A 56,847-nucleotide genomic window follows, 5' to 3' on the forward strand; every position below is an offset into this window, starting at 1 on the left:
CGCCGACGCCCCCGTGGCGGCTCGGGCCGCGCCGGGGCCCCCCCCCCCCCCCCGCCCCCCCCCCCCCGCCACTACCGTTGGGCATCAAGCCACGTAGACGGTCTTGATGTTCATGAACTCATGGATGCCATGGTCGGCCAGCTCCCGACCGAAGCCGGACTGCTTGCTGCCGCCGAACGGCAACCGCGCGTCGCTCTTGACGATGGCGTTGACGAACGCTGCACCACACTCCATGCGCTGCGCGAAACGTTCGCCGCGCACCGGATCGCGCGTCCACACGCTGCCGCCCAGGCCGAAGCGGGTGTCGTTGGCCACGCGCAGTGCCTCGGCCTCATCCTTGACCCGGATCACCGCAGCGACAGGTCCGAACAGCTCCTCGTCGTAGGCCGGCATGCCCGGGCCGACCTGATCGAGCACGGTGGCCGGATAGCCGGCATGTGTACCCGCAATCGGCTCACCACCCAGCAGTACCCGCGCGCCCTTGGCCACGCTGGCCCTCACCTGCTTGTGCAGTTCGTCGCGCAGGTCCGCGCGCGCCATCGGCGCCAGCGTGGTACCGCGCTCGTCCGGATCACCGTACTGGCGCTCGGCCGCGGCTTCCACGAAGCGGCGCGTGAACTCATCGGCCACCGCGTCGACCACGATGAAGCGCTTGGCCGCGATGCAGGTCTGCCCGCTGTTGTCGAAGCGCGACTTCACCGCCGCCGCCACGGTCTTGTCGAGGTCGGCATCGTCGAGCACCACGAAGGCATCGCTGCCACCCAGCTCCATCACCGACTTCTTCAGCTGGCTGCCCGCGTTGGACGCGATCGAGCGCCCTGCCCGCTCGCTGCCGGTCAGCGTCACCGCCTTCACCCGTGCGTCGCGCAGCACCTCGGCCGCCTGGTCGTTGTCGATGTGCAGTACATCGAACACGCCGTCAGGCAGGCCACCGTCACGGCATATCGCCAGGATCAGGTCGGCGCACTGCGGCACGTTGCTGGCGTGTTTGAGCAGGGCCACGTTGCCTGCCATGAACGCCGGGGCGAGGAAGCGGAACACCTGCCAGATCGGGAAATTCCACGGCATCACCGCGAACACGCAGCCGATCGGCTCGTAGCGCACATAGCTGCGCTGGGCTTCGGTGTCGATCAGCTGCGGCTTGAGATAATCAGCTGCGTGGTCGGAGTAGAACTCGCAGGCCGCCGCGCACTTGTCGACCTCGGCCAGCGCTTCGGCCTTGAGCTTGCCCATCTCATGGGTCATCGCCTGCTGCAGATCGTCACGGCGCGCGCGTAGTTGCGCGGCGATCCGGCGCAGGATGGCACCGCGATCCTGCAACGAGTGATCAGCCCAGCCGGGGAAGGCATCGGCTGCGGCCTGCAGGCGTTGCTCGATGTCGGCAGCACCCATCAGTTCATGGCAGTAGGTCACCTGGCCGGTGGCCGGGTCGACAATCTCGACGGTCATGCGGGGTCTCCATCTGGTAGACCCCCATTGTGCGCCGCCGGCCGTGAGCCAGATGTTGCCGACGCTGTCGACAAACCGTGTGCTCAGCCGTTGTCCTGGCGTGCCAGCTGCAGGTCGCGCTGGCGCCGTTTCTCGGCACGCGCGTTGATGTACCAGCCGATCACGGCGGCGATCGATACCGCCGACACCAGCAGCGTGGCCAGTGCATTGATCTTCGGGCTGATGCCCATGCGCACCGAGGCGAACACCTTCATCGGCAGCGTGGTCGAGCCCGGCGTGGCGACGAAGCTGGCCACCACCACGTCATCCAGCGACAGGGTGAACGCCAGCAGCCAACCGGCCACCAGCGCCGGCGCGATGATCGGCAGGGTGATGCGCCCGAACACGGTCAGCCGGCTCGCGCCCAGGTCCATCGCCGCTTCCTCCAGCGACAGGTCCATTTCCTGCAGGCGCGAGGACACCACCACGGTGACGAAGCACAGGGTGAAGGTGACGTGGGCGATCCAGATGGTGGTCAGGCCACGCGCCGGGAAGCCGGGAATCGCACCCATCGAGGCCAGCAGCGCCATCAGCGAGAAGCCGAGGATCACATCCGGCATCACCAGCGGCGCGGTCACCAGTGCGCCGAACAGCGGCTTGCCACGGAAGCGCTTGAAGCGCGTCATCACCATCGCCGCCAGCGTGCCCAGCACGGTGGCGGTACAGGCGGTCCAGAACGCCACCACCAGGCTGGTCCACATCGCATCCATCAGCGCGCGGTCGGCGAACAGGTCGCTGTAGGCGCGGGTGGAGAACCCGGCCCAGACCATCGCCAACCGCGAGCTGTTGAACGAATAGAACATCAACAACAGGATCGGCAGGTACAGGAAGGCGAAGCCGAGCAGCAGCACGCCCAGCCCGAGGCCCTTTGCGCTACGCGGGCTCATGCCTGCTTCCCTTCCAGCAGGCGCTGCTGGGAACGGTTGAACAGCAGGATCGGCACCAGCAGCAACAGGATCATCGCCACCGCCATCGCCGAGGCGCCCGGCCAGTTGCGGTTGTTGAAGAACTCGTTCCACAGCTGGCGGCCCACCATCAGCGTCTCCGAGCCACCCAGCATTTCCGGGATCACGAATTCACCAATCGCCGGAATCATCACCAGCATGCAGCCGGCGATGATGCCCGCCTTGGACAACGGCAGGGTGATGCGCAGGAACGCCTGCCACGGCTTGGCACCAAGGTCGTAGGCGGCTTCCAGCAGGCGGTGGTCATGCTTGACCAGATTGGCGTACAGCGGCAGCACCATGAACGGCAGATAGCAGTAGACGATGCCGATATAGGCGGCGGTCGGGGTGTCGATCAGCTGCAGTTTCGGCAGGCCCATCGACGTCATCAGCGTCTGCAGGCCGGTGAACTGCAGGAACTGGTCGAGCAGGCCGTTGCGGTCCAGGATCGCCTTCCATGCATACACGCGGATCAGGAACGAGGTCCACGACGGCAGCACCACCAGCATCATCGCCACGTTACGCGCGGCCGGCGACAGGCGGGCGATGGCGTAGGCCATCGGGTAGCCGATCAGCAGGGTCAGGAAGGTCGAGATCGCCGCGATCTTGATCGAGCTCAGGAACGCCTGCGCATAGATCGAATCGCGGAACAGCGCCAGGTAGTTTTCCAGGTTCAGCTTCAGCGAGAAGCCGCCATCGGCGTACTGCAGCAGCCAGGTGTACGGCGGCGAGCCGACCCGGCTGAGCGAGAAGCTGATCATCAGCACGATCAGGAACGGCACTGCGAAGAACAGCAGCAGCCACAGATACGGAATGCCGATCACCGTGGCACGCAGCCCCGGCAACCAGCGCTTCAGGCCGGCGACGCTCATGAGGTCAGCACCACGCCGTCGTTGTCGCGCCAGTGCACCCACACCTCGTCGCCCCAGGTGAGGCCATCACTGGCCCAGCGCTGCGAGTTGGCGAAGTTGGCCAGTACCTTGGCACCGCTGGGCAGGCGCACGTGGTACACCGAGTGGCTGCCGAAGTAGGCAATGTCCTCGATCACGCCCTGCGCCTTGTTGGTGTGCCCTTCCGGCTCGTCCTTGCCGATCATCACCTTTTCCGGGCGCAGCGCGAACGCGACCGGCTGCCCTTCATAGCCGGTGATGCCATGGGCGATGTAGATCGGCGCAGGGAACAGCGGCGAGCGCACGGTCACGTACTCGGGAAGGTCCTCGTCGATCACCCCGTCGAACAGGTTGACCGAACCGATGAACTCGGCGACGAAGCGGTTGGCCGGCTGCTCGTAGACCTCATCCGGCTTGCCGACCTGCTGGATCCAGCCGGCATCCATCACCGCGATGCGGGTGGCCATGGTCATCGCTTCTTCCTGATCGTGGGTGACCATCACGCAGGTCACACCCGACGATTCGATGATGCTGACCAGTTCCAGCTGCATCTGCGAGCGCAGTTTCTTGTCCAGCGCGCCCATCGGCTCGTCCAGCAACAGCAGCTTCGGCCCTTTGGCCAGCGACCGCGCCAGCGCCACGCGCTGCTGCTGGCCGCCGGACAGCTGATGCGGCTTGCGCTTGCCCAGGTGCCCCATCTGCACCAGGTCCAGCATCTCGCCGACGCGCTTGCTGATCGCATCCTTGCCCAGGCCATCCTGCTTCAGGCCGAAGGCAATGTTCTGCTCGACCGTCATGTGCGGGAACAGGGCATAGGACTGGAACATCATGTTGACCGGCCGCTGATACGGCGGCAGCGCGTCCAGGCGCTGGCCGTCGAGGGTGATGCTGCCCTTGGTGGGCGTCTCGAAGCCGCCCAGGCAGCGCAGCAGGGTCGATTTGCCACTGCCGGAGCCACCGAGCAGGGCAAAGATTTCGCCCTTGCGCACGTCCAGGTTGACGTCGTCGACGGCGACGAAACCGTCGAATTCCTTGCGCAGGTCACGAATGGAGAGATAGCCGGGCACACCGGTCGTGTCGACGACGGTGGCTACCGGCTGGGCTTCAACGGGCATGGGGGCTCCGGGAGCGGGCGGTGGACAGCGGCCGCCATTCTAACGGCCGGGGGGCCCAGGGGATATGACGGCGGCAGGCGGAAGCGGCCGCTGGCCAGCCCCGGGGGCCCTGGGAGTGTCGGTTTTCCCCCGCCATGGTGGCCTGTCCGCGCAAAGGCCCGGGCTCCCCTGGACGCCCCTGCGGTCGTCCCGGCCAGACACCACAGGCGACGCCTCGATCTGCAACGTTTTTCAGAACCGGATCTGTTGAAGGCCCGGGGCATTCCCCGCGCAATGGCCCGGATCAAGCCCTTGCATGGACCCACCCTGGTGACTTCCCCGGACCGCCCCTCCCCTTTCCCGCCCCGCCTGCCGGGCTCCCTGCCTGCAACGCTGCCGCTGGTCATCATCGGCGCCGGCCAGGCCGGGCTGTCCCTCAGCGCGCTCCTGCAGGAAGCCGGCGTCGAGCATCGCGTGCTGGAGGCCGAAACCGTGGGCGCCAGCTGGCAGCGGCGCTGGGATTCGTTCCAGACCAACACCGCCAACGCGACGATGGCCCTGCACGACCATGCCTATGCGGGCGACGACCCGGAAGGTTTCATGGGGGCCCCCGAGGTGATCCGGCGGCTGCGCGACTATGCCGACGAACGTTCGTTGCCGATCAGCGAAGGTTGTGCGGTTCAGCGGGTCACGCCCGAATCGGGCGGCTATGCCATCGAAACCAGCGACGGATTGATCCGGGCTGGGGCGATTGTGGTCGCTACCGGCGAATACCGGCGCGCGCGGATGCCCCGGGTCCCCTTCGCGCCCGGACCGGGTCTGACGGTGCTGCACTCCGGCGACTACCGCAGCCCCCGCCAGCTGCCCGACGGCGGCGTGCTGGTCATCGGCGGTGGCCAGTCCGGCGCGCAGATCGCCCAGGACCTGCGCGACAGCGGTCGCAGCGTGCACTGGTCACTGGCCCAGCGGCATTCGCATACCCGCCGGCTGCGCGGCAAGGACTCGATGACCTGGTGGGACATGGCCGGGCGCATCCACCAGCACGTGAGTGAAGCGGCCGCCGTCCTGGCCGGAGAAGCGGATGCGCTGCGCAAGGCCCGCACCGCCGAGTTCCCGCTGATTTCCGGCAAGGGACGTGCCGGCCTGGGCAGCTCGATCAGCCTGCTGGCGATGCACCGCGCAGGCATCAGGCTGCTGGGTCGGTTGCAGGGCTTCGAAGGAAACATCGCCCGCTTCGCCGATGTGCGCCCGCAGCTGCGCACCGCGATCGAGGCGACACGGACCGAATATGCCTATCTCGATTCGCTGGCCAGCGCGTACTACGCCACGCGGCCCGAACCGCGCACCGACGATGCCCGCTACATTCCCGAAGAGGTCTATCTGCACTGGGAGCCGGACGCCGCCCCGCGTGAACTGGATCTGCAGGCCGCAGGCATCCGCTCGGTGGTGCTGGCCACCGGCTTCGTCGCCGAATGGCCCTGGCTCGACGTGCAGGGCGTGCTGGACGCACATGGCTATCCGCTCGGCGAGTTCGGCGTTTCACCGCATCCGGGGCTGTTCTTCATCGGCATGCACAACCTGCAGCGGATGAGTTCGTCGTTCCTGTGCAACGGCGGTCGCGATGCACGTGACCTGTTGCCGGCGATCCTGCGGCACCTTGACCAGGGCGGCGGTACCGCGCCCGGCCAAGGATGAAGCAATCCGCCGGGCATGGCCCGGCGGCGCCAGACCGGCTTAACGGCCGGTCTTCACCTCGGTCCACAGCCGGGTGTAGAGCTTGTCGGTTTCCGGCGTGTTGATCGAATAGGTGAACATCTTGTCGGCCACGTCGGCCGGCGGGTAGATGGTCGGGTCGGTACGGATCGCCTCATCCACCAGCGGGGTCGCGGTCGGCACCGGATTGGCGTAGTGGATGAAGTTGGTGTTGGCCGCGGCAACCTTCGGCTGCAGCAGGTAGTTGATGAACGCGTACGCGGCTTCCGGATGCTTGGCATCCTTCGGGATCGCCAGCATGTCGAACCACTGCGGGGCGCCTTCCTTCGGGATCGAGTAGGCCACGTGCACGCCATTGCTGGCTTCCTCGGCGCGGTCGCGGGCCTGGATGATGTCACCCGACCAGCCCACCACCAGGCAGGTGCCGCCATTGGCCAGCGAACCCACGTACTGCGAGGAGTGGAAGTTCTGCACGTACGGGCGGATCGACTTCAGCAGGTCGGCCGCCTTCTGCAGCTCGGCCGGGTCACCGCTGTGCGGGTCCAGGCCCAGGTAATGCAGCGCGATCGGAATCATGTCCGCCGGCGTGTCCAGGATGGTCACGCCGCAGTCCTTCATCTTGCTGATGTTCTCCGGCTTGAACACCAGGTCCCAGCTGTTGGCGATGTCGGTGCTGCCGCCGAAGCGCTGCTTCAGCATCTCCACGTTGTAGCCGATGCCGGTGGTGCCGATCATGTACGGCACGCCGTACTGGTTGCCCGGGTCCTGGGTGGCGATGCGCTTCATCACCGCCGGATCGAGGTTGGCCAGGTTCGGGATCTTGCTCTTGTCCAGCGGCAGGAACACGCCGGCCTGGATCTGGCGCCCGAAGAAGTTCAAGGTCGGCACCACCACGTCGTAGCCGCTGTTGCCGGCCAGCAGCTTGGTCTCGACCATCTCATCACTGTCGAACACATCGTAGGTCACCTTGATGCCGCTCTCCTTCTCGAAGGTCGGGATGGTGTCCTCGGCGATGTAATCGCTGTAGTTGTAGACGTTCAGGACCTGGCTGTCCTGCGCGCCGCCGTTGCCACCGCTGCAGGCGGCGAGCATGGCGGAGGCCAGGCCGAGCGTGAGGATACGCAGCTTCATCGGGTGCTCCAGAATGCGGAAAGGGGGGCCGGCGGGGCCGGCGACGGGTGCCAGCCTACCCCCCGGCGGCGGATTTTTCTATTCCAGATGCTCAGACGTTCAGCAGCAGGAACTCGCGCTCCCACGAGCTGATGACGCGGAAGAAGGTCTCATATTCCTTGCGCTTGACCGAGATGTAGGCGCGGCAGAAGCGCTCGCCCAGCAGCGCCTGCAGCTCGCTGCACTGCTCCAGCCCGTCCAGCGCTTCGCCCAGCGAGCGCGGCAGGTTGTAGCCCAGTTCCTTGGCGCTGCCGGTCACCGGCGCATCCGGTGCCAGCCGCTCGCGGATGCCCAGCAGGCCGCAGGCCAGGGTCGCCGCCATCGCCAGATAGGGATTGGCGTCAGACCCGGCGAAACGGCTTTCCACGCGCATGTTCTCCGGCGTGTCCAGCGGCACACGCAGCCCGCAGGTGCGGTTGTCATAGCCCCAGTGCACGTTGCTCGGCGAGACCTCGCCGAACACCAGCCGGCGATAGGAATTCACGTTCGGCGCAAAGAAGGCCATCGCCTGCGGCACGTACTTCTGCAGGCCGCCCAGGTAGTGGCCGAACACCGGGCTGAACTCGCCCTCGGCATGGGTCTCACCGGCGAACACATTGCTGCCATCGCTCACCCGCACCAGGCTCTGGTGGATGTGCATGGCGCTGCCCGGCTCGTTTTCCATCGGCTTGGCCAGGAACGTGGCATACACCCCGTGGCGCATCGCCGCTTCGCGCATGGTGCGCTTGAACAGGAATACCTGGTCGGCCAGGTCCATCGCATCGGCATGGGTGAAGTTGACCTCCAGCTGCGCGGCGCCGGATTCGTGGATCAGCGTGTCCACGTCCAGCTTCATCGCATCGGCGTAGTCGTACATCAGGTCGAGAATCGGGTCGAATTCGTTGACCGCATCGATCGAGTACGACTGCCGCGCGGTTTCCGGACGCCCGGAGCGGCCGGCCGGTGGCAGCAGCGGGAAGTCCGGGTCGGTGTTCTTCTGCACCAGGAAGAACTCCAGCTCCGGCGCCACCACCGGGCGCAGGCCCAGCTCGGCGTAGGCCGCCAGCACGCGGCGCAGCACGTTGCGCGGTGCCAGCTCGTGCGGCTCACCGCTCTTGGTGTAGCAATCGTGGATGACCTGCGCGGTGGCATCGGCCGCCCACGGCACCATGCGTACGGTGTCCGGATCGGGGCGCAGCATCATGTCCGAGTCCGACGGCGAGGTCAGGTCGTAGTAATCGTCAGGGAACTCGCCGGTGACGGTGGTGGCGAAGATGCCCTCGGGCAGCCGCGTGCCGTAGTCGTGCGAGAACTTGTCAGCCGGAATGATCTTGCCGCGCGCGTTGCCGGTGATGTCCGGCACCAGGCACTCGACCTCGGTGATGCGCCGCTCCTTCAGCCAACGCAGCAGACTGCTTTCCTGCGGTGCGGGGGGCGTAGCCGTCTTGCGCGGGCGCGTTCGGGAACTCATCGGGAATCCAGTCGGTTCTGTTGGTGCTCCCGGCAAGCTTGGCCGAACGCACGGAAAATAGCGTGATAGAACGGCGAATCCATGACACGCCACTCCGGGTGCCACTGTACGCCGAGCACGAAATCATGGTGCAGGCTGCGTGCCGCCTCGACCAGGCCATCATCGGCCACGGCTTCGACCTGGAGCCCCTGCGCCAGGCGGGCGATACCCTGCCCGTGTACCGAATTGACCTGCGTCCGGTCACTGCCGCTCCACCGCGCCAACCAGCCATCAGCGGCCAGGGTGACCGTGTGGGCCGGCCCGTACTGCACCTCCACCGGCGCCTGCGGGTCTTCGCGGTGGTCGGCCAGGCCAGGCACCGCGTGCACCTGCGGATGCAGGCTGCCACCCAGCGCGACGTTCAGCTCCTGGAAGCCGCGGCAGATCGCCAGTACCGGCAGGTCCAGCGCCAGCGCTTCGCGCAGCAGCCCGAAGGCATTGGCATCGCGGGCCGGGTCGTGCGGATTGCCTGGCCAGCTGCGGCCGCCCTCGTAGTGCTGCGGTTCGATGTTGCTGACCGCGCCGGTCAACAGCAGGCCATCGAGCCCCTGCAGCCATTCGCCAGCCGGCAAAGGAGGCTGCAGGCTCGGCAACACAACCGGGGTCACCTCGGCCGCCTCGGCCAGCGCGCGCACGTACTTCTCGCCGGCCACCGCGAAGCGGTGATGGCCGAGCACGGTGCTGTCGGTGGGCAGGCCCACCCAGGGCAGGCGGCGCATGGGAAAACTCCTTGGCGTGCCGACACGTTACCCGTCGCCCGGCGAACGCGGCAAGTCGTCGCCGTCACACCATGGCCGTCACGCATCGGCGAAACTAAGCGCGTGAACGCTGATCGCCCTCCCCCGCTCCGCCCGTCCGTACTGCGCCCGCAAGGCCTGCGATGAGCGCCGCCTTCCCGCCCAGCTGGTACGCCGCCAGCTTGCCCGAGCCGCCCGCACTTCCCTCGCTGCAGGGGAATGTGCAGGCCGATGTCGCAGTGCTTGGCGCGGGCTACACCGGCCTGACCGCAGCACTGGAACTGGCTACGCGTGGCCAGCGCGTGGTGGTGCTGGACGCGCAGCGGATCGGTTGGGGCGCGTCCGGTCGCAACGGTGGCCAGGCGCTGGTGGGCTATGGCTGCGAGGTTGACGAGCTGGAGCGCCAGCTCGGCCGCGACGATGCGCGCCACCTGTTCGACTGGTCGCGTGACGCGGTGCAGGCGATGCGCACCCGCATCGATCGCCACGGCATCGACTGCCATTGGGTGGAAGGCCATGCCAGCGTCGCCATCCGTGAACGCCATGAGCGTGAACTACTGGCCAACTGCGAGCACCTGCAGCGCCACTACGACTACCCGATGCAATGGTGGGACCGTGATGCCCTGCGCGCGCAGCTGGACAGCCCGCGCTACCGCGCCGCGATGTTCGACCCGCTCAGCGCGCACCTGCAACCGCTGGCGTATGCACGCGGGTTGGCCGATGCGGCGCGCGCGGCCGGCGTGGTGATCCACGAGAACTCCGCGGTGACCCGCGTGCAGCGGGGACCACAGCCTTCCCTGCATACCGCTCAGGGCAGCGTGCGCTCTGCGCATCTGGTGGTGGCCGGCAACGCCTGGCTGCAGGGCCTGCTGCCCGAGCTGGAACGGCGGATCATGCCAGTGGGCACCTATATCGGCGCCAGCCAGCCGCTGGGTGCTGAACGCGCCCGGGCCCTGATCGGCAACAACATGGCCGTGGCCGACACCGCATGGGCTCTGGACTACTTCCGCCTCAGCCACGACCACCGCCTGCTGTTCGGCGGCCGCGCCAGCTACTCGGCCCTGCCCCCACCGGGCCTGCGCGGGGTGATGCAGCGGCGCATGCACCAGGTGTTCCCACAGCTGGCCGACGTGGCACTGGACCAGGTCTGGGGCGGCTATGTGGACATCACCCGCAACCGCGCCCCGCATTGGGGCCGGCTGGACGGCAATCTGTACTTCGCGCAAGGGTTCTCGGGGCATGGCGTGGCCGCCGCCGGGCTGGCCGGCGAGGTGATCGCCGCTGCCATTGCCGGCCAGAGCGAGCGCCTGGACGTGTTCCAGCGCCTGCGGCACGCGCCCTTCCCTGGTGGGCGGCTGCTGCGGATGCCGCTGCTGGTGGCAGCGATGTCGTGGTACAAGCTGCGGGATGCGTTGTGGTAGCGGGGCCCTTCCCAGCCACATAATCGGCGCAGGAGCTGGGGAGCACGTGGATGCAGTGGTGGAAAGACGGCCTGCTGGTGAGGATACGGGTCAGCCCCGAAGGGCTGGCGCTGGCGCTGCTCTATGCCCTCGCCTGCTGGGGTGCGCGCAAGCTGTCACTGGACCAGTTCTTCCTGCCTGCCGGCGTGCGGGTGGCCGCATTGCTGTTGTGCCCGCCCCGTCTTTGGCCCTACCTGCTGATTGGTGAGTACGCCTACTTCGCGCATCTGCGCATCCCCCTGATCAGCAAATACAACCTGACCTGGGTGATCCTGGCCTCGGTGTTCCTGATGCCCGCCGTGATGCTGATCGTGCGCCTGCACCGGAAGCTGCTTGCGCGCACCACGATCCTCGGCGTGATCTCCATTGCGGTATGCGCCGCGACGGTCATCAGCCTGCTCAACCTGGGAATCTCGTACCTGCTCTGGGAGCCGTTGCAGAACGCATCATTCATCACCAACGTGTTGCGCTATGCGCTGGGCGACTTCACCGGCATCCTCATCCTGGCGCCACTCGCACTGCTCTGGATCCGTCGCGCCGAGGAGCAATGGACGCCCCGGTCCGTTGCTGCTGTGGCAGGAGCACTCGCAGCCATGCTGGTCGTTGGCCTGCAGGCGACGCCGGTACCTGCCTCGATCACGGCGCCTGGCTCGCTGCAGTTGTTGTTGATCCTGCCTATTCCCGCGATCGCCCTGACCTGCCTGCTGGGATGGCGCGGTGCGGCCATCGGTGTCGCCGCCGTGAACATGATTCTTGGCGTCAGCACCCCCGCCGACCATCCGACGGCATTCGACCCGGCTACCTTCGCTACCCAGCAGGCCATGGCCATCGCCAGCATCGCCCTGCTGTTGCTGGGCGCGCGCATCACCCACTTCCAGAACCAGCACCGGTTGCGCGAGGAAGATGGCAGAGCGGCCCTGCAGCTTGCGCGGAATTCACATTTGGCCAGCGAGATGGACCTGCGTGAGCGCGCGGCCCATCTGCGCCAGCTGGGCGATGGCATGGACCTGTCGCTGAACGAAATGGTGAACTGGCTGCATGCACAGGGCCATCACGCTGTCGCAGACAGCCTGCGGCATACCTCGGAGGTGCATTCACGCCTGTTCCGGGCCCAGGCCAGCATGATCTACCCCGCCGCCCTGGAACGGCTAGGCTTGTACGTGGCCTTGCAGGCGGGTGGAGTGCGTGAGGCTTGGGGCAATACCCACCGGATCAATCAACCCTGGTTGATGGGCGATCCCTGCGCCCTCAGCCCTGGCTTGCAGCTGGCAGCCTATCGCTCGATCGTCGAGGCAGTGTCCATCCTGCTTGGCAACGAATCCGGTCAACTCACCGTGCGAGCGCGCTGTGGCCGCCTTGGCCGACAGCAAGGAATCTTGCTCGTTGCAGCCATGCTCGATCCACGCCGACGCCTTTCGCAGGCGACGATGATCATGGCCACTGACCAGTTAGCCGGCCGCGTGCTCGCATATCGCGGCACGATTCAATGCCAAGGCAATCGCGTCCGGATCTGCCTCATCGAAGCGGTAAGCGCTCCCCAGACCGGGGCCTACCCGGTTCGTGAAGCCGGTCGGGACAACCCGCTCGACCCGATTGGCCCACCCTCACGGATCTGATACCCAAATCAGAAAACTGCGACGGACTTCACAGCCGCTTGGTGACATCCAATGGCGGCGTGTTCACGGCTGGCGAAAGACCGCCTGACGCCTCCGCCGCCTACGAGATTGCGCCCATCGGCATCAACAGATACTGTCGGGCCTGAAGGATACATTCAGTGTCGCCAGGACTGCGATAACGCGGTACGAGCAAGGGAGGCTTGGGCTTGAGTTGGTTGAAAAGTGGATTTGAACTGAGCTTCCGTATACGACCTGTCGGCCTCGCTCTTGCTGCGCTGTATGCCTTCGCCTGCTGGGGAGCCCGTCACTTCTCCGTTGATCAGTTCTTCCTGCCGGCTGGCATTCGCGTGGCCGCACTGCTGTTGTGTCCGCCCAGGCTCTGGCCGTATCTCATTCTTGGTGAATACGCCTATTTCGCGCCGCTGCGTTATCCCATGATCGAAGAGTACGGGATAAGCTGGGTCATCCTCGGATCGGCGTGTCTGATACCTGCGGTGGCGCTGATCGTCCACCTCCACCGCAAGGCGATGGCATCGACCAGTGAAAGCTGGCTGCTTTCCGTTGCAGCATCCGCAGCACTGGTCGCCAGCGCTCTCAAGCTGGGACTGTCCCACGTGCTTTGGCCGGTCCCGCCAAGCATGCCCTTCTACACGAATGCAGCGCTATTTGTGCTGGGTGACTACATCGCCATCCTGACAGTGGCACCACTTGCATTGCTGTGGCTCCGCCGTCGTGGCGGCTACGACTGGTCTACCTGGCGGCTGCGCCCTACCATCACGGCGCTCAGCGCTCTATGTGCTCTCAGCATTCTCATCGCCACGGCCGGTGCGCGTGATGATGCGGCACGAGCCATATTGCAGCTGTTGATGACCTTGCCCGTAATTGCGCTGACATGCATTCATGGATGGCGAGGTGCTGCTGTGGGCGTACCGCTGATGAACATAATTCTCAGCGTAACCATGCCCAGTACCGGACTACCGGGCTCGTTCGACCAGACAACCTTCTTCACGCAACAGATCATCGCGATCACGGGTACCACCCTCTTGGCTCTGGGCTCACGCATCACTCATCACTATCATCAGCGTGCGCCCACAACGGTTCAGCTACAGGAGCCGAAGACAGTGGTTTTCTCTCGCTCGGCCCACCTGGCCAGTGAGATGGATCTGCGCGAGCGGGCACTGGGCCTGCGCAGGGTAGCCGACGATATTGAAGCAGCCCTTGATGAAACCCTGAAGCTGCTCAGGACACATGGCCAGGAAGGCCCGGCAATCGATCTTCTGCGAACATTTTCCTCACGCTCGCGCAAGTTCCGCGAGCTGACCAGCATGGTCTACCCGACTGAGCTGGAGCACGCTGGGCTCTATGTTGCTCTTCAGGCAGGCGGGCTGAGCGAAGCCTGGGAAGAGACCCACCGAGTGGTCCGCCCCGTACTTCAGGGTGATCCCTGCCAGCTGAGCATGGGTTTACAGCTTGCCGCTTATCGCGTCCTTGCCGAGTCCATGTCTCTGTTACTCAAGGAAGAACGGGGCCAGATCCAGCTCCGTGCACGTTGCGGACACGTGGGTCAACACAAGGGAATATTGATCACAGCTTCGCTGCTCGATCGCACGAGCACGTTGTCGTCGAGAACTGTCGATCTGGCAATTGAGCGTCTCTCAGCACGTACACAGGCCTACTCTGGCACAGTCAGCTGCCTGGATAACCGGATCCGGATGGTGATGCGTGATACCCACTACGAAATGCAAGGGGACAGCGCGCCGCCGCGAGTGGATGCTCCGATTGACATGCCGGTCAAGTACTGACTCAAAGCCCCGCCAGTTCGCATCAGCAACGGCAGGGAAGCGTACCCGCAGCGGCTCTGGACCACCGCGGGCACTCTACTTGCCATCTACGGTCTTTCACTTTTCGCTGGGGGACGTCTCGACGGACCAGATTGCTCCCTTCCCTTCACCGTGGACAGCCAACGAGAAGTCCGACGCTTGGAACACCAGATGCCTACGCGCCGTCGCCGGCATCGCCAGCCGCTGCGAAGGTAGCGAGACACGGACAGACGAATTTCCGGCCGGCAGTGTCCAGAAAGTGGAATCGATGTTGGCGATGATCAAAACCACTTGGCCCGAAGGATCATTGACCTGGTAGTAGGTCACACCATCGCGCTGAAAGGCATAGACAAACCAAGCCGGATCCAAGCTTAGATTGATGGCGACCGGCTGGCGTTCGCCCAAACCGGCGCTGGCCATCTGGACACCATTGCCCCCCGTTGTACAGCAGGATGCTGAAACCAGCATGGGCATGGATAGCAGAGCTACAGTCGTCGCCGCAACGGAAAATCGGGGAAATCTCACAGGCATCTCCATTTTTGATTGAGTTACTGCATCCGGGTAATTCCGCATTGACCGCGGCAAAAGAGCGCCATGCCACTTCATGGCCGGATAAAATCGTCCGCTGCAAGCGTCAAGGCCGGAGCATCCCCAGCATACCGAGGCCCCCACGGGGGTGCCATCGCACCGACCGGCCCCCGTGTGTATTCTCCATTTTTCCGTTGCACGGCGTGCTATCTGCCGAAGCCGCTGTGCTGTGCTGGGCAGGCCACGCATACGCGGGACCGAGCGTCCCAACCGACCCGGGAGGGTGAAGTGAGCTGGTGGAAGGATGGAATACAGGTAGACGTTCGCTTCCGTCCAGAAGGATTCGCGGTAGCGACCCTATATGCGGCTGCGTGTTTGGTGACGCGGCAACTGTCACTTGACCAGTTCTATCTTCCTGCGGGCGTGCGGATTGCTGCACTTCTGTTGGTACCTGTGCGCCTATGGCCGTACCTTCTGCTTGGCGAATACGCCTATTTCGCACAGATCCGCATGCCAATGGCGACAACCCACGGACTGGCATGGGTCATTCTTGGCTCAATTGGGCTGATGCCTCTGGCAATGCTGATCGTGCGCTTCCATCGCAGACATGTCCCTACCGCGGGCGGATTGTGGCTGCTCTCCCTGTCGTTCTCGGCAGGCATTGCAGTCAGCCTGCTGAACATGGGACTTGCGCGTCTGCTGTGGCCTGGCCCAGACCCGGAAATGATGCTCGAACGGGTGGGACGTACTTTGCTGGGCCAAACCACCGGTATCCTTACGCTTGCCCCACTGGCACTGCTCTGGCTGCGGCGTCACTCCGAACCAGGATGGAGCACCCGCTTCGTTGCTTTCACCGCCACATCCATCACGCTGATCATGGTGCTTGGATTGGCAATGAAGCTGACACCGGCTACGGCCAACACCACCCGTGAGCAACTCGTCCTGATGGCTTCGCTCCCGGCAATCGCACTTGCCTTCCTGCACGGTTGGCGCGGCGCGGCAATCGCAGTGCCGCTACTGAATCTGATCGTGCTCGCATCTACACCAAGCACTGGGCTACCCGCTTCGTTTGACCTCGGAGCCTTCTCTACGCAGCAGAGCCTTTGCGTAATAAGCGTCGCGCTGCTCGCACTGGGATCTGGTATCAGCCACTATCAACGCAAGTACCAAGAGCATGAAGATAGTGGCCGGAACACAGTAAAGCTGGCGCGCGCCTCGTACCTGGCCGGTGAGCAGGCTCTGCGTTCACGGGCGCTCGAGCTGAAATCAATCGGTGACGGCATGGATATGTCGGTGCAAGGTGTTGTTGACTGGCTCAAGACCCATGGTCACCACGATATCGCGGCAGATCTGGTTCAGACATCTGCAACGCATTCATGGCAATTCCGCCAACAGGCCAGCATGATCTACCCGACTGCAATTGAGCAGATCGGGCTTTACCTCAGCCTGCAAGCCAGCGGCGTACGGGACGGTTGGAACTCCACCGGCCGTATGAATCGACCACAGTTCTCCGGCGACCCCTGCCAGTTGAGCGTGGGTCTGCAACTATCAGCCTATCGCCTACTGATCGATGCAGTGCCGGTCATGCTGAGTCATGAGCCGGGACAGATACACATCCAGGCACGTTGTGGCCGGCTCGGCCAGCGTCACGGCATCATGTTGAACATCGCACTGTTGGATCGCGATCGTCCACTGACGTCGGCCACCGAAGCTGCACTGATTGATCGGCTCGGCGGACGCCTGATTGCTTACGACGGCATGCTGCTATGTCGTCACCATCGAATCACGATCATACTCAGCGAATCCCTGCCGTCCCTGGTCCAGGGGGGCAGAGCGCGAAGCAAAGAGTTCGCCTAGCTCCATTCTCCGCGGCATGATGTACGCCGGGCGCTGCATGAGCGGCTAAAGTTACGCCCGAAACCGCCGCTATCCGTGCCGAGCCCTCCTTCGTGAGCCACCGCATCATGCCCGTCCTGCCGCAGGCCGCCGTCGATGGCGACCTGGCCGATCCGCTGCCGCAGCGGATCCTGCTGGTCGAAAATTCCCGTGCCTTTACCGGCATGCTGCGCGAAGCCATCGAGCAGCGCCTGGAACTGCCGGTGGTGATCGCCTCCACCCTGGCCGAGGCCGATCGCCTGCTGAGCGAGGGTGGCGGCTGGTTCCTGGTGCTGACCGGGTTGGTGCTGGCCGACGGCGACCGCGATGCGGTGGTCGAGTTCTTCCTCAAGCGCGACCTGCCGACCGTGGTGGTCAGCGGCGTGTACGACGAGGACCTGCGCAAGCGCGTGCTGCAGCAGCAGATCATCGACTACGTACTGAAGAATACCCCCGGCAGCATCGACTACCTGGTGTGGCTGGTGCAGCGGCTGGAACGCAACCGCCGCATCGCGGCGCTGGTGGTGGACGATTCCCCGTCCGCGCGCGGCTATGCCGCCGCCCTGCTGCGCATGTATGGCCATGAGGTGCACGAAGCGGCCGATGGCAACGAGGGCCTGGCCGCGATCGAGGCGCATCCGGCGATCCGCCTGGCGGTGGTCGACCAGGAAATGCCCGGCATGCAGGGCGTGGAATTCACCCGCCGCCTGCGCACCCTGCGCTCACGCGACAAGGTGGCGGTGATCGGCATCTCCGGCAACACCGACGCATCGCTGATCCCGCGCTTCCTGAAGAACGGTGCCAACGACTTCCTGCGCAAGCCATTCTCGCGCGAGGAATTCTTCTGCCGTGTCTCGCAGAACGTGGACCAGCTGGAACTGATCGGCACCCTGCAGGACCTGGCCACCCGCGACTTCCTCACCGGCCTGCCCAACCGCCGCTGCTTCCTGGAACAGAGCCAGCGCCAGTTGCCGCAGCTGCAGCTGCATGGCCAGTGCGTGGCGGTGGCGATGATCGACATCGATCACTTCAAGCACATCAACGACACTCACGGCCACGAGGCCGGCGATGATGCGCTGCGCGCGGTGGCCGGTGCGGTGGCCGCGCATGCACGCAGCCAGGACCTGATCGCACGCTTCGGTGGCGAGGAGTTCTGCCTGCTGGTGCCGGACATGGAACAGGACGAGGCACTGCAGTACTTCGAGGAGCTGCGCCAGCGCATCGCCGCACTGGAAGTGGACATTGGCACCGCGACGCTTCGCATGACGGTCAGCATCGGCCTGTGCTGCCTGCGCCCGCAGCGTGATGCGCTGCACCGGCTGATCTCCGAGGCCGACCGCCAGCTGTACCTGGCCAAGGCCGGTGGCCGCAACCGGGTCAGCTGCACCACGGTGGCCAGCCCGCTGCGCCCGCGCGAGCCGGCCCTGCCCTGACCGGCCCGCTTTGATCCAGATCAACGCCGCACCCGCGCGGCGGCTCTACAGTCGGCCCCGACATACGCATGAAGGGGAGCCGGGGATGGCACTACTGGTCTGGCAGGACGATCTGAACATCGGCATCGATGTGATCGACCAACAACACCGCCGCATCATCGAGATGCTCAACCACCTGCACGTGGCCCAGGCCAGCATGCAGCGTGCGGCGGTGGGTGAAGTGATCGACGAGGTCGTGGACTACACCATGTCGCACTTCGCATTTGAAGAAGAGTTGATGGAAGAAGCGGGCTACCCGTTCTGTGCCGCGCACAAGCGCGTGCATGAGGTCTTCATCAAGCGGGTATCGGAATACCGCATGCGCTTCCAGGCCGGCGAAGACATCAGCGACGAACTGCGCACCATGCTCTCACGCTGGCTGTTCAATCACATCCGCGGTGATGACCAGGCCTATGCCGAACAGGTCAAGGCGCACCTGAACCAGTTCGCCCGCGAGCACCAAGGGGGCGGTTGGCTGGGACGTACGCTCAAGCGCTTCTTTGGTTGAGCCTCAGGGCGCGCCGGTGCAGTGCCACCAGCGCGCACAGGGTCGCCACCGCAGTCAGGCACAGGTAGTAACCCACCGCGACCAGGCCGAAGCGTTCGGCCAGCCAGGTGGCCAGGTACGGCGCCGGTGCCGCGCCAAGGATGCCGGCCAGGTTGAAAGACAGCGACGCGCCGGTATAGCGCACTTCCACCGGGTAGATTTCGGCCAGGAAGGTGCCGCAGGGGCCGTAGGTCAGGCCCATCAGGAACAGGCCCAGGCACAGGAAGCCAGTGACCAGCCACGGGCTGTGCGGCTGGAACAGCGGCGCGAACAGCACACCGAAACCGACGATCAGTACGCTGGCGACGATCATCGTGCGTCGCGTGCCCCAACGGTCGCCATAGCGCGCCGACAGCGGGATACCCAGCGCGAAGAACAGCATGCCGGCCATCTGCATCAGCAGGAACTGCTCGCGGCTGTAGCCCAGCACCGCGGTGCCATGGCCGAGACTGAACACCGTCATCAGGTAGAACAGCACGAAGGTGGCGAACGCACCCAGCGTGCCCAGCAGCATCGGCACCGGATGGTCACGCAGTACCGTCCACATCGGCAGCCGCACCGGCGCCTTGCGCTCCAGCGCTTTCTTGAAATCGGGCGTCTCGTGGATGTTCAGGCGCACCCACAGGCCAAGGCCGACCAGCAGAGCGCTGGCCACGAACGGGATACGCCAGCCCCACTGCAGGAAGTCGTCCTGGCTCAGGCAACGGCCGAGCACCAGGAAGATGCCGGCTGACAGCAGGAAGCCCAGCGGTGCGCCCAGCTGCGGGAACATGCCGTACCAGGCGCGCTTGCCCGGCGGCGCGTTCTCGGTGGCCAGCAGCACCGCCCCACCCCATTCGCCACCCAGCCCCAGGCCCTGGCCGAAACGGCACAGCGCCAGCAACGCGGGGGCCCACAAGCCAATCTGTGCATGGGTGGGCAACAGGCCGATCAGCACCGTGGACAGGCCCATGGTCAGCAGCGCGGCCACCAGCGTGGCCTTGCGGCCGATACGGTCACCGAAGTGGCCGAACACCGCCGAGCCCACCGGACGCGCGATGAACGCGACCGCGAACGTTGCCAGTGACTGCAGCAGCGCCGCCTGTTCGCTGCTGTCCGGGAAGAACAGGTGCGGGAACACCAGCACCGCGGCCGTGGCGTAGATGTAGAAATCGAAGAACTCGATGGTGGTGCCGATCAGGCTGGCCAGCAGGACTCGACTGGGGGAATTCACGGACGGCGCGGCAGCGGTGATCGTCGACATCGGCAACACGGGTAACGGCGGATCGCCCGATTCTGCCACGGGCCGGTGGCCGCACGGGGCGATGGTTTCAGCCGACACCGATGCCAACGGAATTTTTCGGGCCACCCGCTAGGCTGCGCCACCGGTCCCTGCATAGATGCTTTGCCGATGACTGCAGTCGCGCTGTCGTGGTCCGATTCGCCGAAGCTGCCGCGCATGGCGGCATGGCTGGTGGTGCTGCTGGTGCATGGGTTGATGGCAGTGTGGCTGCTGGGCAGCGGCAGGATGACGCTGCGCAGCGACGGAGGCGCCAGGATGACGTTGTACTGGCTGCCACCGAAGCAGCCCGTGCCGGCGCAACCGCGCCCGGCGCAGCCCACCGCAGAGGCAGCGCGCCCGGCCGCATCGACAGCGCCACGCCCGCCCCCGGCGGCACCTACGGATACCAGTACCCCCGCGTTCGAGGAATCGCCTGCAATGGCGCCGCTGATCCTGGGCCTCCCGGCGGGCAGCATCGACGGTGGCGACGGCATCAGCGCTGCGGGTGTCGCTCCGCGCCTTATTGGTCGGCGCGAGGTCCATCCGGCGTTCGGGCCGCGCCGCAATTACTTCCGGATCCGCCGGCAGATGACGCCGGAGCAGATCGTGCATGGCGTAGCGCAGCTGCTGGGGCTTTGGCCGCCGGGCTACATCGTCGACCCGTGCGAACTGGGCCGGCAGGACATGGATTACTTCCAGAATGCCGTCGAAGAGGCCGACCGGGATCTGCTGCGTGCAGCGGTGCTGCAGGTGAGTACCCGCTGCCGGTAGCTCGACAGCTGTCTGCCTTCTGTAGAGTCGAGCCATGCTCGACTGCTCTTCGCGAGAAGCAGCCGAGCATGGCTCGGCTCTACCGAAGAACGAAAAGCAGTCGAGCATGGCTCGACTCTACAAAGAGCGAACAGCGGTCAAGCAGCCACGTCGTTACAACTGGATCCAGGTGGCCTTGATCTCGCTGTACTTGTCGAAGGCGTGCAGCGATTTGTCCCGGCCGTTGCCGGACTGCTTGTAACCACCAAACGGTGCGGTCATGTCACCGCCATCCCAGCCGTTCACCCAGACGCTGCCGGCGCGCAGCTGGCGCGCAACCCGATGCGCGCGGCCCAGATCGCGTGTCCAGAGACCGGCGGCCAGTCCGTAGCGGCTGTCGTTGGCCACGCGCACGGCTTCGGCCTCGTCGTCGAAACCGAGCACCGCCAGCACCGGCCCGAACACCTCCTCGCGTGCCAAGGCCTGCTCCGGGCGCACCTGGTCGAACACCGTGGGCTGCACATAGCTGCCACCCGCCTCCACCTCGGCACGATGCCCGCCCAGCAGCAGGCGGGCACCTTCAGCTTCGGCGCGTGCGATATCCCGCATCACCTTGTCCAGATGCGCGGCGTCCACCAGCGCGCCCATCGGCGCGTCGGCGTCCAGCGGATGCTGCGGCTGCATGTGCTGGCCATAAGCAACCACCCGGTGCACGAAATCCTCACGGATCGAGCGCTGCACCAGCAAGCGCGACCCGGCGGTACAGACTTCGCCCTGGTTGAAGAAGATGCCCTGCGCCACGGCCTTGGCCGCCGCGTCCAGATCGGGAGCGTCGGCGAACACCACGTGCGGGCTCTTGCCGCCGCATTCCAGCCAGACCCGCTTGAGGTTGGATCGCCCGGAATACTCCAGCAGCTTCGCGCCGGTGGCAGTGGAACCGGTGAACGCCAACACATCCACGTCCATGTGCAGGGCCAGCGGTTCGCCGACGCGCGCGCCATGGCCCGGCAGCACGTTCAGCACGCCCTCCGGCAGGCCCGCCTCGGCGGCCAGCGCCGCCAGCCGCAGCGCACTCAGCGGCGACCGCTCGGAAGGCTTGAGCACCACCGAATTGCCCATCGCCAGTGCTGGCGCGATCTTCCAGCTGGCCATCAGCAACGGGAAATTCCACGGCACGATGGCCGCCACCACGCCCGCGGCCTCGCGGGTGACCAGTCCGAGTTCGTGCGGGCCAGTCGGCGCGATCTCGCCATACAGTTTGTCCACTGCTTCGGCGGTCCAGGTCAGGCACCGCACCACACCGGGCAGGTCGATACGGCGCGCGTCACGTACCGGCTTGCCCATGTCCAGGGTTTCCAGCAGCGCCAGCTCATCGGCGTGCTTCTCCACCAGCGCGGCCAGCGCCAGCAACACGCGCTTGCGATGCGCCGGGCTCGCCTGCGACCAGTGGCCCGCCTCGAAGCTGCGCCGCGCGGCCAGTACCGCGCGTTCGACATCCTGCGCGTCGCAGTCGGCAACCGCGCCCAGCACGCGACCATCGATCGGGCTGATGCAGTCGAAGCGGGCGCCGCTGGCGGCATCGACATAACGGCCATCGATGAAGGCCTGGCCCGGCATCGAGAGCTGAAGGGACAGCGCCTGCCAGTGGCTGCGGTCGGGGAAATCGGCCATGGGAAGCTCCAGCGGTCAACAAGCTTTGGTTATACCGGGACCGCCGCGACTCCACCGTGACGCGGCTGCGCTACATTCGTCGTATCGGACCCGATGGAGCTGGCATGAAGCGTCCCGAAAGCGACCTGCACGACCTGGCCACCCAGCGTCCCGAGTCACTGGACGCGTACTGGATGCCGTTCACCGCCAACCGCCAGTACAAGGCCGCGCCGCGCATGCTGGTACGCGCCGAAGGCATGCACTACGAGGACGTCGACGGCCGCCAGATCCTCGACGGCACCGCCGGCCTGTGGTGCTGCAACGCCGGCCACGCCCGCCCGCGCATCGTCGAGGCCATCGTCGAGCAGGCACGCACGCTCGACTACTCGCCGGCCTTCCAGATGGGCTCGCCGCCGGCCTTCGCGCTGGCCCAGCGGCTGGCCGCACTGGCGCCTGCCCCGCTCAACCATGTGTTCTTCACCAGCTCCGGCTCGGAGGCGGTGGATACCGCGATGAAAATCGTGCTGGCCTACCACCGCCAGCGTGGCGAGGGCCAGCGCACCCGCTTCATCAGCCGCGAGAAGGCCTACCACGGAGTGGGCTTCGGCGGCATGGCACTGGGTGGACTGCCCAACAACCGCAGGGCGTTCGGCCTGCAGCTGGGCGGCGTGGACTACCTGCGGCATACCCTGGACCTGCCGCGCAATGCGTTCAGCAAGGGCCTGCCACGCCAGGGCGCGGAGCTGGCCGACGACCTGGAACGGCTGATCGCGCTGCACGATGCCTCGACCATCGCGGCGGTGTTCGTCGAGCCCATTGCCGGTTCGGCCGGGGTGATCCTGCCCGCGCCCGGCTACCTCCAGCGCCTGCGCGAGCTGTGCGACCACCACGGCATCCTGCTGGTGTTCGACGAGGTCATCACCGGTTTCGGCCGGGTCGGCATGCCCTTCGCCGCGCAGCGCTTCGGGGTCACCCCGGACCTGCTGACCTTCGCCAAGGCGGTCAGCAACGGCGCGGTACCGCTGGGTGGCGTGCTGGCCAGCGACGCCGTGCATGCACCCCTGATGCAGGCACCGCCGCAGGCCATCGAGCTGTTCCATGGCTATACCCATTCCGGCCATCCGCTGGCCTGCGCCGCAGCGCTGGCCACGCTGGAGGTCTATGCCGAGGAGCGCCTGTTCGAGCGTGCCATCGAGCTGGGCGAATACTGGCAGGAACGGCTGCATGCGCTGCAGGGCCTGCCCAACGTGATCGACATCCGCAACTTCGGGCTGGTCGGCGCGGTCGAGCTGGCGCCGCGCCGCGATGCCCCCGGCAGCCGTGGCTACGAGGTGTTCCGGCGCTGCTTCCAGGACGGCCGGCTTCTGGTGCGCTGTACCGGCGACATCATCGCGCTGTCGCCACCTCTGATCGTGGACAAGGCACAGATCGACCAGATCACCGGCACCCTGGGCGAGATGATCCGGGCCACCGCCTGAGCCCGGGCCGGCGGTGGCGAGCGGGTACAATGGGCGGTTCCGCTCCTGCTCGCTGCCGTGCCCATGGATATCGTCGTCAAAGAAGAACTCAAGGCCTACATCGACCCGCTGACCGCGGACGAACATGACGCGCTGGAGCGCAGCATCCTGGCCGAAGGCTGCCGCGATGCGCTGGTGCTGTGGGGTGATGTGCTGGTCGATGGCCACAACCGTTTCGGCATCTGCCAGAAGCATGGCCTGCCCTTCAACACCGTGCAGAACACCCGCTTCCAGAGCATGGAAGACGTGCACCTGTGGATGATCGAGCAGCACCTGGGCCGCCGCAGCGTGTCCGACTTCCAGCGCGGCGTGCTGGCGCTGCGCAAGCGCGACATCCTGGCCGCCCGCAAGCAGATCGAGCAGGCGCAGCTGCAGCGAGAGAGCGACGGCACCGCCGAAGCCATCGAGGACGCGGGTGAGGACAGCCCGCCGTGGGAACCGGCACCGAAGATCAGCCGCGCCGAGCTGGCCCGCGAGGCCAAGCTGAGCACCAGCCAGGTCGGCATGATCGAACGCATCCACGCCCAGGCCGCGGCCGAGGTGGTGGAAGCGGTGAAGGCCGGCGTGATCTCGATCAGCGCTGCTGCTGCCGTGGCCGACCTGCCGGAAGACGAGCAGCGCGCCGCTGCCGCCGGTGGCAAGGATGAGCTGAAGCAGGCCGCCAAGCGCGTGCGCGAGTCCAAGCGCAAGCCGCGTGCACCGAAGCCGGAAGCAGCCGAGATGGACTTCGAGGAAGCGGACGAAGAGCAGATCGCCAGCCGCGACGCCGAGGTGCTGTCGGCACTGGAGCAGCTGGGCGAGGATGCCCCGGCGCTGCGCCGCCGCGTGGTCGCGCTGACCCGCGAGAACGACACCCTGCGCGCGCAGCTGGCTGCGTTGCGCAAGCAGCTCGAAGCGCTCTGAACCAACGGGTAGTGCCGGCCGCGGGGCGGCCACCCCCGGGACGGTGCGGGGGCGGTGCGCCAGGCGGGGCCGCGCCGGCCCGGCCCCGAGCCCCGGCCGCCCTCACCCCCGGGGTAGGGCCCGCCGCGGGCGGGCAACCCCATGAACGTTCCGGGTGCGTTGCGCATGCCGGCCAGCGGCCGGCACTACCAGATGCTCATGCCGTGCCGGTTAGACTTCCGGCATGACGTCTGCCAACGATCCGCGCCGCGCACAGCTGCGGCGCCTGAAAGCCCTCGCGCTGGGACTGCTGCTGTTGATGCTGGCCGGTTTCGCGGTCAGCCACTGGCAGGGCGAGCGCGGCATCTGGGCCTGGGTCTCGGCCTTCTGCGAAGCAGCGGCCGTCGGCGCACTGGCCGACTGGTTCGCGGTCGTCGCGCTGTTCCGGCGGCCGATGGGCCTGCCGATCCCGCATACGGCAATCATCCCACGCAGCAAGGAACGCATCGGCGACAGCCTGGCGCTGTTCGTGCGCGACCAGTTCCTGGAGCCGGGTGTGCTGCTGGCCAAGCTGCAGGTGTTCGATCCGGCCAGCCGCCTCGGCAGTTGGCTGGCCGATCCGGCGCGCTCACGGATGCTGGCCGACATGGCCCGCGGCTGGGCCTTGCAGGCACTGGACTTCTTCGACGAAACCGCGGTGCGCCGGCAGCTGCACGCCTTCGTGGTGCAGCAACTGCGGCAGTGGAATGCCGCCGCCACCGCCGGTGAGCTGCTGGCCCTGCTGACCGCCGATGGGCGCCACCAGCGCGTGCTGGACGAGGGCCTGCAGCGCTTGGGACGCTGGCTGGAGCAGCCGGAAGTGAAGGAGCGCGCCTCGCAGCTGATCGTGCGTTACATCCAGCGCGAGTGGCCGACGCTGTCGAGCACGGTGAACTGGGTCAAGCCGATCGACGAGATCGGCGACAGCCTGGCCGAGCGACTGGCGCGGGCGGTGCTGGAAGAACTGCAGCAGGTGCTGGCCGAGCCGCAGCATCCGCTGCGCCAGGACTACGAGAGCTGGCTGCAGAACTACGTGCAGCGCCTGCGCGAGGACCCGGCCCTGGCCGAGCGCATCGAACAGCTCAAACAGGAAATGATCGATCACCCCGCCCTGCAGGAGTACGTGCAGGGGCTGTGGGCGCGCATCCATGCCAGCCTGCGTGCCGACCTGCAGCGTGAGGATTCGGCGCTGGTCGGGCACCTGCAGCGCAGCCTCGCGTCACTGGGCAGCAGCCTGCAGGCCGACCCGGCCCTGCGCGAGGCGCTCAACCAGCATCTGCTGGAAGGCGCACAGCGGCTGACCGGGCGCTTGCGCGAGGGCGTGACCACGCATATCGCGCAGACCGTGAAGAGCTGGGACGAGCGGCATCTGGTCGAACAGCTGGAACTGAGCGTGGGCCGCGACCTGCAGTTCATCCGCTTCAACGGCACCCTGGTGGGCGGCCTGATCGGCCTGCTGCTGCATGCAGCGACGGTGGTGTTCAGGTTCTAGGCGCCCATGCGGTAGTCGATCCCCGCCCCGCGCAAGAGGCGTAATTCATCACGCTTGATTAACGAAATGCGAATGCCTATCATTTGCCGATCGGTTGTACGCTTAGCCAAGTGGGGCACGGAAGCACGCACCCACCCGCCCCTTCGCCCGTGTACATCCCCCGACTACCGGGTCGCCCGCATTACACGGGTGGCGCACCGTCGATGGGACCTGCTGGGCGACGTGCGCGGAGCGCACGGCTGCTGCGTCTGCGCATTCCATCGCTTGTTTCGTCCTGCATGGAATCGCACCGATGGCAATGCCGCTGAACCACCCTCGTCCCACTCTGCTGGCCCTGGCCGTGACCGCACTGATGATCGCCCCGCTGGCCCACGCCGACGGCACTGCCGATCCTTCCGCGCGCACGCTGGATACCGTGAAGGTGACCGCCGATGGCGAGATTCCAAACAGCTATACGGTGAAGGGCGCGCGCAGTGCGACCAAGCTCGACCTGTCACTGCGCGAGACGCCGCAGTCGGTGACGGTCATCACCCGCCAGCGCCTGGATGACATGGGCCTCTTCTCGTTGTCGGACGTGATGGGCCAGGTCACCGGCGTCAGCGTATCGGTCACCGACAGCGAGCGAATCAACTATGTCTCGCGTGGCTACACCATCGAAAACTTCCAGGTCGATGGCATGCTCAATACGTTCGGTGGCTCGGTCAAGACCAACACCGACAACGTCATCTACGAGCGTATCGAAGTGATCCGCGGTGCCACCGGCCTGACCACCGGCGCCGGCGATCCATCCGGCACCATCAGCATGATCCGCAAGCGACCGACCGACACCTTCCAGATGGGTGCCAACCTGACCCTCGGCCGCTGGAGCAACCGGCGCCTGGAAGCCGACCTCGGCGGCCCCGTCGCCTGGGACGGCCGCATTCGTGCACGCATCGTGGCCGCCAAGCAGCAGAGTGATTCGTTCCGCGATGTCTACGCACTGGACAAGGATGTGTTCTATGGCATCGTCCAGGCCGACCTGAGCGACAGCACACTGTTCGAGGTGGGCTATGAATACCAGTCGCCACACACCACCGGCGTGACCTGGGGTGTAGTGCCCTATTGGGGGGAAGACGGAACGCCGGCCAACCTGCCGCGCTCGACCAACCTGTCCGCGTCGTGGAGCAGCTGGCCGATCGTGGAGAAGACCACCTTCGCGCGGCTGGAACAGCAACTGGGCAACGGCTGGTCGGTGAAGGGCAACGTCAGCCATGCGGTACGCGATACCGACGGCAGCGTCTGGTACGGTGCGGCCGGCAATCCGCGCGCGGACGGCACCGGCATAACGGCGTACATCTCGCACTTCAACCAGCACAGCACGATGGACGTGTTCGACGTCAACGTGGGCGGGCCGTTCAAGCTGTTCGGTCGCGAGCATGAGCTTGTGTTCGGCCTGGGCCAATCGGTTCGCAAGGGCGAATCGGAAGCAATGGATTTCAACTACGACACGGCCTATGCGAAGGTGCCTGACTGGCGGCACTGGACCGGCAACGTCCCGGTACTGCCGGTCACCCGTCTCGGCCACTTGTCATCACAGGATGAGCTGCGCCAGCGCGCCGCCTATCTCGCCGCGCGTCTGCGACTTGCCGATTCGCTGCTGGCCGTAGTCGGCGCACGCTACGGCAGCTGGGAAACCCGCAAGTGGGACTATTCCTACGACGCCACCGGCAACCGCACTGGCACCAGGCGCAGCGGCTACAAGCCCGACGATACGCTCACCCCGTATGCGGGCCTGATCTACGACTTCAACTCGATTTTCAGCGCCTACGTCAGCTACACCGATATCTTCAAGCCGCAGAGCAACCGCGACCGCGACGGCAACTACCTGGAGCCGATAGTCGGCAACATGTACGAAGCTGGCGTCAAAGCCGAGTTCTTCGGCGGCCTGCTCAATGCCTCCGCCGCCGTATTCGAGGGCAAGCAGGACAACGTCGCCGAGGAGGATGATTCGGTACCGGCCAACTCGCTGCCCGGCGGTGAGCAGGCCTACCGCTCCACCGGCAAGGGCAACAAGGTCAAGGGCTGGGAAATCGAAACCCAGGGCAGTATCGGCGAGCAGTGGAACGTCTCGGCAGGCTTTGCCCACACCGTCATCCGCAACAAGGATGGTGTGCTGCAGCGGACCACGACCCCGCAGGATACCTTCCGCCTCAACACCAGCTGGCGCCCCGGTGGCATCGATGGCCGCTTCTGGCTGGGTGGCGGTGTGACCTGGCAGAGCCGCATCTGGAACACCAGCACCAAGGCGGATCGCAGCAAGGCCAACATCACCCAGGACGCCTTCTACCTGCTGAACCTGGCCGGCGGCTACCGCTTCAACGAGAACTTCAGCGCGCAGCTGAACATCAATAACCTGCTGGACAAGAAGTATTTCAACAACGTCGGTTTCTACAACGGCGTGTACTGGGGCGAACCACGCAATGTCACCGTGACACTGCGCTGGAAGCTCTGACCCTCGATGGATGGCACCGGTTCTGCGACCGGTGCCCGGCCACGGATGGCCAACCCCGGCGCGCTGCGGTGCGCCGGTTCCTTTTCACTGAAACCTGCAGGAACGCCGTGGACCGCTCGCCCGCAACCGCCAGCCCCCGCACCTTCTTCTCCAACCCGCGCTGGGGCGTGCTGTCACGCTCGCTGGCGGCGATCTTCGGCGGCTACGCGCTGGCTTCCGTGACCAGCGTATTCTGCGCGGTGGCGCTGCCCGGCGCACGTGGCCAGACCGTGCTGACCGGCATGCTGCTGGCCATTCTGGTGGCCGCCTGCGCGGCGCTGTGGGCGTTCGCCACCCGCAGTGCGCTGCGTGCGTGGGTCGGCATCCTCGCCCCCACCCTGCTGATGGCAGTCATCGCGCGCATGCTGGGGGCTTGGGCATGAAGAACGGATTCCGCCAGTCGATGGCCTGGCTGCACACCTGGACCGGCCTGCTGGTCGGCTGGTTGCTGCTGCTGATCTTCATGGCCGGCACGGCCAGTTACTACCGCGAGGAAATCAGCCGCTGGATGCGTCCTGAGCTGCCCTCCAGCAACGTCAGCATCGACGTCGCCGCGCAGCGTGCCGTGGACTACCTGCAGGCCAACGCCGCGCAGGCCGAGAACTGGTTCGTCACCCTGCCACAACCGCGCAACCCGGCCATGCAGATGTTCTGGCGGCTGCCGCCGGAGCTGGCCGATCCCAGCCGTGGCCGTCGAGGGGGCTTTGGCGACGCAACACTGGACCCGAACACCGGACAGGCGCTGAAAGCGCGCGAGACCCGCGGCGGTGATTTCTTCTACCGCCTGCATTTCGACCTGCACTACATCCCGGTGCTGTGGGCGCGCTATCTGGTCGGCTTCTGCGCGATGTTCATGCTGGTGGCAATCATCACCGGCGTCATCACCCACAAGAAAATCTTCAAGGACTTCTTCACCTTCCGCAAGGACAAGGGCCTGCGGTCCTGGCTCGATTTCCACAACGTCAGCGCGGTGATGGCCCTGCCCTACCACGCGATGATCACCTACACCGGCATCGTCACCCTGATGATCATGTACCTGCCGTGGGGCGTGAAGGTGGCCTACCCGCAGGACGAGGATGCGTTCTACAGCGAGGCCTTCGGTGGCATGCCGGAGGTGACTGCACCTGCCGAAGGCCGCGCCACCCCGCTGCCGATCGCGCAGCTGCTGGACAGCGCGCGAGCGCATTGGCACGGCGTGGAAGTGGCCGGCTTCACCGTGTCCAACCCGGGCGCGGCCAATGCAGTGATCGACATCCGCCAGCGTGACGGCAAGCGCCTGTCCACCGACACCCCGGCCGTGCGCTACGACATGGTCAACGGCACGCTGCTGGAAGAAACACCGCCTTCCGGTGGCGCCACCGCCACCCGCGGCGTGCTGTACGGCCTGCACCTGGCGCGCTTCGCCGACTGGGGCCTGCGCGCACTGTTCTTCCTGTCCGGCCTGGTCGGCTGCCTGATGGTGGCCAGCGGCGTGGTGCTGTGGGCGGTGAAGGAACGGCCCAAGCACGCCAAGAGTGGCCGCACAGGCTTCGGCCTGCGCCTGGTCGATGCGTTGAACATCGGTACCGTGGCCGGCCTGCCGATCGCCTTTGCAGCGTACTTCTGGGGCAACCGCCTGCTGCCGCTGGACATCGCCGAACGCTCCAGCGCCGAGGCCAACGTGTTCTTCTACGCCTGGGGCGCGGCACTGCTGGCCGCCTTCATCTGGCCGAAGCGGATGATGTGGGCCTGGCAGCTGTACCTGGGCGCAGCCGCGTTCGCGCTGGTGCCGGTGGTCAATGCGCTGACCACGCATGCGCACCTGGGCATCACCCTGCGCAACGGCGACTGGGTGCTGGCGGGCTTCGATCTGTCGATGATCGCGTTCGGCGCGATGCTGGCGCTGTGCGGCTGGCGCATGCAGCGCTGGACGCCACCGCTGTCTGCAGCCGAGAAGAAGAAGCGTGCCGCCGCGGCGGCACCCAAGGCCCCGGTGGACGCTGCAGAAACCGCCGAAGCGGAGGCCAGCGCATGATGCTGCTGGCATTGACCCTGTCGTTCTCTGCGTTCACCGCGCTGTCGCTGGCAATGGAGAAGCACCAGCACGACCTGCACGGCAAGGCTGCAGCCACCCCGGCACGGCGCACGCAGTGGCGGGTGCTGGGTTGGGTGCTGCTGACGGTAGCGTTCGCATTGTGCGTGGTCGACCACGGCTGGGCGATGGGCCCGGTGCTGTGGCTGGGCGTGATGACCGTGGGCGGCGTGGTGCTGTCGTTCGGGTTGTACCCGTACCGGCCGAAATGGATCGCGCCGCTGGCGATCGCGCTGCCCGTGGCCGGGCTGCTGGTGGCGTTGCTGTAACCGCCATCCACGCATGGCGTGGATCTACTGAACAGCCATCCACGCATCGCGTGGATCTACTGAACAGCCATCCACGCATGGCGTGGATGTACCGGCCAGATATGGGGAGTGCCGGCCGCTGGCCGGCATCCCATGAACCCTCTGCGGATCTGACAACGTTTCCGGCCAGCGGCCGGCACTACCGGAATTACCCCAACCGCTTCAGTTCCCACGCGCGGTGGATGCGCGCGTTGCGCTCGAAATCCGGGCCGATGGTGCGCGCGGTGATTTCGCGGCACTGGGCGAATTCGGCGATGGCGTTCTCTTCCAGCTTGAAGCGGCGGAAGTTGTTGGAGAAGTACAGCACGCCACCCGGCGCCAGCCGCGCCACCGCCGCGCGCAGCAGCTTCAACTGCTCGCGCTGCACGTCGAAGTCATCGGCGCGTGCGGAGTTGGAGAAGGTCGGCGGATCGCAGAAAATCACGTCGTACTGGCCACGGTCGCCTTCCAGCCAGGCCATCGCATCGGCCTGCACCAGCAGGTGCTGGTTGCCGCCCTGCCCGTTCAACGCCAGGTTGTCGTAGCACCACTGCAGGTAGGTCGCCGAAAGATCGACGCTGGTGGTGCTGGCCGCACCGGCCACGGCGGCCTGCACGCTGGCCACGCCGGTGTAGCAGAACAGGTTGAGGAAACGCTTGCCACGCGCCTGCTCGGCCATCATCCGGCGCAGCGGGCGGTGGTCGAGGAACAGGCCGGTGTCCAGGTAGTCGAACAGATTCACCTGCAGCAGCGCGTTGTTCTCGCGTACCACGATGAATTCGTCACGCTGCTCGAAACGGCCGTACTTGCTGCCGCCCTTGCCGCGCTCGCGCGACTTCATCGACACCTGTTCCGGCGGCACGCCGAATACTTCGCGCGCGGCCGCCAGCAGCTCGTTGCGGCGGCGGCGCACGTCGTTCTCCGGAATCGCCGCCGGTGCGGCGTATTCCTGCACATGCAGGAAGGTGCGGCGCTTGCCACCGTCTTCCTCGTAGACATCGATGGCCGCCGCGTACTCCGGCAGATCGGCATCGTAGGCACGGAAGCAGGTGATGTCCTCGCGGGCACGCCAGCTCTTGAACTTCTTCAGGTTCTTGCGCAGGCGGTTGGCCACCATCTGCGCACCTTCGCTGAGTTCGCGCGGCTGCGCCGGGTCACGGCCCGGCACGGCGATCGGGTCGCAGACGATCAGCGCGCATTCCAGCGCACCGTTGAACATCTGGTACTTCTTGCCCGCACGCAGGCCGGTGGCAAAAGCCAGTTCGTCGTTGCCGCACAGCAGGCTGGCGCGCCACTGCGGCACCGCCTTCTGCAGGGCATTGCCCAGTGCGCGGTACAGCGCCGGGTCGGCGGCCAGGCGTTCGTCATACGGCGGGTTGCAGACCACCGCACCGATCTCCTGCTCCGGTGCGGCCAGGTCGGCCACATCGGCGCGGGTGAAGCGGATCGCGTGGGCGACACCGGCCACCTCGGCATTCTCGCGTGCCGCCTGGATCGCGGTCGGGTCGATGTCGCTGCCGTGGATGACCGGCTTCAGCGCGGCCAGGCCAGCCGCTTCGCGGTCACGCGCCTCGCTCTGGAGGCTCTTCCAGGCGGCCTTGTCGAAGCCCAGCCAGCGGCTCGGCGGCAGGCTGCCGTGGCGCATCAGGCCGGGCGCGACGTCGGCGGCCATCAGCGCGCCTTCGATCAGCAGCGTGCCGCTGCCGCACATCGGGTCCAGCAGGCCGCCACCGGCGGCGTGCAGCCGCGGCCACTGCGCGCGCAGCAGCAGCGCGGCGGCCAGATTTTCCTTCAGCGGTGCCTCGTGAGCGGCGCCGCGCCAGCCACGGCGATGCAACGGGCCGCCGCCGAGGTCGATCGACAGCGAGGCACGGCCTTTGCGCAGTGACAGGTTGACGCGCACATCCGGCAGGTCGGTGTTGACCGACGGGCGCTCCAGGCCTTCATCACGCATGCGGTCGACGATGGCGTCCTTGATCCGCTGCGCGGCAAAGCGGGCATGGGTGATCTTGTCGCCCGACACGTGCGCGTCCACCGCCAGGGTCATCTCCGGCTTGATGTGCTCGTGCCACGGCAGCGCACGCACGCCGTCATACAGGGCCTGCTCGTCCGGGCAGTCGAACTCGTCGATCGGCCACAGCACGCGGCTGGCCAGGCGCGACCACATCACGATCCGCAGCGCCTGCTCCAGTTCGCCCTCGGCGTTGACGCCGGCAATGGTGGCAGTGGCCTTGCCAAGGCCCAGGGCCGACAGCTCATCGGCAAGCAGGTATTCCAGGCCCTTGGCGCAGGAGACGAAGAATTTCACAGGATCGGTTCGCAGGTGGTCGGGCGCGGCACAGGGGCCGGGCCAGTCGGAAAGGAGGGCCGTAGGCACGGCCGGCAGGCCCGCGCCGGGGGCGGCGGGGCTGCCATTGTAGTCAATGCGGGCGGGCGCGCCGTGCGCCCGGGCTTCACAGTTGCCGCAGCAGGCGCTCGAAGGCCTGCGCGGAGGCCTCCACATGGTGCTCCAGGCGGTGGCCGTCGTCGACCAGCAGCAGCTGCGCCGAACGCGCCTGGGCCCAGGCGATCACTCCAGCGGCCGGCACCACATCGTCATGCCAAGCCTGGACCACGGTGGTCGGCACGGCGGCGGCGTCCAGCGCCGGCATCGGGCCCATGGTGGTCGGCGGCACCATCAGGAACAGGCCGGCCACCGGCACCTGCAGCGAGGCGATGGCAGAGATGTAGGCACCCAGGCTGGAGCCGGCCAGCACCACCGGACCCTGCTGGGCAGCGATGGCGGTGCGTTCAACCAGGCGGCGCAGGCGGGTCGGCACGTCACCTACGCGGCTGACCTCGCTCATCGCGTCCAGGTCTGTATAGTCCGGGCGCTCATGAGTCCAGCCCAGGCGCTGCGCCACGTCGGCCAGCGCGGTGACCTTGGTCGCCTCCGGGCCGCTCTCGAAACCGTGGGACAGGATGCAGTGGCCGCGGCTCATGCGCGCGCTCCATGGGAGCGGACCGACGAGGAAAGGGAAGGAAGGTTCATGCCGCAATGCTAGCATCGCCGGATGCCCAACCCGCTCCTGCCCGGCCTGCAGCTGCAGCCCCTGCCCTACGAAGACCGTCTGCCACTGCGCGACCCGACCACGCTGGAGATGGTGGTGATCCACTGCACCGAGCTGCCCGATCTGGCGATGGCCCGTGAGTACGGCGAGCGCGTGCTGTATGACAGCGGCGCCGGCAACAGCGGCCACTTCTACATCGACCGCGATGGCAGCGTGGTGCAGTACGTGGCGCCGGAACGCGTGGCGCATCACGTGCGCGGCATGAACGCGCATACGCTGGGCATCGAGCTGGTCAACACCGGGCGCTACCCGCACTGGTTCGACAGCCGCCAGCAGGCGATGGACGAGCCCTACACCGAGGCACAGCTGCAGGCGCTGGAGCAGCTGCTGCAGGCGCTGGTGGTGCGCTATCCGTCGCTGCGGCGGATTGCCGGGCACGACCAGCTGGACCTGGAGCAGGTGCGGGCCAGCGATGACCCGGCGCTGATGGTGGCGCGCAAGCGTGATCCGGGGCCGTTGTTCCCGTGGGCGCGGGTGCTGGCGAAGGTGCCGTTGCAGGGGCTGGATTGATCGACAGGGCTGCGCCCTGTACCCGCAGAGGCAACATCAACATCAAAAGCGGGCAATCCGTGGGATGGCGGGATGGGTCCGGTTGCGAGGGACGCCGTAAACCCGTCCATGGGGGCTTGGCCGCGGCATCCATGCCGCGGACACCCTCGCAACCGGACCCACCCCGCCTTCGACAGATCTCTGCTGCTGTTGGTGGGTGTCGACCTTGGTCGACACGGGGTCGGATCCCGTGGCTACGCAACGGGCTCTGACCCGGATTTTCAGTTGATGGGGTCATAGCCGTTTTCCGTTGGAAAACGGATCCGACCCCGCGCGCCTCAGGCGCCGGTCGCCACCGGGCGGCTGCTGTCGCTGACCCAACCGCTCCACGAATCGGCGTAGATGCGTGCGCCGGACAGACCGGCCGCTTCCATCGCCAGCAACAGGTGGCAGGCGGTCACGCCGGAGCCGCACATCAGCACCACCTGCTGCGGATCACGGTTGCCGATCACGCCCTGCAGTTCGGCGCGCAGTTCCTGTGCATCACGCAGGCGGCCGTCGGCGACGTTCAACGCAAACGGACGGTTGACCGCGCCCGGCACGTGGCCGGCGACCGGGTCCAGCGGCTCCACTTCGCCGCGGAAGCGCTCACCCGCGCGTGCATCGACCAGCCAACCGGGTGCATGCTTCAAGCGTGCAGTGATTTCATCGGCATTGGCGATCTGGGTGGTGTCGAAACGGCCCGGGTAAACCGGCAGCGCGGTCACCTCATCCTGCCCCGTCGCCAAGGGATGCCCTGCGCCCTGCCATGCGGCGATACCACCATCAAGCACGGCCACCTTGCTGTGCCCGATCAGGCGCAGCAGCCACCACAGGCGCGAGGCGGCCATGCTGCCATCGCTGCCGTCGTAGACCACCACCTGGGTGTCGGGACCGATGCCCCACTGGCCCAGTTTCGCGGCGAAGGCATCGCTGTCCGGCAGCGGGTGACGGCCGTGGCCGCTGCGGGTCAGATCCGACAGGTCCCGATTGAGGTCGGCATACACCGCGCCCGGAACATGCCCCGCCAGATACTGGCCGTTACCCGCCTGCGGATCGGCCAGCGAGGAACGTGCATCGACCACGCGTACGGCGGTACTGGCAGTAGCACGTGCGTCGACCACGCGAACGCCCTCGCCCAATGCAGCGGCCAGGGTGGCGACATCGACCAGGGTGGTCCACGGCAGATCGATCGGCTTCATTGCACTTGCTCCAGGCGGCGACGCAGGTTGTAGAGGATGGCGGCGGTGGCGCCCCAGATGCGCTGGCCGGGCCAGCCATATTCGAGGACGTGGCGGACGCGGCCGCGATGATTGATTTCGACCTGGCGCAGGTTGTCGGCGGCCATCAGGTAATCGAGCGGCACTTCAAACACTTCGGCCACTTCACTGGGCTGTGGCACCGGTACGAAATCCGGATCGACCACGGCCACCACCGGCGTGACCCGGTAGCCGGTGATCGTCACGAAGGGATCGAGATAGCCCAGCGCCTGCACCTGGCCGGGCGCCAATGCGATTTCCTCCTGGCTCTCGCGCAGTGCAGCGGCCAACGCATCGCGGTCATCGGGTTCGGTGCGGCCACCGGGGAAGCCGACCTGACCACCATGGGTGCGCAGGGTTTCGGTGCGACGGGTGAGGATGACCTGTGCGCCGTTGGCGCGCGGCACGATGCCGGCCAGTACGGCGGCTTCCACCGGGGGCCCGGGCGGAAGCAGATCGATCAGTTCACTGCGGTTCCAGCCGTCGCCGGCCGGCGGCTCGGCCAGTGGATGCAGCGCGCGCATCAGGCGCTCGTGATCAGCCAGCGAGCCGCGCAGTGATTGCTGCAGCTGTTCACGCAGAGGTTGCACGCGATGCAGGATGCGGCTGCGTTCCTCGTTGCTCATCGACGACCACCGCGCGATCTCATCGATATGCCGCCCGCAGCCGGTGCATTGCCGGTGCGGATCCAGCGTGCACACTCCGATGCAGGGACTTGCGACAACACGCGCCGTTTTTTCCATTGTTTGCACCCGGCAACAGTAGCGCGATCGGGCTGAATTTGCGCGGGGTCAATATGCAGTGCACGGCAGCGTCGCGCTCCGCGCAAACAAAAACGCGCCGGTGGGATCACCGGCGCGTTTCGTTTACCGCTTCGATTTACTTGACGCTGACCAGCTTGATCTCGAACTGCACAGCCACGTTCGGTGGGAACGGGGTGCGCGGGTCGGCACCGTAGGCCTGGTCCGGCGGCAGGGTGACTTCCCACTTCGAGCCAGCCGGCATCTGCAGCAGGGTCTCGCGCATGGCCTTCATTTCGACTTCGCTGACCTTGATCGACGGAATCTGCTGGGCCGGGCGGGCTTCGGTCGGGCGCTGGCCGTACGGGAACGGACCGGCCACTTCCAGCTGCACGGTGCTGGCCTGGGTCGGCTTGGCGCCCTTGCCGGCTTCAATCACGCGGTACTGGACGCCGCTCGGCAGGGACTGCACGCCGGCCTTGGCCTTGTTCGCCGCGATGAACTGATCGCTCTTGGTCTTGTTTTCGGCAGCAGCCTTTTCGTACTCGGCCTTGGCAGCCTGGGCACGGCCCTGCTCGCGCTTCTGGAACGCTTCAACGGCCGGCTTCAGCTGGTCGGCGGTGATCGCCGGCTGCTTCTTGGCGTAGGCGTCCTGCAGACCCTTCACCACCGAGTTGATGTCCAGCTGCTCACCACGACCGGTCAGCTCCGCCAGGTTGTTGCCGTAGTCGTAACCGAAGTAGTAGCTCAGCTTGCCCTTTTCGGACGAGACGTCCTGGGCGAAGGCATTGCCCGTCAGGGCCAGGGCCGCGACGGCGACCGCGATAGAACGCAACTTCATCAAACAGTTCTCCAGGGGTGGTAACTCAGGGACGTTCTGCGCCGCCCTGAGGCGACGGGTTAGGATAACGGGCACAACGTGTAACCGCTACTCACGATGCAGGCTAAGACCCGTCTGCGTTTGCGGAGTTCAATCTCACTTTTTTTTAACGTTTCAGGAGTTTCCCCGTGGCCGATGCCCTGATCGCTGTCGCCGACGACGGCGCCATCCGCACCGTGACCGTCCAGCGCCCGGACAAGCTCAACGCCTTGAATGCCGCGACCCTGCAGGCGCTGACCGAGGCGTTCAGCGCCGCCGCAGCCGACTCGGACGTGCGCGTGGTGGTGCTGACCGGTGCCGGTCCGAAGGCTTTCGTGGCCGGGGCCGACATCGCCGAGATGAACACACTCAGTGCGGTTCAGGGACGTGATTTCTCCCTGCTCGGCCAGGCCCTGATGCGCCAGATCGAGCGCATGCCCAAGCCGGTGATCGCACGCGTGAACGGCTTCGCCCTGGGCGGCGGGCTGGAGCTGGCCATGGCCTGCCACCTGCGCATCGCTGCCGATACGGCCAAGGTCGGGCAGCCGGAGATCAATCTCGGCCTGATTCCCGGCTTCGGCGGCAGTCAACGCCTGCTGCGCCTGTGCGGCCGCGCCGCCACCCTGGAGCTGTGCCTGCTGGGTGCACCGATCAACGCCGCGCGTGCGCTGGAACTGGGCATCGTCAACGAGGTGGTGCCCGCCGATGCGCTGGACAACCGTGTACAGGACATCGCGCGCCAGCTGGCACGCTCGGCCCCGCTGGCCCTGCGTGGCCTGCTCGACGCGGTACACGTGGGTGGCGAATGCAGCCTGGAGGCTGGGCTGGAGTACGAAAGCGCGCAGTTCGGCCTGCTGTTCGCCACCGAAGACATGCGCGAAGGCACCAGCGCCTTCCTGCAGCGCCGCCCGCCGGCCTTCCAGAACCGCTGACGCCATGGCATCCCGACCCAACCCCGCGCAGCTGTTCGCCCGGGTCCAGGCAGACGATCTCGATGGCGCCCTGCAGGCCGGTCTCATGGACTACGTTGCCCGTGCCGGCGACGAACAGCTGCTGCCCGGCCACCCGGACCTTCCACGACGCCTGCAGCAGGCCCAGCAGCAGCTGCACGCGGCCTGGGCCGCACGCGAACGCTACCGTGCCCGTGCCGTGCGCCTGGCGCGCCGCGAGGCCGAACGCGATGCGCGACGCACGCCAGCCCCGGCGCCGGACGTGAAGCCCGCCCTGCCCCCGGCCGCCGCCGCGATTCTCGCCCGGGCCAAGGCCCGCGCCACCGGCAAGGAGCAGTAATGGCCGCTGCGAAGAAGACCCCGCGCGCGCCGGCGCGACGCGGTGGCAGCATGCCGCGCGCCGATGTGGTGGAAATGTTCACCCGCCTGCGCGAACTCAATCCGCACCCGAAGACCGAACTGGAGTACAGCTCACCGTTCGAACTGCTGGTGGCGGTCGCGCTGTCGGCGCAGGCCACCGACGTGGGCGTCAACAAGGCCACGCGCCGCCTGTTCCCGGTGGCCAATACCCCGGCAAAGATCCTCGCGCTTGGCGAGGACGGGCTGAAGCAGTACATCGCCACCATCGGTCTGTTCAACGCCAAGGCGAAGAACGTGATCGCCACCTGCGCGATCCTGCTGGAGAAGCACGGCGGTGAAGTGCCGCGCGATCGCGATGAACTGGAAGCGCTGCCGGGCGTGGGCCGCAAGACCGCCAACGTGGTGCTCAACACTGCGTTCGGTGAGCCGGTGATGGCGGTGGACACGCATATCTTCCGCGTCTCCAACCGCACCGGCCTGGCCCCGGGCAAGAACGTGCGGGAAGTGGAAGACAAACTGGTGAAGGTGATTCCGGCCGAGTTCCTGCTCGACGCGCATCACTGGCTGATCCTGCACGGACGTTATGTGTGCAAGGCGCGCAATCCGGATTGCCCGGGCTGCGTGATCGCCGACCTGTGCCGGTTCAAGGAAAAGACCACGGCCGAGGCGTGAACGCGTTCGTGGTGTGACAAAACAAGGACGGCGGGCACAGGGCCCGCCGTCTTTGCTTGTAGACAAGAGTGCTTCAGGACATCAGAACGACAGGTCGCCCCAGACGCCGAACTCCTTGGTCTTGTCGTTCTTCTTGTCGCTGGCGTTGGCCAGGTGCGTGTACTTGTACACGGTCGACAGCTTGAGGTTCTTCATGACCGGGAACTCGACGCCGACGTTCCAGTACTTGTCGCTCAGGGTCGGGTCCAGCGTCTTGCTGACGTCGGTGTCATCGTAACGACCGAACACGTTGATGCCGCCGTCGGTGACGCGCACGCTGCCCCACACCGACCAGCCGCTGGTCTTGTCGGTGGCAACGGTCATCACGTTGTTGAGGTTCTTGGCCTGGAAGTACTCGCCACCGACGCGGAAGTCGCTGCTGGCGTAGGCCACCATCGCATTGGCGCGGGTGTAGGTGTTCTCGGCGCTCTGGATGTCGGTTTCCTTGCCCAGCTTGCCACTGTAGCCACCGACGGCAACCACGAAGTTCTCGTTCGGGGTATAGGCCGCGCGGCCTTCCACGTCCATGCCCTTGCTGCGGGTCGGGTTCTTGTAACCGGCGCCGGACACAACCGAGACCGCGTAGTTGAAGTTGTTGCCCAGGTTGCCGAAGCCATGCAGGCCCCAGTCGGACGAGTTGCCGTACTTCAGGCGATCGGTCAGGGTGTTCTCGACATAACGCATGCCGTAGAACTTCTCGACGTACGGAATCCACGGCATGTCGGCGGCACCGACGCGCAGGTTGAAGGCCGGGTCGAAGCTACCCTGCACGTAGGCCTTCTTGACGAACAGTTCGGTGTTGCCGATGGCCGAGCTGTACTGGAAGTCGGTGGTCAGGTTGGCCGACCAGATGTCGTTGAACTTGTGGTCGACGGTCAGGTAGAAGCGCTTGACGTCCAGACCGGTGCCGCTGGCGGCGGTGTCCTTGCCGTTGCTGGTCTTGTCGATGTTGGTCAGGTCGAAGAACATGCGACCGCCGATCTTGTTGTCATTGACCAGCTTGGCCAGCTTGTCGACGCTGGTCTGGGTCTTCTGTGCACCTTCCAGGGCCTGGGCCTGGGTGATGTTCACTTCGGACTGCGCATCGGACTGTGCCTGCAGCGCCTGCGAATCGTTCTGCAACTGCTGGACCTGGGCCTGCAGGGCAGCGATCTGCGCCTGCAGCTGCTGCAGCTGTGCCTGGGATACGCCCGTGCTGGCGGGAGCTGCGAAGGCGTCGGCGGAAACCAGACCGAGGCTTGCAACGACCGCGGCGGCGAGCAAATGGGAACGCATTTTGGATTTCTCCAGAGGGTTGGAATGGCTTGGGCAGAACGCCACGCCGGCAGGCCGGTCAAGCGTTTTGCGAACATTCCGTTAAAACCATGACAGCCGAATGACAACCTGAGCACCAACCACAGATTTCTTCGTGCGGTCATGCGTACGACTCATTTGCGGGCACATGCTTGTCGATCCCTTGCGGCATATGGCGTCATGTATCAGCGTCCCGCCCCGGATCGACCGCCGCGCAGCGCTCAACTGCATTGATGGTTTCGTGTGGATGACGCGGCATCACTGCGGAATGCCAGGCCGGGATGGCATTGACGACCACACCGGGCAGTCCATCAGCGACATATAGAACGTGATCGCAACCGGGCCACGTCCGTCTCCGGCGCATGGTCATCACGTTGCCCGCAGCACTCAGAACCTTCACGCCCCTGGCTGTGCGGGCGCCGGGCAGCGCTGTAACGGTTGCGTCATACAACGGTCCCTGCACTGTCATCGAACCGTTATGGAATGTGCGCCGGGCGGGTAACCCCGCATCCCAATCAACCCAGGAGCCACCCCGTGATCCACGCCTTCAAGTCGCGCGTTGCCGTTGCCGTCTTCGCAGCGTCGTCCGTGTTCGCCGCCAACGCCGCTGAAATCACCGGCGCGGGCGCCTCGTTCATCTACCCGGTGATGTCGAAGTGGTCGGCCGACTACAACGCCGCCACCAGCAACAAGGTCAACTACCAGTCGATCGGTTCCGGCGGTGGTATCGCCCAGATCAAGGCCAAGACCGTTGATTTCGGCTCCTCCGATGCTCCGCTGAAGCCGGAAGAACTGGCTGCTGCGGGCCTGGCCCAGTTCCCGTCGGTGATCGGCGGCGTGGTACCGGTGGTCAACGTGGCCGGCATCGCCCCGGGCGCGCTGAAGCTGGACGGCACCGTGCTGGCCAACATCTTCCTGGGCAAGATCAAGACCTGGAACGACCCGGCCATCGCCGCGCTGAACCCGGGCGTGACCCTGCCGAGCGCCAAGATCACCGTCGTGCACCGTTCGGATGGTTCGGGCACCACCTTCAACTTCGTCAACTACCTGTCCAAGGTCAGCCCGGAGTGGAAGAGCTCGGTCGGTGAAGGCACCTCGGTCCAGTGGCCGGCCGGCATCGGCGGCAAGGGCAACGAAGGCGTTGCTGCCTACGTGAAGCAGATCAAGGGCGGCATCGGCTACGTCGAACTGTCCTACGCGCTGCAGAACAAGCTGTCGTACACCGCGATGAAGAATGCCGCCGGCCGCTTCGTGCAGCCGAGCGACGCGTCGTTCGCCGCCGCTGCTGCCAGCGCTGACTGGGCCAGCGCCAAGGACTTCTACCTGGTGATGACCAACGCCCCGGGCGCCGAGTCCTGGCCGATCACCGCCACCAACTTCATCCTGGTGCACAAGAAGCCGAAGAACCCTGCCAACGGCAAGGCCACCCAGGAGTTCTTCCGCTGGGTCTACAAGAGCGGCGATGCCCAGGCCCGCCAGCTGGACTACGTGCCGCTGCCGGACAGCCTGGTCCGCCAGATCGAGACCTACTGGTCGCAGAACCTGAAGTAAGCAAGCGCGTTCCCCCGCAGGAACGGGATCGGCGGGTCCTCTCTCCCCCGCCGATCCCACCCCGGGCGCGAGATCCTCGAGATCTCGCGCTCTTCTTGTTTTTGGGGGTTGGTCGTGAAGAGCGTTTGCGCCTTCGCTGATCCGTGGGTGAGTCGGTGGGCCAGGGCGTGCAGGACACGCCGTAAACCCTTCCTTGGGGGCTCGGCCACGGCATCCATGCCGTGGACGGTCCTGCACGCCCTGGCCCACCGCCTCTCGACAGTTCATCGGGGGCGCGGTGGGGTCATGAAAGGCAGGAGCAAAGGCAAGAGCGTTTGTAGAGCCCCGGCCGTCATATCGGTGCGCAGATCCGGGGTCTCCGGGGGTCTCCCGGACCGTGGCCAACCCCGTGAAACCCTTGTCAGAACGTGATCCAGGACACCTCTGTCATGGTCGTAATACGGCTGTAACAAAAACATCATTTCATAGCCGCATCCGCCGACGACGTCGGCTCTTCCCCGCTATGGAGTGACCATGAAACTGCACTCGGCCGGCCTTGCCGCCCTTTCCCTGGCCATCGCCCTGGGCCTGTCGGCCTGCGGTGGCGACAAGCAGGCCGCGCAGCAGCCGGCTGCCGACGGTGCCGCCGCCCCGGCCGCTGCCGGTGCCAAGGTGACCGCCGAAGTGTCCGGCGCGGGCGCGTCCTTCATCTTCCCGCTGGTCTCCAAGTGGTCGGCTGACTACAACGCCAGCACCGGTGCCAAGATCAACTACCAGTCGATCGGCTCCGGTGGCGGTATCGCCCAGATCAAGGCCGGCACCGTCGACTTCGGTTCCTCCGACAAGCCGCTGAGCAGCGAAGAGCTGGCCCAGGCCGGCCTGGCCCAGTTCCCGTCCGCCATCGGCGGCGTGGTGCCGGTGGTCAACATCGAAGGCCTGGAAACCGGCAAGCTGCGCCTGAGCGGCGCCCTGCTGGCCGACATCTTCCTGGGCAAGGTCAAGACCTGGAACGACCCGGCCATCGTCGCCGCCAACCCGGGCGTGAAGCTGCCGGACGGCAAGATCACCCTGGTCCACCGTTCGGACGGTTCGGGCACCACCTTCAACTTCTCCAACTACCTGTCCAAGGTCAGCCCGGAGTGGAAGACCAAGGTCGGCGAAGGCACCTCGGTGCAGTGGCCGGACGGCGTCGGTGGCAAGGGCAATGAAGGCGTCGCTTCCTACGTGAAGCAGATCAAGGGCTCGATCGGCTACGTCGAACTGGCCTACGCGCTGCAGAACGGCATGCCGTACGCCGCCATGCAGAATGCGGCCGGCAACTGGGTCGAACCGAGCGCGGAAACCTTCGCCGCTGCGGCTGCCAGCGCCGACTGGGCCAGCGCCAAGGACTTCAACCTGGTCATCACCAACGCCCCGGGCGAGCAGGCGTGGCCGATCACCGCCACCAACTTCATGCTGATGCAGAAGCAGCCGAAGGACGCCAAGCGCAACCAGGACACCCTGGCCTTCTTCAAGTGGGCCTTCGAGAACGGCCAGGCCCAGGCCAACGAGCTGCACTACGTGCCGCTGCCGGCCGAACTGGTCAAGCAGATCGAGGCCTACTGGGCGACCGACCTGAAGTGATGGACACGACGGTGCCCGCCCCGCGCGGGCACCGCTTCTTCCACGCCGTGCCGCCCCGCCCCTTCCTGGCCCTGCCGTCCCCATGAATGCCATCGCCCAGCCTGTAGCCGCCCCGTCCACGCGTGATGCGCGTGATGCCCGCAACGACAAACTGTTCCGATGGGTGCTGGTCGGCACCGTCATCTTCGTCCTGATCGCCCTGGCCTGCGCCGCGCTGTCGATGCTGTGGGGCGGCCGCCATGCCCTGCAGATGCAGGGCCTGAGCTTCTTCTTCTCCGCCGACTGGAATCCGGTCGAAAACAAGTTCGGCGCCCTCGCTCCGATCTACGGCACCCTGGTCACCGCGCTCATCGCGATGGTCATCGCCGTGCCGGTCAGCTTCGGCATCGCCTTCTTCCTCACCGAAGTCGCGCCGCGCTGGCTGCGTGGCCCGGTCGGTACCGCCATCGAACTGCTGGCGGGCATTCCTTCGATCATCTACGGCATGTGGGGCCTGTTCGTGCTGGTGCCGGTGATGACCGAGTACGTCACTCCGTTCCTCAACGAAACCCTGGGCGAGATGCCGATCATCGGCCCGCTGTTCCAGGGCCCGCCGCTGGGCATCGGCATGCTCACTGCCGGTTTCGTGCTGGCCATCATGGTCATTCCGTTCATTTCCTCGGTGATGCGCGAAGTGTTCCTGACCGTGCCGACCCGCCTGAAGGAATCGGCCTACGCGCTGGGCTCCACCAAGTGGGAAGTGAGCTGGGACATCGTGCTGCCCTACACCCGCTCGGCAGTGATCGGCGGCATCTTCCTCGGCCTCGGCCGCGCCCTTGGCGAGACGATGGCGGTGGCCTTCGTGATCGGCAACAGCGTGCGCCTGTCGCCGTCGCTGCTGGAACCGGGCACCACCATCGCCGCGCTGATCGCCAACGATTTCGGCGAAGCCACTGAAACCTATCGCTCGGCCCTGCTGCTGCTCGGCTTCGTCCTCTTCATCGTCACCTTCGTGGTGCTGGCCATCGCCCGCCTGATGCTGATGCGCCTGTCCCGCAAGGAGGGCAACTGATGTCCACCACCGCTGATTCGCTGTACCTGCGCCGTCGCATCGGCAATGTCGTTGCGATCACCGCCTCCTGCGCCACCGCCCTGTTCGGCCTGTTCTTCCTGGGCTGGATCCTGTTCACCCTGGCCTCCAAGGGCCTGGCCGGCATCAACTGGGATCTGTTCACCAAGATGACGCCGCCGCCGATGCAGGAAGGCGGTCTCGCCAACGCCTTCTTCGGCAGTGCGGTGATGTGTGCGCTGGCGATCGGCATCGGCACCCCGCTGGGCGTGCTGGCCGGCACCTGGCTGGCCGAGTACGGCAACGCCCGCAAGGCCGGCACCGTGGTCCGCTTCGTCAACGACATCCTGCTGTCGGCCCCATCCATCGTGCTTGGCCTGTTCGTCTACACGCTGTACGTGATGCAGACCGGGGGCAACTTCTCGGCGTTCGCCGGTGCACTGTCGCTGGCCTTCATCGTGCTGCCGGTGGTGGTGCGCACCACCGACGAGATGCTGCGCCTGGTGCCCTCGCAGATGCGTGAGGCAGCCCTGTCGCTGGGTATCCCGCAGTGGAAGGTGATCGTGCAGGTGCTGTACCGCAGTGCGTCGGCCGGCATCATCACCGGCATCCTGCTGGCGCTGGCCCGCATCTCTGGCGAGACCGCACCGCTGCTGTTCACTGCCTTCGGCAACCAGTACTGGAACAACAACATCTTCCAGCCGATGGCCTCGGTGCCGGTGGTGATGAACCAGTTCGCCGGCAGCCCGTATGAATCCTGGCAGGTGCTGGCCTGGGCCGGTGCCCTGGTGCTGACTGTCTTCGTGTTGCTGGTCAGCCTTGCCGCCCGCGGCATCCTGCTGCGCAACCGTATCTCCCATGACTGACCTTTCCGTGGATAACGCCATGAACGACCTTTCCAACGCCGTGCCGATGCAGCGCATCGCCGTGCCGTCCTCGCACGAGAGCCTGCACACGCCGTCGCCGGTGAAGCTGGCTGCGCGTGGACTGGACTTCTACTACGACAAGTTCCATGCCCTGAAGGGCATCAACCTGGAGATCCCGGAAAAGCGCGTGACCGCGCTGATCGGTCCCTCCGGCTGCGGCAAGTCGACCCTGCTGCGCATCTTCAACCGCATCTACGCGCTGTACCCGAAGCTGGAGGCGCGTGGTGAAGTGCTGCTGGACGGCGAGAACATCCTGTCGCCGAAGTACCCGATGAACCGCCTGCGCAGCAAGGTCGGCATGGTGTTCCAGAAGCCGGTGCCGTTCCCGATGACCATCTTCGAGAACGTGGCCTACGGCATCCGCCACCACGAGAAGCTGAGCAAGGCCGACATGGCCGACCGCGTCGAGCAGGCACTGCGCCAGGGCGCACTGTGGGACGAAGTGAAGGACAAGCTGGGGCAGAGCGCACTGGGCCTGTCCGGTGGCCAGCAGCAGCGCCTGTGCATCGCCCGTGCCGTGGCCCTGCGCCCGTCGGTGCTGCTGCTGGACGAGCCGACCTCGGCGCTGGATCCGATCTCGACCAGCCGCATCGAGCAGCTGGTGGAAGAGCTCAAGCACGAGTACACCATCGTCATCGTCACCCACAACATGCAGCAGGCCGCGCGCGTGTCCGACTACACCGCCTTCATGTACCTGGGCGACCTGATCGAGCACGACCGCACCGAAGTGATCTTCTCGCAGCCGTCGCAGCGGCAGACCGAGGATTACATCACCGGTCGCTTCGGCTGAAACGTCAGTCGACAGACAGACAATGTCAGTCGAGCATGGCTCGACTCTACAAATCACGCCAGCCAGGCATGGCCTGGCTCTACCCGGATTGCAGACCATGAATCTTCCCAACGACCACATCGTCAAGAGCTACGACGAAGAACAGCAGCGGCTGGTGGCCGAAATCGTGCGCATGGGCGAGATGGCCGTCGCTCAGCTCGAAGCGGCGATGGACGTGATCGAGAAGCGCGACGAGAACGCCGCCCATCGCATCATCGCCAACGACGAAGCGATCGATGCGCTGGAGCAGCAGATCAGCCATGACGTGATGCGCCTGGCGCTGCGTGGGCCGATGGCGCGCGACCTGCGCGAGATCCTGGCCGGCCTGCGCATCCCGGCCGACATCGAGCGTATCGGTGACTACGCCGCCAACGTCGCCAAGCGCTCGATCGCGCTGGGCAAGGTACCGCCGCTGCCGCAGATCCAGGGCCTGCGGGCGCTCGGCCGCCTGGCCGCGCAGCAGGTCCGTCGTGCCATTGCCGCCTACCGCGACAACGATGCCGATGCCGCGCTGGCGCTGCGCGAGGACGACGCCCGCCTGGACGCGCAGTACACCGCGCTGTTCCGCGAGTTGCTGACCTACATGATGGAAGACCCGCGCAACATCACCCCCTGCACGCACCTGCTGTTCATGGCCAAGAACCTGGAGCGCGTGGGCGACCACGCCACCAACATCGCCGAGAACGTGTGGTTCCTGGTGCACGGTGAGCAGCCGCTGCCGCCGCGTGAAAAGCGCGACGAGACTTCCAGCACCGGCCAGCCCTGACGCTGCACTGCAACACCGGAGTCGACTCCACGGTGGCCGCTGTCCTGGTGACAGCGGCCTTCTTGTTTTGGGCGTTCTGGCAATTCATCCACGCATGGCGTGGATCTACCGGAAACCGTGTTCCCCTTCTGTAACAAACCTCACGAAAATTTGAGGTCTTGGCGAGGATTCGTTGAGTAGGATCGCTGCACCATCGCTTCCACCGGCACCCCTGCCGGCGACCCGGGCACCCGCCCACACCACCCAGGAGCACGACCGATGAGCAGTTCCAACAAGACCCTGTCCCTGCTGACTGCTACCGCCCTGGCCGCCGGCCTGGGCATGACCGCCAGTGCCTCGGCCCTGAGCATGAGCGACCTGGCCCAGGGCTATCTGGTCGCCGGCCAGGCTGCCAAGGCCAGCACCGATGCCAAGGCAGCGGACACCAAGATGGCCGCGGACGCGACCAAGCACGCCGAAGGCAAATGTGGTGCCGACGGCAAGAGTGCCGAAGGCAAATGCGGCGCCGACAAGGGCAAGGCCGCCGGTGCTGCGGCAGGCGCCAAGGCCAAGAGCGGCGACAAGAAGTCGGCCGAGGGCAAGTGCGGCGAAGGCAAGTGCGGTGCCAAGCACTGACGTCCGCGCCAGCGCCGTCCACCTGCGGTCGCCGCTTCGTGCGGCGGCCGCTGGGTTGGGGCTGCGCCGGGCGCTGCTGCAGGATCTGCGCGATGCACCGGCCGGTGACTTCGACTTCCTCGAATGCGCGCCGGAGAACTGGATCCATGTCGGTGGTCCCGCCGGGGATGCACTGGCCGAACTGGCGCAGCGCCATCCGTTGAGCTGCCACGGCCTGTCGTTGTCGCTGGGCGGCAGCGCGCCACTGGATAGGCAGCTGCTGGAACAGGTCAGCCAGTTCCTGGAAAAGCACCGCGTGCCGCTGTACAGCGAGCACCTGAGCTACTGCAGCGACGACGGCCACCTGTACGACCTGCTGCCGATTCCGTTCACCGACGAAGCCGTGCGCCATACCGCCGCACGCATCACCCACGTGCAGGACCTGCTGGGTCGCCGCATCGCGGTGGAGAACGTGTCCTACTACCTGGCGCCGGAGCCGGCGATGGACGAACTGGCCTTCACCAATGCCGTGCTCGCCGAAGCCGACTGCGACCTGTTGCTCGACGTCAACAATGTCTACGTCAACGCCTGCAACCACGGCTACGATGCCGACAGCTTCATTGCCGGGCTGCCCGCAGAGCGCATCGTCTGCCTGCACGTGGCCGGGCACCTGGACGAGGCACCGGACCTGAAGATCGACACCCATGGCAGCGCGGTGATCGACCCGGTCTGGGAGCTGCTGGCGCGTACCTACGCGCGCATCGGCCCACGCCCCACCCTGCTCGAACGCGATTTCAACTTCCCCCCGTACGCCGAGCTGCAGGGCGAACTGCAGACCATCCGCCGCCTGCAGTCCAGCCATGCCGGTATCGCCCATGGCTGATACCTCCCACACTCTGCGCGCACAGCAGCATGCGTTCACCGCACACCTGCGCGATCCGCAGGCGGTGGCCGCACCCGCCGGGCTGGAACCACGCCGGGTCGCGGTGTACCAGCGGCTGCTGTTCAACAACCTGCTCGGCCTGTTGAGCAACGGCTTCCCGGTCTGCGTGCGCCTGCTCGGCGAACCGGCCTGGAGCGACCTGGTGCGCCACTACTTCGCCACCCATCGCTGCCAGACGCCGCTGTTCACCGAACTGGCCGCCGAATTCGTGCAGTGGCTGCAGGCACAGCCGCAGCTGCCGCACCCGGCGTTGGCCGAGTTGGCCCACTACGAGTGGGTGGAAACCGCGCTGTACCAGCTTCCTGCCGAGCCGCTGCCGGTGCGGGGTGAGATCGATCCGCTGCGGGTGCCACTGCAACGCTCGCCGCTGGCGTGGCCGCTGCTGTACCAGTGGCCGGTGCACCGGCTGTGCGCCGAGGATGCACCGACGCAGCCGCCCACCGAGCCGACCGGCCTGCTGGTGCGCCGTGAGGCTGACGGCGAAGTGCGCTTCGCCGTGCTCAGCCCGCTGGCGGTATACCTGCTGTCCAGCATCGGCGAACAACCCGGCCTCGATGGACATGCCTATCTGCGGCAATTGGCCGCCGCGCACGGCCTGGCTGAGGAGGCGCTGGCCGAACCCGGTGCTGCACTGCTGCAGCAGTTCCTGCAGGCCGGCGTGATCGGCCCGCTCACAGTCCCTGGCTGACGCCCCTTCCCCCCGGAGAACCACCGATGAACCTTCCGACCCTGGCCGCCGCGCGCGGCCAGCTGGACCGTCTCGCCCCCTGGTTGGCCCCGCTCGGCCTGCGCCTGCTGCTGGCCTGGGAATACTTCGAATCCGGCCGCGAAAAGCTGCACGGCCAGAACTGGTTCGCCGACCTGCAGGACGCTTTCCCGTTCCCGTTCGACCAGCTGCCGGCCGCCCTGAACTGGCAGCTTGCCACCTGGTTCGAGCTGATTGGCGCGGCCTGCCTGCTGGTTGGCTTCGGCACCCGGTTTGCCGCCGCCAGTCTGCTGGTGCTGACCGTAGTGGCCACTTATGCGGTGCATTGGCCGATGGAATGGAACTCGCTGGCCGACCTGGCCATGGGCTACGCGATCACTGACCAGGGCTTCGGCAACTTCAAGCTGCCGGTGCTGTTCATGGCCATGTTGCTGCCGCTGATCTTCACCGGCGCCGGCAGGCTGAGCGTGGATGCGTGGTTGGCGCGGTGGTCTCCCTCGGCCACGCCTGCACGGCCAGCAGTCCGGTAATCGCCAAACCTGGTCGGCGCACCGTGTGCCAACCAGGGTTGGCACCTACCGGAATCCTGAGCGCGCGGTGCCCCGGTAGGTGTCGACCTTGGTCGACACACGCCCGCGCAGGGAACGCATGCACCGAGGGCTGGCCGGGCGCTCAGGGTCGCTCTGCTAGAATTCACGCATGACTGACCCCACCCCCGCACCTGCCGCCGCTCACGATTCCGCAGTCCCCCAGGCGCAGCGCGCGATGTCACAACGCTTCCGCGGCTTCCTGCCGGTGGTGGTGGACGTGGAAACCGGCGGCTTCGACAGCCAGCGCAACGCGCTGCTGGAAATCGCCGCCGTGCCGATCGAGATGGACGAGAACGGCCTGCTCTACCCCGGCCAGACCGCCAGTGCCCACGTGGTGCCGGCCGAGGGCCTGGAGATCGACCCGAAGTCGCTGGAAGTGACCGGCATCATCCTCGACCACCCGTTCCGGCTGGCCAAGGAAGAGAAGGCGGCGCTGGACCACATCTTCACCCCGGTACGCGCGGCCATGAAGAAGTACGGCTGCCAGCGCGCGATCCTGGTCGGCCACAACGCGCATTTCGACCTCGGCTTCGTCAATGCAGCGGTGGCGCGGACCGGCCACAAGCGCAATCCGTTCCATCCCTTCAGCGTGTTCGATACGGTGACCCTGGCCGGCATCGCCTACGGGCAGACCGTGCTGGCGCGTGCGGCCACCGCCGCCGGGCTGGGCTGGGATGCCAACGAGGCGCACAGCGCGGTATATGACACCGAGCAGACCGCGCGGTTGTTCTGCACCATCGCCAACGCCTGGCCGCGGTAAGCCAGCCAACGGCGCAACCGCATCCACGCAGTGCGGACCAACGGTCCGCACCCACCACTCACCGGACGGTAGATCCACGCCATGCGTGGATGCAATCAACCGATGCTCGTTCGATCCCGGCCATCGCTCTTGGCGCGGTACAACGCGCGGTCGGCACGCTGGTACAGCAACGCCGGGGTACGGTCGTCGGCATCCAGCTCCACCAGCCCTGCGCTGAAGGTCACGCGCAGGCCGTCCACGCCGGCCCAGTCGGGGTGGTCGTGGAACAGGCCGCGCAGGCGCGCGCACAGCTGTGCGGCTTCCTCCAGACGGGTGTCGTTGAGCAGCAGCGCGAACTCTTCGCCGCCGGTGCGCGCCGGCAGGTCCGAGTCGCGGCTGGCGGCGGCGATCAACCGCGCCACCTGCACCAGCACCGCATCACCGATGCTGTGGCTGTGGCGGTCGTTGACGTCCTTGAAGTGGTCGATATCCAGCACCACCAGGCACAGCGGATGACCGCTGCGCTGCGAACGCGCGAAGTCACGCGCCAGCGTTTCATCGAAGGCACGGCGGTTGGCCAGGCCAGTCAGTGCATCCTCGCGGGCCTGCCGTTCGAATGCCTCGGCCTGGCGTGCGAGGCGCTCGGCCAGTTCGGTCTTTTCCTGGTTCAGCGCCTGCAGGTGCACGGTCTTGGCCTGCAGGTCGAAGGTCGCCTCGTCCACGCGCCGTGCCAGGCGCAGGTTGCTGGCCTTCAGCTGCTGCAGCAGCAGCCGGTACAGCGCCACCAGCCCGGCCAGCAGCAACAGGCCACCCAGCACCTGCACGCTGCGTCGCTGCCACCAGAACGGCTCCACGGTGAAGCTCCATACCGCTTCCTGCTGGCCCCAGCTGCCACTCGGATGGGCAGCGGCCACGTGCAGGGTGTAGTCGCCTGGCGGCAGGCCGACGAACTCCACGCTGCGCTGCGGGCCGCGTTCGACCCACCCCGTATCCAGGCCGTCCAACCGCGTGCGGTAGCGGATCCGGTCAGACATCAGGTAGCTCAGGCCGACATAACTCACCGCCAAGCGGCGGCCGCCGGGAATGTAGTTGCGGTCCGGGCCTTCCCAATGCACCGGTGCGCCATCCACCTGCACGCTTTCAATCGCTGCCGGCGGTGAAAGACGCTCGCGGAAACGCTGCAGGCGCTGCGGATCGACGGTGCTCAGGCCTCCGGCGGTGACCACCCAGAACGTGCCGTCCTGGCGCAGGATCGCCGATGGCCCGGAGCTGCCGTTGGCCTGCGCGTTGGCCATGCCGTCAATCTCGTTGTAGCGCTCCACCACCACCCGCGGCGCGCGGCCATCGGCCACGGCGTTGAGGGTGGCCATGTCGGTGCGCAGCACGCCGCGGTTGCTGCTTATCCACACGTTGCCAAGGCGATCCGGCACCAGTTGGAACACCGCATCCACCGGCATGCCCTGCTCCAGCCCCACCCGTGCCAGCGTGCCGTTGCGCCAGCGGTACAGGCCACGGTCGCTGCTGATCCACATCGCGTCACCCAGCTGATGGAAGCCGAACACGCTGCGGCCACCGCCCATCGGCGCGAGGTCGATCGACTGCACGTGGTCGCCGCGCAGTACGCGGATGCCCTCGATGGTGCCGATCCACAGGTTGCCCTGGTGATCGTGCTCAAGCGCGGTGATCAGGCCGCTGGGCATGCCCGCAACGCTTGATACCTGCACGCGGTCGCCGTCGATGCGGACCACGCCCTTCTGGGTGCCGGCCCAGACCACACCCTGCGGGTCCACGCTGATCGCGCGGATGTTGCCGCCCGGCATGCCATCGGCGGCGGCATAGTTGTGCCGCAGCCGGCCATTTGGGCCAAGACGGTAGACGCCATCACCGAACGTTCCGACCCACAGGTCACCGTCCGGACCCTGCGCCAGGCTGAGCACCGACGGTGCCTTGCCGCCGCGGTTGTGCAGCGGCATCGCGCGGAAGCGGCCATCAGCAGTCTGCAGGTCAAGGCCGCTGGCACTGCCGACCCACAGCTGGCGATCGCGGTCCTCGAACACGGTGCGCACATAGTCGCCACTGAGGCCATCGCGCTCGGTGTAGCTGCTGAACAGTGTTTCGCGCAGGCGGTACAGGCCACCGTTGGCACCCACCCAGATGCTGCCCTCGGCATCCTCGCGCAGGCTGACCACGCGCCCACCCGGCAGGTTCAGGCCCGCCGGCAGGCGCTCCAGGCCATGCGCTGAGATCCGCAGCAGGCCCTGGTTCTCGGTGCCCAGCCACAGGTCACCATGGCGATCCTGCAGCATCGAGGTCAGGTGCAGCTGCCCCGGCAGGCGGTGCATCAGCACCAGCTGATCATCCTCCACCCGGTACAGGCGCTCGCCGGCGACGATCCACAGCGCGCCATCCGGAGCGCGGTACGGCCACGACAGGCCACTGCCGGCGCCCAGCCCCCAAGTCGCTGGCGCGCGCTTGAGCACGCCATCGTTGTCGCGCAGCACCAGTCCATCCAACGTGCCGGCCCAGACCCGGTCCTGCGCATCGACCACCAGCTTGGTGAAGCTCATCGCCATCGGCAGGTCGGCGGCCGGAGCGTGGTAGACGATGCCGGTGTCCGGCGTCAGATAGCCGATGCCCTTGCCTTCATACAGCAGCCACAGGCGGCCCTGGCTGTCCATCTGCATGGACTGGATCAGGACCTGCGGGGTATCGGCCTGGTGCTCCCAGACACGCCACTGGCCATCGTTGCCGCGATGGCTGACATTGCCCCGCGAATCACTGATCCACAGCCCACCCTGGCGGTCGACGAACAGCGCGCCGATGCCGTTGTCGCGCAGGCCCGGGCGGGTACTGCGGTCGAACACGGTGAAATCCAGCCCGTTGTAACGCACCAGGCCTTCCCAGGTGGCGAACCAGAGGTGGCCTTCGGGGGTCTGCGCGATGTCGCGCAGCGAGTTGTGCGGCAGGCCGTTGCGCGACGTCCATACATCAATGGCGTAGTCGCGCAGTGGCGGAGCCCCCTCCTGCGCTGCCACCGGCAGTGCAAGGGCCAGCAGCAGCCACAGCAGGCCCTGTCGCAGCCATCGACCGATATCTGATCCGCAGCGCTCCACCCAGCGCCCGATGTCCCCCTGTCCGGCCATCAGTGCAGCGGCGGCGGCCAGGCAGGGCTGCCGGGCCTGGCAGCATGCGGGAACTGCCGGGCAGCGCGGGACGGCATGCCGGCGGGGACGGGCTGGCTCATCGGGGGGGAACTGGGAAGATGCGCAGATGATAGGCCAAACCCTGCCCACGGCGTCACCATCGCCAGCCGCGAAGGCTCAGCCCGCGCGGCCCGGCGGCGTCACCTGTGCACTGGCCGGCCACTGCACTACCGCCTCCAGCCCACCTTCGGCGCGGTTGCGCAGCCACAGCCGCGCCCCGTCTTTCTCAGCCAGGGCGCGGGCGATGGTCAGGCCCAGACCGGCGCCGCCGGTTTCGCGCGAACGCGAGGTTTCCACCCGCACGAACGGGTCGAACACGGCTTCCAGCTGATCCTCGGCCAGGCCCGGGCCGTCATCGGCCACCACCACGGTGATCGCGCCACCACTACGCTCGACCCGTACCCGCACCCGGTAGGCATACATCACCGCGTTGTCCACCAGGTTGGAAAACAGGCGGTGCATGGCCAGCGGACGCAACATCAGCACCGCTCCGCTGCCACCTTCGAAGACGACATCTCCGCCGCCCTCGGCCGTGTCTTCAACGATGCTCTCCAGCAGCGAATCCAGGTCCAGTGCGGCGCGCTGCTCGGCGCTCTCCGCGCTGCGCGCCAGCTCCAGGCCTTCGCGCACCAACGCCTGCATCGCGGCCAGATCGCCGATCAGGCGCTCACGCAGCACCTCGTCGCTGACATTCTCCAGGCGCAGGCGCAGCCGGGTCAGCGGGGTCTGCAGGTCATGGGTGATCGCCGCCAGCATCTGCGTGCGCTCGGCCAGGTGCCGCTGCAGGCGATGCTGCATGGCGTTGAAGGCTTCGGCGGCGCGCTGCACTTCGCGCGGGCCGCGCAGCGGCAGTGGATCGCGCTGCAGGTCGTCGCCCAGGTCTTCGGCGGCTGCCGCGAGTTCCTGCAGCGGCGCGCTGGCCATGCGCGCGACGATATAGGCCAGCACCGCGATCGCCAGCACCAGCAGGGTCAGGAACCACGGGTCCACGGCGAGGATGCCGTTGTGCGCCACCGCCGGCGAATCCAGCGCCAGCTTCAGCAGCGTGCCGTCGTTGAGGGTCACGTCGACCGCACGGCACTTGGGCGGGATGAACGCCGGATCACGTTCGCGCGGATGCTTGCGATGCCCCGGTGGCGGCGGGGGCAGCAGGTCCTGCAGCTTGGGAATGCAGGAGCGGAACGAAGCGAAGTGCACATGCGCGCGTGCGACCGGGCCGGGCCGGTCATCGAGCACTTCCATCAACGCGGTATCGGCCCGCCCCAGGCGTGCGCCGGGTTGCAGCGCACGCACGCTCGGCCCACCGATTTCGAGCAGGCGCTCGCGCAGTTCGGGGTTGCCGTCGAGCAGGTTGACGTAGCCCTGGAGGCGGTCGGCGATGCGGTTCAGGTTCTGCCGCTCGAACTCCTGCTGGCGTTTGGAGGTAGCCAGCATGGTCGCGCCGATCGCGGCCACGCTCATGCCCAGCAGCAGGATCACGAACAACCGCCCGACCATCGAGGACAGGAAATGGCGCAGGCGCTTCATCGCGGCTTATTCCAGGTTCACCGAGGAGGCCAGTACATAGCCTTCGTTGCGCACGGTCTTGATCAGTCCGTCCGGGCCACCGTCGTCGCCCAGCTTGTTGCGCAGCCGGCTGACCTGCAGATCAATGGCGCGGTCCTGTGCCTCGTAGTTGCGGCCGCTGCTGAGCGCGACCAACTGCTCGCGCGACAGCACCTTGTTGGCGTGGGCGATGAACACCCGCAGCAGGCGGAACTCGGCGCCGGACAGCACCACCACGCGATCGTCCGGGTCCACCAGGTGGCGATGCTCCAGATCGAACACCCAGCGCGAGAAGCGCGCACGGCGCACCGCCAGCGGCTCCAGGTTCGCCGGCAGCGCCTCGGTCCGGCGCAGCACGTTGCGGATGCGTGCCAGCAGCTCGCGCGGTTCGAACGGCTTGGCCAGGTAGTCGTCGGCGCCCATTTCCAGGCCCAGCACGCGGTCGATTGGCTCGGCACGCGCGGTCAGCATGATCACCGGCGTGTTCGAGCGCGCGCGCAGATCGCGGCACAGGGTCAGGCCATCCTCGCGCGGCAGGTTGAGGTCGAGCACGATCAGGTCCACGTGTTCGCGGTCCAGCAGCTGGCGCATGGCGGTGCCGTCTGCCGCCGTGCTCACCTGGTAGCCGGCCCGGCCGAGCTGTTCGGCCAGCAGGGTGCGGATGTCGTTGTCG

Annotated in this window: 49 protein-coding genes (1 of these 49 running past the window's edge); 30 read left to right on the forward strand and 19 right to left on the reverse strand. The window is 66.5% G+C overall.

The window, feature by feature from the left end:
- Nucleotides 1–84: 84 nt before the first annotated feature.
- The 4 genes from V3B64_RS07025 to potA all read right to left on the reverse strand — a co-directional run bounded on the left by V3B64_RS07025 (nucleotide 85) and on the right by potA (nucleotide 4,437).
- Nucleotides 85–1,449 carry an NAD-dependent succinate-semialdehyde dehydrogenase gene (locus V3B64_RS07025; protein ID WP_329913850.1) on the reverse strand — a complete coding sequence of 455 codons (1,365 nt, stop codon included), beginning with the start codon at nucleotides 1,447–1,449 and terminating at the stop codon, nucleotides 85–87.
- An 83-nt stretch (nucleotides 1,450–1,532) separates the two neighbouring features.
- Nucleotides 1,533–2,375, reverse strand: coding sequence for an ABC transporter permease subunit (locus tag V3B64_RS07030; protein WP_008267688.1), 843 nt, complete (start codon nucleotides 2,373–2,375; stop codon nucleotides 1,533–1,535).
- A complete protein-coding gene (locus V3B64_RS07035; RefSeq protein ID WP_049399899.1) occupies nucleotides 2,372–3,304 on the reverse strand; it encodes an ABC transporter permease subunit in 933 nt (310 codons plus the stop codon). The genes V3B64_RS07030 and V3B64_RS07035 overlap by 4 nt, the downstream gene beginning before the upstream one ends.
- Nucleotides 3,301–4,437 (reverse strand): polyamine ABC transporter ATP-binding protein, encoded by a 1,137-nt coding sequence (potA, locus tag V3B64_RS07040; RefSeq protein WP_329893794.1) that lies wholly within the window; start codon nucleotides 4,435–4,437, stop codon nucleotides 3,301–3,303. The genes V3B64_RS07035 and potA overlap by 4 nt, the downstream gene beginning before the upstream one ends.
- Before the next feature lie 273 nt (nucleotides 4,438–4,710).
- On the opposite strand from potA, the gene V3B64_RS07045 reads away from it, so the two are divergent.
- Nucleotides 4,711–6,111 carry an NAD(P)-binding domain-containing protein gene (locus V3B64_RS07045; RefSeq protein ID WP_329913851.1) on the forward strand — a complete coding sequence of 467 codons (1,401 nt, stop codon included), beginning with the start codon at nucleotides 4,711–4,713 and terminating at the stop codon, nucleotides 6,109–6,111.
- Between the two features lie 39 nt (nucleotides 6,112–6,150).
- Here V3B64_RS07045 and V3B64_RS07050 read toward each other — a convergent pair whose 3' ends face one another.
- The 3 genes from V3B64_RS07050 to V3B64_RS07060 all read right to left on the reverse strand — a co-directional run bounded on the left by V3B64_RS07050 (nucleotide 6,151) and on the right by V3B64_RS07060 (nucleotide 9,507).
- The gene (locus V3B64_RS07050) at nucleotides 6,151–7,260 is read right to left on the reverse strand and encodes a polyamine ABC transporter substrate-binding protein (protein WP_032127877.1); all 1,110 of its coding nucleotides are present in this window, start codon (nucleotides 7,258–7,260) and stop codon (nucleotides 6,151–6,153) included.
- Between the two features lie 91 nt (nucleotides 7,261–7,351).
- Nucleotides 7,352–8,749: a glutamine synthetase family protein gene (locus V3B64_RS07055; protein ID WP_049423285.1), complete on the reverse strand. Its 1,398-nt coding sequence runs from the start codon at nucleotides 8,747–8,749 to the stop codon at nucleotides 7,352–7,354.
- On the reverse strand, nucleotides 8,746–9,507 hold the full coding sequence (locus tag V3B64_RS07060) for a gamma-glutamyl-gamma-aminobutyrate hydrolase family protein (RefSeq protein WP_329913852.1): 762 nt from the start codon (nucleotides 9,505–9,507) through the stop codon (nucleotides 8,746–8,748). Before V3B64_RS07060 ends, V3B64_RS07055 begins: the two co-directional genes overlap by 4 nt.
- A gap of 161 nt (nucleotides 9,508–9,668) precedes the next feature.
- Here V3B64_RS07060 and V3B64_RS07065 point away from each other — a divergent pair, with 161 nt between their 5' ends.
- From V3B64_RS07065 to V3B64_RS07075, 3 genes are all read left to right on the forward strand, one after another.
- Entirely contained in the window at nucleotides 9,669–10,946 is a 1,278-nt protein-coding gene (locus tag V3B64_RS07065; RefSeq protein ID WP_329913853.1) for an FAD-binding oxidoreductase, read from the forward strand.
- Nucleotides 10,947–10,996: 50 nt separating this feature from the next.
- Entirely contained in the window at nucleotides 10,997–12,601 is a 1,605-nt protein-coding gene (locus V3B64_RS07070; protein WP_329913854.1) for an MASE1 domain-containing protein, read from the forward strand.
- 206 nt (nucleotides 12,602–12,807) lie between these two features.
- Entirely contained in the window at nucleotides 12,808–14,403 is a 1,596-nt protein-coding gene (locus tag V3B64_RS07075) for an MASE1 domain-containing protein (protein WP_329913855.1), read from the forward strand.
- 96 nt (nucleotides 14,404–14,499) lie between these two features.
- Here the strand turns inward: V3B64_RS07075 and V3B64_RS07080 are convergent, their stop codons facing one another.
- A complete protein-coding gene (locus V3B64_RS07080; RefSeq protein WP_223224650.1) occupies nucleotides 14,500–14,841 on the reverse strand; it encodes a hypothetical protein in 342 nt (113 codons plus the stop codon).
- A gap of 396 nt (nucleotides 14,842–15,237) precedes the next feature.
- Here V3B64_RS07080 and V3B64_RS07085 point away from each other — a divergent pair, with 396 nt between their 5' ends.
- The 3 genes from V3B64_RS07085 to V3B64_RS07095 all read left to right on the forward strand — a co-directional run bounded on the left by V3B64_RS07085 (nucleotide 15,238) and on the right by V3B64_RS07095 (nucleotide 18,804).
- On the forward strand, nucleotides 15,238–16,806 hold the full coding sequence (locus tag V3B64_RS07085) for an MASE1 domain-containing protein (RefSeq protein ID WP_329913856.1): 1,569 nt from the start codon (nucleotides 15,238–15,240) through the stop codon (nucleotides 16,804–16,806).
- 107 nt (nucleotides 16,807–16,913) lie between these two features.
- Nucleotides 16,914–18,257 (forward strand): diguanylate cyclase, encoded by a 1,344-nt coding sequence (locus V3B64_RS07090; protein WP_032127881.1) that lies wholly within the window; start codon nucleotides 16,914–16,916, stop codon nucleotides 18,255–18,257.
- Between the two features lie 85 nt (nucleotides 18,258–18,342).
- Nucleotides 18,343–18,804 carry a bacteriohemerythrin gene (locus tag V3B64_RS07095; RefSeq protein WP_004151683.1) on the forward strand — a complete coding sequence of 154 codons (462 nt, stop codon included), beginning with the start codon at nucleotides 18,343–18,345 and terminating at the stop codon, nucleotides 18,802–18,804.
- Here the strand turns inward: V3B64_RS07095 and V3B64_RS07100 are convergent.
- A complete protein-coding gene (locus tag V3B64_RS07100) occupies nucleotides 18,785–20,077 on the reverse strand; it encodes an MFS transporter (RefSeq protein ID WP_180862766.1) in 1,293 nt (430 codons plus the stop codon). The genes V3B64_RS07095 and V3B64_RS07100 overlap by 20 nt on opposite strands.
- 156 nt (nucleotides 20,078–20,233) lie before the next feature.
- Between V3B64_RS07100 and V3B64_RS07105 the strand changes: the two genes are divergently transcribed.
- Nucleotides 20,234–20,875: a hypothetical protein gene (locus V3B64_RS07105; protein WP_329913857.1), complete on the forward strand. Its 642-nt coding sequence runs from the start codon at nucleotides 20,234–20,236 to the stop codon at nucleotides 20,873–20,875.
- A gap of 153 nt (nucleotides 20,876–21,028) precedes the next feature.
- On the opposite strand, the gene V3B64_RS07110 is transcribed toward V3B64_RS07105, so the two are convergent.
- Nucleotides 21,029–22,525, reverse strand: coding sequence for an aldehyde dehydrogenase (locus tag V3B64_RS07110; RefSeq protein WP_329913858.1), 1,497 nt, complete (start codon nucleotides 22,523–22,525; stop codon nucleotides 21,029–21,031).
- Between the two features lie 104 nt (nucleotides 22,526–22,629).
- Here V3B64_RS07110 and V3B64_RS07115 point away from each other — a divergent pair, with 104 nt between their 5' ends.
- The 7 genes from V3B64_RS07115 to V3B64_RS07145 all read left to right on the forward strand — a co-directional run bounded on the left by V3B64_RS07115 (nucleotide 22,630) and on the right by V3B64_RS07145 (nucleotide 31,304).
- Nucleotides 22,630–23,982: an aspartate aminotransferase family protein gene (locus V3B64_RS07115; protein ID WP_329913859.1), complete on the forward strand. Its 1,353-nt coding sequence runs from the start codon at nucleotides 22,630–22,632 to the stop codon at nucleotides 23,980–23,982.
- A gap of 63 nt (nucleotides 23,983–24,045) precedes the next feature.
- On the forward strand, nucleotides 24,046–24,924 hold the full coding sequence (locus V3B64_RS07120) for a plasmid replication/partition related protein (protein WP_032127886.1): 879 nt from the start codon (nucleotides 24,046–24,048) through the stop codon (nucleotides 24,922–24,924).
- Between the two features lie 223 nt (nucleotides 24,925–25,147).
- Complete coding sequence (locus tag V3B64_RS07125; protein WP_121503819.1) at nucleotides 25,148–26,434, forward strand: DUF445 family protein; 1,287 nt, start codon at nucleotides 25,148–25,150, stop codon at nucleotides 26,432–26,434.
- A gap of 292 nt (nucleotides 26,435–26,726) precedes the next feature.
- Nucleotides 26,727–28,925: a TonB-dependent siderophore receptor gene (locus V3B64_RS07130; protein WP_329913860.1), complete on the forward strand. Its 2,199-nt coding sequence runs from the start codon at nucleotides 26,727–26,729 to the stop codon at nucleotides 28,923–28,925.
- 107 nt (nucleotides 28,926–29,032) lie between these two features.
- Nucleotides 29,033–29,347, forward strand: a complete 315-nt coding sequence (locus V3B64_RS07135) for a DUF3649 domain-containing protein (protein WP_032127889.1) — start codon at nucleotides 29,033–29,035, stop codon at nucleotides 29,345–29,347.
- Complete coding sequence (locus V3B64_RS07140) at nucleotides 29,344–30,978, forward strand: PepSY-associated TM helix domain-containing protein (RefSeq protein ID WP_032127890.1); 1,635 nt, start codon at nucleotides 29,344–29,346, stop codon at nucleotides 30,976–30,978. The genes V3B64_RS07135 and V3B64_RS07140 overlap by 4 nt, the downstream gene beginning before the upstream one ends.
- On the forward strand, nucleotides 30,975–31,304 hold the full coding sequence (locus V3B64_RS07145; RefSeq protein WP_049399886.1) for a DUF3325 domain-containing protein: 330 nt from the start codon (nucleotides 30,975–30,977) through the stop codon (nucleotides 31,302–31,304). The genes V3B64_RS07140 and V3B64_RS07145 overlap by 4 nt, the downstream gene beginning before the upstream one ends.
- A 187-nt stretch (nucleotides 31,305–31,491) precedes the next feature.
- On the opposite strand, the gene rlmKL is transcribed toward V3B64_RS07145, so the two are convergent.
- Nucleotides 31,492–33,630 carry a bifunctional 23S rRNA (guanine(2069)-N(7))-methyltransferase RlmK/23S rRNA (guanine(2445)-N(2))-methyltransferase RlmL gene (gene rlmKL, locus V3B64_RS07150; RefSeq protein WP_121503821.1) on the reverse strand — a complete coding sequence of 713 codons (2,139 nt, stop codon included), beginning with the start codon at nucleotides 33,628–33,630 and terminating at the stop codon, nucleotides 31,492–31,494.
- Nucleotides 33,631–33,775: 145 nt separating this feature from the next.
- Nucleotides 33,776–34,303: an alpha/beta hydrolase gene (locus V3B64_RS07155; protein WP_049399884.1), complete on the reverse strand. Its 528-nt coding sequence runs from the start codon at nucleotides 34,301–34,303 to the stop codon at nucleotides 33,776–33,778.
- A gap of 72 nt (nucleotides 34,304–34,375) precedes the next feature.
- On the opposite strand from V3B64_RS07155, the gene V3B64_RS07160 reads away from it, so the two are divergent.
- Nucleotides 34,376–34,942, forward strand: coding sequence for an N-acetylmuramoyl-L-alanine amidase (locus V3B64_RS07160; RefSeq protein ID WP_329913861.1), 567 nt, complete (start codon nucleotides 34,376–34,378; stop codon nucleotides 34,940–34,942).
- A 317-nt stretch (nucleotides 34,943–35,259) separates the two neighbouring features.
- Here V3B64_RS07160 and V3B64_RS07165 read toward each other — a convergent pair whose 3' ends face one another.
- From V3B64_RS07165 to V3B64_RS07175, 3 genes are all read right to left on the reverse strand, one after another.
- Nucleotides 35,260–36,162, reverse strand: a complete 903-nt coding sequence (locus V3B64_RS07165) for a sulfurtransferase (RefSeq protein ID WP_329913862.1) — start codon at nucleotides 36,160–36,162, stop codon at nucleotides 35,260–35,262.
- On the reverse strand, nucleotides 36,159–36,962 hold the full coding sequence (locus V3B64_RS07170; RefSeq protein WP_329913863.1) for a CoA pyrophosphatase: 804 nt from the start codon (nucleotides 36,960–36,962) through the stop codon (nucleotides 36,159–36,161). The genes V3B64_RS07165 and V3B64_RS07170 overlap by 4 nt, the downstream gene beginning before the upstream one ends.
- Before the next feature lie 136 nt (nucleotides 36,963–37,098).
- Nucleotides 37,099–37,800 carry an FKBP-type peptidyl-prolyl cis-trans isomerase N-terminal domain-containing protein gene (locus V3B64_RS07175; protein WP_032127896.1) on the reverse strand — a complete coding sequence of 234 codons (702 nt, stop codon included), beginning with the start codon at nucleotides 37,798–37,800 and terminating at the stop codon, nucleotides 37,099–37,101.
- 167 nt (nucleotides 37,801–37,967) lie between these two features.
- On the opposite strand from V3B64_RS07175, the gene V3B64_RS07180 reads away from it, so the two are divergent.
- Genes V3B64_RS07180 through nth form a run of 3 tightly spaced genes read left to right on the forward strand, consistent with a single transcriptional unit; the run spans nucleotide 37,968 to nucleotide 39,800 of the window.
- Nucleotides 37,968–38,750 (forward strand): enoyl-CoA hydratase-related protein, encoded by a 783-nt coding sequence (locus tag V3B64_RS07180; protein WP_329913864.1) that lies wholly within the window; start codon nucleotides 37,968–37,970, stop codon nucleotides 38,748–38,750.
- Between the two features lie 4 nt (nucleotides 38,751–38,754).
- Nucleotides 38,755–39,108 (forward strand): hypothetical protein, encoded by a 354-nt coding sequence (locus tag V3B64_RS07185; protein ID WP_049399879.1) that lies wholly within the window; start codon nucleotides 38,755–38,757, stop codon nucleotides 39,106–39,108.
- The gene (nth, locus tag V3B64_RS07190; protein WP_329913865.1) at nucleotides 39,108–39,800 is read left to right on the forward strand and encodes an endonuclease III; all 693 of its coding nucleotides are present in this window, start codon (nucleotides 39,108–39,110) and stop codon (nucleotides 39,798–39,800) included. The genes V3B64_RS07185 and nth overlap by 1 nt, the downstream gene beginning before the upstream one ends.
- An 81-nt stretch (nucleotides 39,801–39,881) precedes the next feature.
- Here the strand turns inward: nth and V3B64_RS07195 are convergent, their stop codons facing one another.
- Entirely contained in the window at nucleotides 39,882–41,114 is a 1,233-nt protein-coding gene (locus tag V3B64_RS07195) for a porin (protein WP_032127900.1), read from the reverse strand.
- A 552-nt stretch (nucleotides 41,115–41,666) separates the two neighbouring features.
- On the opposite strand from V3B64_RS07195, the gene pstS (V3B64_RS07200) reads away from it, so the two are divergent.
- From pstS (V3B64_RS07200) to rnt, 11 genes are all read left to right on the forward strand, one after another.
- Nucleotides 41,667–42,683 carry a phosphate ABC transporter substrate-binding protein PstS gene (pstS, locus tag V3B64_RS07200; protein ID WP_049463600.1) on the forward strand — a complete coding sequence of 339 codons (1,017 nt, stop codon included), beginning with the start codon at nucleotides 41,667–41,669 and terminating at the stop codon, nucleotides 42,681–42,683.
- Nucleotides 42,684–43,196: 513 nt separating this feature from the next.
- Entirely contained in the window at nucleotides 43,197–44,285 is a 1,089-nt protein-coding gene (pstS, locus tag V3B64_RS07205) for a phosphate ABC transporter substrate-binding protein PstS (protein WP_121503826.1), read from the forward strand.
- Nucleotides 44,286–44,367: 82 nt separating this feature from the next.
- Nucleotides 44,368–45,336: a phosphate ABC transporter permease subunit PstC gene (gene pstC, locus V3B64_RS07210; protein WP_049421601.1), complete on the forward strand. Its 969-nt coding sequence runs from the start codon at nucleotides 44,368–44,370 to the stop codon at nucleotides 45,334–45,336.
- Nucleotides 45,336–46,199, forward strand: coding sequence for a phosphate ABC transporter permease PstA (gene pstA, locus V3B64_RS07215; RefSeq protein WP_032127902.1), 864 nt, complete (start codon nucleotides 45,336–45,338; stop codon nucleotides 46,197–46,199). Before pstC ends, pstA begins: the two co-directional genes overlap by 1 nt.
- Before the next feature lie 19 nt (nucleotides 46,200–46,218).
- Complete coding sequence (gene pstB, locus V3B64_RS07220) at nucleotides 46,219–47,049, forward strand: phosphate ABC transporter ATP-binding protein PstB (RefSeq protein ID WP_005408788.1); 831 nt, start codon at nucleotides 46,219–46,221, stop codon at nucleotides 47,047–47,049.
- A 97-nt stretch (nucleotides 47,050–47,146) separates the two neighbouring features.
- On the forward strand, nucleotides 47,147–47,854 hold the full coding sequence (phoU, locus tag V3B64_RS07225; RefSeq protein ID WP_008265615.1) for a phosphate signaling complex protein PhoU: 708 nt from the start codon (nucleotides 47,147–47,149) through the stop codon (nucleotides 47,852–47,854).
- A 258-nt stretch (nucleotides 47,855–48,112) separates the two neighbouring features.
- Nucleotides 48,113–48,469 carry a hypothetical protein gene (locus V3B64_RS07230; protein WP_032127903.1) on the forward strand — a complete coding sequence of 119 codons (357 nt, stop codon included), beginning with the start codon at nucleotides 48,113–48,115 and terminating at the stop codon, nucleotides 48,467–48,469.
- Nucleotides 48,456–49,331 carry a DUF692 domain-containing protein gene (locus V3B64_RS07235; protein ID WP_329913866.1) on the forward strand — a complete coding sequence of 292 codons (876 nt, stop codon included), beginning with the start codon at nucleotides 48,456–48,458 and terminating at the stop codon, nucleotides 49,329–49,331. The genes V3B64_RS07230 and V3B64_RS07235 overlap by 14 nt, the downstream gene beginning before the upstream one ends.
- Nucleotides 49,324–50,079 carry a putative DNA-binding domain-containing protein gene (locus tag V3B64_RS07240; RefSeq protein ID WP_329913867.1) on the forward strand — a complete coding sequence of 252 codons (756 nt, stop codon included), beginning with the start codon at nucleotides 49,324–49,326 and terminating at the stop codon, nucleotides 50,077–50,079. Before V3B64_RS07235 ends, V3B64_RS07240 begins: the two co-directional genes overlap by 8 nt.
- A gap of 26 nt (nucleotides 50,080–50,105) precedes the next feature.
- On the forward strand, nucleotides 50,106–50,627 hold the full coding sequence (locus V3B64_RS07245; RefSeq protein ID WP_329913868.1) for a DoxX family protein: 522 nt from the start codon (nucleotides 50,106–50,108) through the stop codon (nucleotides 50,625–50,627).
- A gap of 235 nt (nucleotides 50,628–50,862) precedes the next feature.
- Entirely contained in the window at nucleotides 50,863–51,447 is a 585-nt protein-coding gene (rnt, locus tag V3B64_RS07250) for a ribonuclease T (RefSeq protein WP_005408782.1), read from the forward strand.
- 95 nt (nucleotides 51,448–51,542) lie between these two features.
- Here rnt and V3B64_RS07255 read toward each other — a convergent pair whose 3' ends face one another.
- The 3 genes from V3B64_RS07255 to V3B64_RS07265 all read right to left on the reverse strand — a co-directional run.
- A complete protein-coding gene (locus tag V3B64_RS07255) occupies nucleotides 51,543–54,569 on the reverse strand; it encodes a two-component regulator propeller domain-containing protein (protein ID WP_329913869.1) in 3,027 nt (1,008 codons plus the stop codon).
- Between the two features lie 177 nt (nucleotides 54,570–54,746).
- Complete coding sequence (locus V3B64_RS07260; RefSeq protein ID WP_049421607.1) at nucleotides 54,747–56,156, reverse strand: ATP-binding protein; 1,410 nt, start codon at nucleotides 56,154–56,156, stop codon at nucleotides 54,747–54,749.
- 6 nt (nucleotides 56,157–56,162) lie between these two features.
- Nucleotides 56,163–56,847, reverse strand: partial view of a response regulator gene (locus V3B64_RS07265; protein WP_005408779.1) — the 3' portion only. 44 nt of this gene lie beyond the right edge of the window; only the last 685 of its 729 coding nucleotides appear in the window; its start codon lies off the right edge, out of view; its stop codon occupies nucleotides 56,163–56,165.

Source organism: Stenotrophomonas sp. SMYL86 (genome assembly GCF_036320025.1).
Taxonomy (GTDB): Bacteria; Pseudomonadota; Gammaproteobacteria; order Xanthomonadales; family Xanthomonadaceae; genus Stenotrophomonas; species Stenotrophomonas maltophilia_A.

Bases quoted from the DNA above. Each gene is read 5' to 3' on its own strand.
- pstB (WP_005408788.1), top strand. From the start codon at position 46,219: ATGAACGACCTTTCCAACGCCGTGCCGATGCAGCGCATCGCCGTGCCG.
- pstA (WP_032127902.1), top strand. From the start codon at position 45,336: ATGTCCACCACCGCTGATTCGCTGTACCTGCGCCGTCGCATCGGCAAT.
- V3B64_RS07185 (WP_049399879.1), top strand. From the start codon at position 38,755: ATGGCATCCCGACCCAACCCCGCGCAGCTGTTCGCCCGGGTCCAGGCA.
- V3B64_RS07125 (WP_121503819.1), top strand. From the start codon at position 25,148: ATGACGTCTGCCAACGATCCGCGCCGCGCACAGCTGCGGCGCCTGAAA.
- V3B64_RS07105 (WP_329913857.1), top strand. From the start codon at position 20,234: ATGACTGCAGTCGCGCTGTCGTGGTCCGATTCGCCGAAGCTGCCGCGC.
- V3B64_RS07155 (WP_049399884.1), bottom strand. From the start codon at position 34,303: ATGAGCCGCGGCCACTGCATCCTGTCCCACGGTTTCGAGAGCGGCCCG.
- V3B64_RS07245 (WP_329913868.1), top strand. From the start codon at position 50,106: ATGAACCTTCCGACCCTGGCCGCCGCGCGCGGCCAGCTGGACCGTCTC.
- V3B64_RS07130 (WP_329913860.1), top strand. From the start codon at position 26,727: ATGGCAATGCCGCTGAACCACCCTCGTCCCACTCTGCTGGCCCTGGCC.
- V3B64_RS07195 (WP_032127900.1), bottom strand. From the start codon at position 41,114: ATGCGTTCCCATTTGCTCGCCGCCGCGGTCGTTGCAAGCCTCGGTCTG.
- V3B64_RS07240 (WP_329913867.1), top strand. From the start codon at position 49,324: ATGGCTGATACCTCCCACACTCTGCGCGCACAGCAGCATGCGTTCACC.
- V3B64_RS07045 (WP_329913851.1), top strand. From the start codon at position 4,711: ATGGCCCGGATCAAGCCCTTGCATGGACCCACCCTGGTGACTTCCCCG.
- pstS (WP_121503826.1), top strand. From the start codon at position 43,197: ATGAAACTGCACTCGGCCGGCCTTGCCGCCCTTTCCCTGGCCATCGCC.
- V3B64_RS07035 (WP_049399899.1), bottom strand. From the start codon at position 3,304: ATGAGCGTCGCCGGCCTGAAGCGCTGGTTGCCGGGGCTGCGTGCCACG.
- pstC (WP_049421601.1), top strand. From the start codon at position 44,368: ATGAATGCCATCGCCCAGCCTGTAGCCGCCCCGTCCACGCGTGATGCG.
- V3B64_RS07025 (WP_329913850.1), bottom strand. From the start codon at position 1,449: ATGACCGTCGAGATTGTCGACCCGGCCACCGGCCAGGTGACCTACTGC.
- V3B64_RS07055 (WP_049423285.1), bottom strand. From the start codon at position 8,749: ATGAGTTCCCGAACGCGCCCGCGCAAGACGGCTACGCCCCCCGCACCG.
- V3B64_RS07145 (WP_049399886.1), top strand. From the start codon at position 30,975: ATGATGCTGCTGGCATTGACCCTGTCGTTCTCTGCGTTCACCGCGCTG.
- V3B64_RS07110 (WP_329913858.1), bottom strand. From the start codon at position 22,525: ATGGCCGATTTCCCCGACCGCAGCCACTGGCAGGCGCTGTCCCTTCAG.
- V3B64_RS07255 (WP_329913869.1), bottom strand. From the start codon at position 54,569: ATGGCCGGACAGGGGGACATCGGGCGCTGGGTGGAGCGCTGCGGATCA.
- V3B64_RS07170 (WP_329913863.1), bottom strand. From the start codon at position 36,962: ATGGAAAAAACGGCGCGTGTTGTCGCAAGTCCCTGCATCGGAGTGTGC.
- V3B64_RS07090 (WP_032127881.1), top strand. From the start codon at position 16,914: ATGCCCGTCCTGCCGCAGGCCGCCGTCGATGGCGACCTGGCCGATCCG.
- V3B64_RS07115 (WP_329913859.1), top strand. From the start codon at position 22,630: ATGAAGCGTCCCGAAAGCGACCTGCACGACCTGGCCACCCAGCGTCCC.
- V3B64_RS07175 (WP_032127896.1), bottom strand. From the start codon at position 37,800: ATGAAGTTGCGTTCTATCGCGGTCGCCGTCGCGGCCCTGGCCCTGACG.
- V3B64_RS07030 (WP_008267688.1), bottom strand. From the start codon at position 2,375: ATGAGCCCGCGTAGCGCAAAGGGCCTCGGGCTGGGCGTGCTGCTGCTC.
- rnt (WP_005408782.1), top strand. From the start codon at position 50,863: ATGTCACAACGCTTCCGCGGCTTCCTGCCGGTGGTGGTGGACGTGGAA.
- V3B64_RS07140 (WP_032127890.1), top strand. From the start codon at position 29,344: ATGAAGAACGGATTCCGCCAGTCGATGGCCTGGCTGCACACCTGGACC.
- V3B64_RS07060 (WP_329913852.1), bottom strand. From the start codon at position 9,507: ATGCGCCGCCTGCCCTGGGTGGGCCTGCCCACCGACAGCACCGTGCTC.
- V3B64_RS07165 (WP_329913862.1), bottom strand. From the start codon at position 36,162: ATGAAGCCGATCGATCTGCCGTGGACCACCCTGGTCGATGTCGCCACC.
- V3B64_RS07070 (WP_329913854.1), top strand. From the start codon at position 10,997: ATGCAGTGGTGGAAAGACGGCCTGCTGGTGAGGATACGGGTCAGCCCC.
- V3B64_RS07160 (WP_329913861.1), top strand. From the start codon at position 34,376: ATGCCCAACCCGCTCCTGCCCGGCCTGCAGCTGCAGCCCCTGCCCTAC.
- phoU (WP_008265615.1), top strand. From the start codon at position 47,147: ATGAATCTTCCCAACGACCACATCGTCAAGAGCTACGACGAAGAACAG.
- V3B64_RS07065 (WP_329913853.1), top strand. From the start codon at position 9,669: ATGAGCGCCGCCTTCCCGCCCAGCTGGTACGCCGCCAGCTTGCCCGAG.
- V3B64_RS07260 (WP_049421607.1), bottom strand. From the start codon at position 56,156: ATGAAGCGCCTGCGCCATTTCCTGTCCTCGATGGTCGGGCGGTTGTTC.
- V3B64_RS07080 (WP_223224650.1), bottom strand. From the start codon at position 14,841: ATGGCCAGCGCCGGTTTGGGCGAACGCCAGCCGGTCGCCATCAATCTA.
- potA (WP_329893794.1), bottom strand. From the start codon at position 4,437: ATGCCCGTTGAAGCCCAGCCGGTAGCCACCGTCGTCGACACGACCGGT.
- V3B64_RS07230 (WP_032127903.1), top strand. From the start codon at position 48,113: ATGAGCAGTTCCAACAAGACCCTGTCCCTGCTGACTGCTACCGCCCTG.
- V3B64_RS07095 (WP_004151683.1), top strand. From the start codon at position 18,343: ATGGCACTACTGGTCTGGCAGGACGATCTGAACATCGGCATCGATGTG.
- V3B64_RS07050 (WP_032127877.1), bottom strand. From the start codon at position 7,260: ATGAAGCTGCGTATCCTCACGCTCGGCCTGGCCTCCGCCATGCTCGCC.
- nth (WP_329913865.1), top strand. From the start codon at position 39,108: ATGGCCGCTGCGAAGAAGACCCCGCGCGCGCCGGCGCGACGCGGTGGC.
- V3B64_RS07120 (WP_032127886.1), top strand. From the start codon at position 24,046: ATGGATATCGTCGTCAAAGAAGAACTCAAGGCCTACATCGACCCGCTG.